This is a genomic window from Vibrio wakamikoensis (assembly GCF_050337275.1).
Classification (GTDB): Bacteria; Pseudomonadota; Gammaproteobacteria; order Enterobacterales; family Vibrionaceae; genus Vibrio; species Vibrio chaetopteri.
This window is the reverse complement of the sequence record NZ_JAKJST010000020.1, coordinates 1-57,671: the sequence shown is the minus strand read 5'-3', so window position 1 is coordinate 57,671 and position 57,671 is coordinate 1. Positions and strand designations below refer to the sequence as shown.

At 47.5% G+C, this 57,671-nt stretch carries 44 protein-coding genes, 1 rRNA gene and 1 other annotated feature (1 of these 46 running past the window's edge); of the genes, 20 read left to right on the top strand and 25 right to left on the bottom strand.

Features of this window, described 5'->3' with window-relative positions:
* The 10 genes from L4C42_RS11640 to gltB (L4C42_RS11595) form a co-directional block, all read right to left on the bottom strand.
* Nucleotides 1–433: the 5' end (the start) of an ATP-binding cassette domain-containing protein gene (locus tag L4C42_RS11640; protein WP_353497867.1), read on the bottom strand. It extends 1,082 nt beyond the left edge of the window; 433 of the gene's 1,515 nt are visible here — the first part of the coding sequence; it begins with the start codon at nucleotides 431–433; its stop codon lies off the left edge, out of view.
* A 116-nt stretch (nucleotides 434–549) separates the two neighbouring features.
* On the bottom strand, nucleotides 550–1,167 hold the full coding sequence (locus L4C42_RS11635) for a TRIC cation channel family protein (protein ID WP_353497868.1): 618 nt from the start codon (nucleotides 1,165–1,167) through the stop codon (nucleotides 550–552).
* A gap of 99 nt (nucleotides 1,168–1,266) precedes the next feature.
* Nucleotides 1,267–2,091, bottom strand: coding sequence for a vitamin B12 ABC transporter substrate-binding protein BtuF (btuF, locus tag L4C42_RS11630; protein ID WP_353497869.1), 825 nt, complete (start codon nucleotides 2,089–2,091; stop codon nucleotides 1,267–1,269).
* A gap of 3 nt (nucleotides 2,092–2,094) precedes the next feature.
* Entirely contained in the window at nucleotides 2,095–3,048 is a 954-nt protein-coding gene (locus L4C42_RS11625; protein ID WP_418641742.1) for a cobalamin biosynthesis family protein, read from the bottom strand.
* Nucleotides 3,049–3,091: 43 nt separating this feature from the next.
* Nucleotides 3,092–3,787, bottom strand: coding sequence for a 5'-methylthioadenosine/S-adenosylhomocysteine nucleosidase (gene mtnN / locus L4C42_RS11620; RefSeq protein WP_353497871.1), 696 nt, complete (start codon nucleotides 3,785–3,787; stop codon nucleotides 3,092–3,094).
* 86 nt (nucleotides 3,788–3,873) lie between these two features.
* Nucleotides 3,874–4,314: a DUF1499 domain-containing protein gene (locus L4C42_RS11615; RefSeq protein WP_353497872.1), complete on the bottom strand. Its 441-nt coding sequence runs from the start codon at nucleotides 4,312–4,314 to the stop codon at nucleotides 3,874–3,876.
* Between the two features lie 81 nt (nucleotides 4,315–4,395).
* A complete protein-coding gene (locus L4C42_RS11610; RefSeq protein ID WP_353497873.1) occupies nucleotides 4,396–5,808 on the bottom strand; it encodes an FAD-dependent oxidoreductase in 1,413 nt (470 codons plus the stop codon).
* Between the two features lie 18 nt (nucleotides 5,809–5,826).
* Nucleotides 5,827–10,290: a glutamate synthase large subunit gene (gene gltB, locus L4C42_RS11605; protein ID WP_353497874.1), complete on the bottom strand. Its 4,464-nt coding sequence runs from the start codon at nucleotides 10,288–10,290 to the stop codon at nucleotides 5,827–5,829.
* A gap of 407 nt (nucleotides 10,291–10,697) precedes the next feature.
* Nucleotides 10,698–12,167 carry a glutamate synthase subunit beta gene (locus L4C42_RS11600; RefSeq protein ID WP_418641741.1) on the bottom strand — a complete coding sequence of 490 codons (1,470 nt, stop codon included), beginning with the start codon at nucleotides 12,165–12,167 and terminating at the stop codon, nucleotides 10,698–10,700.
* Entirely contained in the window at nucleotides 12,167–16,714 is a 4,548-nt protein-coding gene (gltB, locus tag L4C42_RS11595; protein ID WP_353497876.1) for a glutamate synthase large subunit, read from the bottom strand. Before gltB (L4C42_RS11595) ends, L4C42_RS11600 begins: the two co-directional genes overlap by 1 nt.
* A gap of 525 nt (nucleotides 16,715–17,239) precedes the next feature.
* Between gltB (L4C42_RS11595) and mnmL the strand changes: the two genes are divergently transcribed.
* The 3 genes from mnmL (at nucleotide 17,240) to L4C42_RS11580 (ending at nucleotide 21,062) form a co-directional block, all read left to right on the top strand.
* Nucleotides 17,240–18,178 carry a tRNA modification radical SAM protein MnmL/YtqA gene (gene mnmL / locus L4C42_RS11590; protein ID WP_353497877.1) on the top strand — a complete coding sequence of 313 codons (939 nt, stop codon included), beginning with the start codon at nucleotides 17,240–17,242 and terminating at the stop codon, nucleotides 18,176–18,178.
* Between the two features lie 68 nt (nucleotides 18,179–18,246).
* Nucleotides 18,247–20,598 carry an aerobic respiration two-component sensor histidine kinase ArcB gene (gene arcB, locus L4C42_RS11585; RefSeq protein ID WP_353497878.1) on the top strand — a complete coding sequence of 784 codons (2,352 nt, stop codon included), beginning with the start codon at nucleotides 18,247–18,249 and terminating at the stop codon, nucleotides 20,596–20,598.
* The gene (locus L4C42_RS11580; RefSeq protein ID WP_418641740.1) at nucleotides 20,595–21,062 is read left to right on the top strand and encodes a hypothetical protein; all 468 of its coding nucleotides are present in this window, start codon (nucleotides 20,595–20,597) and stop codon (nucleotides 21,060–21,062) included. The genes arcB and L4C42_RS11580 overlap by 4 nt, the downstream gene beginning before the upstream one ends.
* A gap of 80 nt (nucleotides 21,063–21,142) precedes the next feature.
* Here the strand turns inward: L4C42_RS11580 and arcA are convergent, their stop codons facing one another.
* Nucleotides 21,143–21,859, bottom strand: coding sequence for a two-component system response regulator ArcA (gene arcA, locus L4C42_RS11575; RefSeq protein ID WP_112459845.1), 717 nt, complete (start codon nucleotides 21,857–21,859; stop codon nucleotides 21,143–21,145).
* Between the two features lie 329 nt (nucleotides 21,860–22,188).
* Here arcA and L4C42_RS11570 point away from each other — a divergent pair, with 329 nt between their 5' ends.
* The gene (locus L4C42_RS11570) at nucleotides 22,189–22,581 is read left to right on the top strand and encodes a DUF3293 domain-containing protein (protein WP_353497880.1); all 393 of its coding nucleotides are present in this window, start codon (nucleotides 22,189–22,191) and stop codon (nucleotides 22,579–22,581) included.
* 95 nt (nucleotides 22,582–22,676) lie between these two features.
* Nucleotides 22,677–23,159, top strand: coding sequence for a putative 4-hydroxy-4-methyl-2-oxoglutarate aldolase (locus L4C42_RS11565; protein ID WP_353497881.1), 483 nt, complete (start codon nucleotides 22,677–22,679; stop codon nucleotides 23,157–23,159).
* 35 nt (nucleotides 23,160–23,194) lie between these two features.
* On the opposite strand, the gene L4C42_RS11560 is transcribed toward L4C42_RS11565, so the two are convergent.
* A complete protein-coding gene (locus L4C42_RS11560; RefSeq protein ID WP_353497882.1) occupies nucleotides 23,195–23,683 on the bottom strand; it encodes a ribonuclease regulator in 489 nt (162 codons plus the stop codon).
* Between the two features lie 418 nt (nucleotides 23,684–24,101).
* Here L4C42_RS11560 and thrA point away from each other — a divergent pair, with 418 nt between their 5' ends.
* The 4 genes from thrA to L4C42_RS11540 all read left to right on the top strand — a co-directional run bounded on the left by thrA (nucleotide 24,102) and on the right by L4C42_RS11540 (nucleotide 29,798).
* The gene (gene thrA, locus L4C42_RS11555; RefSeq protein ID WP_429760591.1) at nucleotides 24,102–26,561 is read left to right on the top strand and encodes a bifunctional aspartate kinase/homoserine dehydrogenase I; all 2,460 of its coding nucleotides are present in this window, start codon (nucleotides 24,102–24,104) and stop codon (nucleotides 26,559–26,561) included.
* A 1-nt stretch (nucleotide 26,562) separates the two neighbouring features.
* Nucleotides 26,563–27,525, top strand: a complete 963-nt coding sequence (gene thrB, locus L4C42_RS11550; protein WP_353497884.1) for a homoserine kinase — start codon at nucleotides 26,563–26,565, stop codon at nucleotides 27,523–27,525.
* Nucleotides 27,522–28,802, top strand: coding sequence for a threonine synthase (gene thrC, locus L4C42_RS11545; RefSeq protein WP_418641739.1), 1,281 nt, complete (start codon nucleotides 27,522–27,524; stop codon nucleotides 28,800–28,802). The genes thrB and thrC overlap by 4 nt, the downstream gene beginning before the upstream one ends.
* A 165-nt stretch (nucleotides 28,803–28,967) precedes the next feature.
* The gene (locus tag L4C42_RS11540) at nucleotides 28,968–29,798 is read left to right on the top strand and encodes an arylamine N-acetyltransferase family protein (RefSeq protein ID WP_353497886.1); all 831 of its coding nucleotides are present in this window, start codon (nucleotides 28,968–28,970) and stop codon (nucleotides 29,796–29,798) included.
* 120 nt (nucleotides 29,799–29,918) lie between these two features.
* Here L4C42_RS11540 and L4C42_RS11535 read toward each other — a convergent pair whose 3' ends face one another.
* A complete protein-coding gene (locus L4C42_RS11535) occupies nucleotides 29,919–30,347 on the bottom strand; it encodes a GNAT family N-acetyltransferase (RefSeq protein WP_353497887.1) in 429 nt (142 codons plus the stop codon).
* Nucleotides 30,348–30,515: 168 nt separating this feature from the next.
* The gene (locus tag L4C42_RS11530; protein ID WP_353497888.1) at nucleotides 30,516–32,000 is read right to left on the bottom strand and encodes a carbon starvation CstA family protein; all 1,485 of its coding nucleotides are present in this window, start codon (nucleotides 31,998–32,000) and stop codon (nucleotides 30,516–30,518) included.
* 278 nt (nucleotides 32,001–32,278) lie between these two features.
* Between L4C42_RS11530 and L4C42_RS11525 the strand changes: the two genes are divergently transcribed.
* The gene (locus L4C42_RS11525; RefSeq protein WP_353497889.1) at nucleotides 32,279–32,632 is read left to right on the top strand and encodes a DUF2799 domain-containing protein; all 354 of its coding nucleotides are present in this window, start codon (nucleotides 32,279–32,281) and stop codon (nucleotides 32,630–32,632) included.
* 83 nt (nucleotides 32,633–32,715) lie between these two features.
* Here L4C42_RS11525 and murQ read toward each other — a convergent pair whose 3' ends face one another.
* A complete protein-coding gene (gene murQ / locus L4C42_RS11520; protein WP_353497890.1) occupies nucleotides 32,716–33,645 on the bottom strand; it encodes an N-acetylmuramic acid 6-phosphate etherase in 930 nt (309 codons plus the stop codon).
* Between the two features lie 8 nt (nucleotides 33,646–33,653).
* Nucleotides 33,654–34,772 carry an anhydro-N-acetylmuramic acid kinase gene (locus tag L4C42_RS11515; RefSeq protein WP_353498657.1) on the bottom strand — a complete coding sequence of 373 codons (1,119 nt, stop codon included), beginning with the start codon at nucleotides 34,770–34,772 and terminating at the stop codon, nucleotides 33,654–33,656.
* A gap of 102 nt (nucleotides 34,773–34,874) precedes the next feature.
* Between L4C42_RS11515 and nagZ the strand changes: the two genes are divergently transcribed.
* The gene (nagZ, locus tag L4C42_RS11510) at nucleotides 34,875–35,858 is read left to right on the top strand and encodes a beta-N-acetylhexosaminidase (protein WP_353497891.1); all 984 of its coding nucleotides are present in this window, start codon (nucleotides 34,875–34,877) and stop codon (nucleotides 35,856–35,858) included.
* 241 nt (nucleotides 35,859–36,099) lie between these two features.
* On the opposite strand, the gene btsR is transcribed toward nagZ, so the two are convergent.
* Together btsR and L4C42_RS11500 are read right to left on the bottom strand one after the other, a co-directional pair.
* Nucleotides 36,100–36,825, bottom strand: a complete 726-nt coding sequence (gene btsR, locus L4C42_RS11505; RefSeq protein ID WP_353497892.1) for a two-component system response regulator BtsR — start codon at nucleotides 36,823–36,825, stop codon at nucleotides 36,100–36,102.
* The gene (locus L4C42_RS11500) at nucleotides 36,822–38,525 is read right to left on the bottom strand and encodes a LytS/YhcK type 5TM receptor domain-containing protein (RefSeq protein WP_353497893.1); all 1,704 of its coding nucleotides are present in this window, start codon (nucleotides 38,523–38,525) and stop codon (nucleotides 36,822–36,824) included. The genes btsR and L4C42_RS11500 overlap by 4 nt, the downstream gene beginning before the upstream one ends.
* A 249-nt stretch (nucleotides 38,526–38,774) precedes the next feature.
* Here L4C42_RS11500 and L4C42_RS11495 point away from each other — a divergent pair, with 249 nt between their 5' ends.
* Both L4C42_RS11495 and tyrA read left to right on the top strand, forming a co-directional pair.
* On the top strand, nucleotides 38,775–39,848 hold the full coding sequence (locus tag L4C42_RS11495) for a 3-deoxy-7-phosphoheptulonate synthase (protein WP_353497894.1): 1,074 nt from the start codon (nucleotides 38,775–38,777) through the stop codon (nucleotides 39,846–39,848).
* An 8-nt stretch (nucleotides 39,849–39,856) separates the two neighbouring features.
* The gene (gene tyrA / locus L4C42_RS11490; RefSeq protein ID WP_353497895.1) at nucleotides 39,857–40,984 is read left to right on the top strand and encodes a bifunctional chorismate mutase/prephenate dehydrogenase; all 1,128 of its coding nucleotides are present in this window, start codon (nucleotides 39,857–39,859) and stop codon (nucleotides 40,982–40,984) included.
* Nucleotides 40,985–41,043: 59 nt separating this feature from the next.
* Here tyrA and L4C42_RS11485 read toward each other — a convergent pair whose 3' ends face one another.
* Nucleotides 41,044–42,051 carry a M23 family metallopeptidase gene (locus L4C42_RS11485; RefSeq protein WP_353497896.1) on the bottom strand — a complete coding sequence of 336 codons (1,008 nt, stop codon included), beginning with the start codon at nucleotides 42,049–42,051 and terminating at the stop codon, nucleotides 41,044–41,046.
* 149 nt (nucleotides 42,052–42,200) lie between these two features.
* Nucleotides 42,201–43,868, bottom strand: coding sequence for an energy-dependent translational throttle protein EttA (gene ettA / locus L4C42_RS11480; RefSeq protein WP_353497897.1), 1,668 nt, complete (start codon nucleotides 43,866–43,868; stop codon nucleotides 42,201–42,203).
* Between the two features lie 302 nt (nucleotides 43,869–44,170).
* Here ettA and sltY point away from each other — a divergent pair, with 302 nt between their 5' ends.
* Complete coding sequence (gene sltY / locus L4C42_RS11475; protein WP_418641737.1) at nucleotides 44,171–46,150, top strand: murein transglycosylase; 1,980 nt, start codon at nucleotides 44,171–44,173, stop codon at nucleotides 46,148–46,150.
* A gap of 72 nt (nucleotides 46,151–46,222) precedes the next feature.
* Nucleotides 46,223–46,510: a trp operon repressor gene (gene trpR / locus L4C42_RS11470; RefSeq protein ID WP_353497899.1), complete on the top strand. Its 288-nt coding sequence runs from the start codon at nucleotides 46,223–46,225 to the stop codon at nucleotides 46,508–46,510.
* 56 nt (nucleotides 46,511–46,566) lie between these two features.
* Here the strand turns inward: trpR and yjjX are convergent, their stop codons facing one another.
* Nucleotides 46,567–47,082 carry an inosine/xanthosine triphosphatase gene (gene yjjX, locus L4C42_RS11465; protein WP_353497900.1) on the bottom strand — a complete coding sequence of 172 codons (516 nt, stop codon included), beginning with the start codon at nucleotides 47,080–47,082 and terminating at the stop codon, nucleotides 46,567–46,569.
* 191 nt (nucleotides 47,083–47,273) lie between these two features.
* On the opposite strand from yjjX, the gene L4C42_RS11460 reads away from it, so the two are divergent.
* On the top strand, nucleotides 47,274–47,933 hold the full coding sequence (locus L4C42_RS11460; protein ID WP_353497901.1) for a YiaD family glycine zipper/OmpA-like lipoprotein: 660 nt from the start codon (nucleotides 47,274–47,276) through the stop codon (nucleotides 47,931–47,933).
* Between the two features lie 59 nt (nucleotides 47,934–47,992).
* Here L4C42_RS11460 and pheA read toward each other — a convergent pair whose 3' ends face one another.
* From pheA to bamD, 4 genes are all read right to left on the bottom strand, one after another.
* Nucleotides 47,993–49,183: a prephenate dehydratase gene (gene pheA / locus L4C42_RS11455; protein WP_353497902.1), complete on the bottom strand. Its 1,191-nt coding sequence runs from the start codon at nucleotides 49,181–49,183 to the stop codon at nucleotides 47,993–47,995.
* 11 nt (nucleotides 49,184–49,194) lie between these two features.
* Nucleotides 49,195–49,316, bottom strand: a sequence feature (Phe leader region).
* A gap of 139 nt (nucleotides 49,317–49,455) precedes the next feature.
* Complete coding sequence (gene hpf, locus L4C42_RS11450) at nucleotides 49,456–49,788, bottom strand: ribosome hibernation-promoting factor, HPF/YfiA family (protein ID WP_112459827.1); 333 nt, start codon at nucleotides 49,786–49,788, stop codon at nucleotides 49,456–49,458.
* A 287-nt stretch (nucleotides 49,789–50,075) separates the two neighbouring features.
* A complete protein-coding gene (locus L4C42_RS11445; protein ID WP_353498658.1) occupies nucleotides 50,076–51,539 on the bottom strand; it encodes an MltF family protein in 1,464 nt (487 codons plus the stop codon).
* Nucleotides 51,540–51,650: 111 nt separating this feature from the next.
* Nucleotides 51,651–52,376: an outer membrane protein assembly factor BamD gene (gene bamD, locus L4C42_RS11440; protein ID WP_353497903.1), complete on the bottom strand. Its 726-nt coding sequence runs from the start codon at nucleotides 52,374–52,376 to the stop codon at nucleotides 51,651–51,653.
* A gap of 130 nt (nucleotides 52,377–52,506) precedes the next feature.
* Between bamD and rluD the strand changes: the two genes are divergently transcribed.
* The 4 genes from rluD to L4C42_RS11420 all read left to right on the top strand — a co-directional run.
* Nucleotides 52,507–53,481, top strand: coding sequence for a 23S rRNA pseudouridine(1911/1915/1917) synthase RluD (gene rluD / locus L4C42_RS11435; RefSeq protein ID WP_353497904.1), 975 nt, complete (start codon nucleotides 52,507–52,509; stop codon nucleotides 53,479–53,481).
* Nucleotides 53,481–54,209 carry a peptidoglycan editing factor PgeF gene (pgeF, locus tag L4C42_RS11430; protein ID WP_429760581.1) on the top strand — a complete coding sequence of 243 codons (729 nt, stop codon included), beginning with the start codon at nucleotides 53,481–53,483 and terminating at the stop codon, nucleotides 54,207–54,209. Before rluD ends, pgeF begins: the two co-directional genes overlap by 1 nt.
* Before the next feature lie 84 nt (nucleotides 54,210–54,293).
* A complete protein-coding gene (gene clpB, locus L4C42_RS11425) occupies nucleotides 54,294–56,867 on the top strand; it encodes an ATP-dependent chaperone ClpB (protein ID WP_353497906.1) in 2,574 nt (857 codons plus the stop codon).
* Between the two features lie 560 nt (nucleotides 56,868–57,427).
* A 16S ribosomal RNA gene (locus L4C42_RS11420) occupies nucleotides 57,428–57,671 on the top strand; the annotation flags it as partial.

Sequence of the window (57,671 nt, the reverse complement as noted above, 5' to 3'; positions counted from 1 at the left end):
GTGCTCGCGCTAGCATCACGCGGCGGGTTTCACCGGTTGAGAGTTGTTTAAAACCGCGTTCTCTAAGATGAAGTAAATCTAGCTCTTGGATGAGCTGCTCGATCACATCAGGGTTATCAGAAAACTCCGAGACCAATTGTTCTACAGTGCGTCCAAAATCAATTCGATCTAAAAACTCACTGTCGTCATTAGCTTGTTCTAGTTCTAATAGTCGCTGCTGTTCGGCAAGCGAGACTTGGGCAATGCTAGAGTGAGGCTGTTGGAGTTGCCCTTCATCGGCTTTCAGTTCACCACACAGTAAATCGCCAAGTAGGCTGCCAACGTTGCCATGGGTTTCAAATACCGCCCAGTGCTCACCTGAACGAATAATCCATTCTGGTACAGACAGTGACAGTGGGTGGTTTAGCGAGACATTATTGAAGCAGATATCCATAGACGTTTCCCTGTCTGAATACAAAAGTGAGTGGCTTTTAACCAACATACTAAAGCGGCAGAGAAAAATGAAGAGGCTGACAGGAGAATTCGTTGTCTCCTGTCAGTTATTTGAGGCTATTTATCGAGTGCGAAGGTTGGCAAAGAGAGGTGCCAACGAATTGCGCCAAGGCGGATCACCAGAGTGGCCACTACGCAGCATAGAAAGGCGCTGCCAGTTGACGCGCCCATCATCAGAGCGCCTACATGGAAGGCACCACCAATAATACAGGCGGTAGCATACACCTCGCGCCTCAATACCATAGGAACTTCACGGGCAAGAACGTCACGAATAATACCACCACCGCAGCCGGTTAATACCCCCATGATCACTGCAATCAAGTACGAATCTTGAAAGATCAGTGCTTTTTCAACGCCGATGCCGACAAATACCGCAAGGCCAATCGCATCGCTGACAGGCAATACATACCAAGGCAGTCGTCTTGGGTGCCTGACCAGCATCATAGTGGCAATACAGGTCACTATGATTACCCAGATATAGGTTGTATCCGTTATCCAAAAAACAGGTGTTGCACCAAGCGCCATATCACGAATAGTACCACCACCGATAGCGGTTACACTGCCTAGCACCATAACACCAAAAGGATCCATCCTAAGTCTTCCTGCAAGTATCACTCCCGATATTGCAAACACTGCCGTACCAAAAAGGTCGACCAAATAGAGCATGGAATCCACAGCTATATTCTCACTGAAGAAAAGTAATAGGAAAGTACGCCAATTTTACGGGATTTAACGTTTGCGGATAGCGAATCTTACCTGAATGTGATCGATGTCTCATTTCTTCTGTGCTCGTACCCAGTGTAGGTGCTCACACACTTGAGTGACAGCCAGCAAGGTTCTTGGGGTTGGGCGATTGAGCCAATCTGAGGTTAAAGCCCACACATGGTCGTTTTGTACCGCGGGCAGTTCTTGCTGCCATTTTTGCCACATATTGCCGTTAGCGATGGCATGCTCAGAAGTGAATATAGCCTCAGGTTGGCGAACGATAACTTGCTCTGGGCTTACTTGAGGATAGGGCGCTTTGCTACTTGCGAAGATGTTTTCTCCACCACAAAACTCAAACACTTCACTTGGCCAGTTACCATCGGACAGGGTAATGATAGGCTTTTCACTCAGCTGGTAGAAATAACGCACCTTATCCTCGGTGTCGTACTTCTGTTTTAACTCAGCAAGCTTGGCACGAAACTGCTTTGCAGCATTGATGCCGATATCAGGATCGTCAGCATATTGACTTAGCGCTTCAAGGTTGTTGGCAATGCCTTCTAGAGATTTGGCTTTGGAGTAATAGAGGTTGAAGCCGAGGTGCTCTAGTTTTTCAAGCTCTCGGGCAGGGTTTCCGGTTGGCCATGCCAAGATTAGATCAGGCTCTATAGCAACAATTCGCTCTAACTTAATGCCCTGATAGTTAGCAACGCGTTCAAGCTTTTCTGCTTGCTCTGGGTAGTCGCTGTATTCACTGACAGCAATCAGCTTGTCGCCAAGACCAGCGGCATAAGCCAGCTCTGTCGTGTGTGGGGCGAGGCTGATAATACGCTGGGTATCGGCAATGGCTACGCCACTGGCTAGCAGAGCTAAAACGCCTAACAGGGTTTTCTTCATTGATTACAATCCTTGGTAGATGATGAACATCACAGCGCTTTGTAGCATTAACCACACATAGATCCGCCATGCGATGTGTTTTTGAATTTGAGCGATATGAATGGCCGCGGGTGCGATTTTCCCACCTACTCGAGCACGCTGTAGTTTGTCAGTACCATAAATAGCAGGGCCACCTAACGCCAGTTCAAAGCGGTTGGCATAGCCGCAGATGAGCCAGTTAGTCGCTGCATTTGGCCAAGCTTTCGCTTGTGATAGGGTTTGTTTGATAGCGTGTGTAGGCAGGCCGAGTAAAACCATCATTGAAAACAGTTTTTGCGGCACAAAGTCAATCATCATAAATAGCCAAGCCGCGGGTTTACCAAAGGTCGCATAACCTAGCTTGTTTGGACTCCAGCTGCGAGCGAGCTCTGCACAAAGACGATACATTAGTGCGCCTATGCCGCCCGCTAGACCATACCAAAACAAAACGCCGATGACGTTTCTCGCATAGCCCACAATAACGCTTTCCGCGCCAGCCTTTCCAAGTCCAAGTAACGACAGCGCGTCCGTTTCTCGATTGACTTTGGATGCAAGCAAATGGCGAGCGCTCGACTTATCTTCTTTTGCCAAGGCGTCTATGAAGCGTCGTGTGAATAGCTCATTGCCTCGCCACTCAACCGCGAGCAGTAGTAGGGCGAGCTGATAGAATTCTGCTTTCCAAACCAAGGTCTGAAGTGCGACTAGCACGGCCAAGGTTGGAACGAGTAGTAGCATTAACGCCAGTATTCCCGATAGCTGCTGTTGTTGAGGTAATGCGCTTGGCGAGTTAACCTTGCTCGCTATATGACTTAGCAATAATTGCCAGAACCTGACTGGATGTGCCGAGGGTGGAATGGGGATAAGTAGATGAAACAAAAGTGCACCCCAGAGCGTTAGGAGTGCACCATTGGCATATAAACTCTCAATAAAAGAGCTCATTTACGTCGTCCTTGTACGTGATGTTGTTTACAACAAGGCGCGCTTACTTAAGCAGCTCAACCATTTTTACTACCATCTCCGACGAGCTTTGCGCTGCTAGGGGTAGGAACTCTTCAAAGCTCATTGGTGATTCTTTATCGGCTACATCAGAAATAGCACGAACCACTACGAATGGCGTGTTGAACTGATGACAGGTTTGCGCAATCGCAGACGCTTCCATCTCAACGGCAATAACGCCAGGGAAGTTAGCACGGATAACCGCTTGACGCTCTGGGCGACATACGAATTCGTCACCTGTACAGATAAGGCCGCGTACTGCGTGCTTGTCTTCCATTTGAGCCAGCGCTTGCTCAGCGACGTCCATCAGTTTTTGATCCGCGGCGAACGCTGCTGGTTGACCTGCCATTTGACCAATCTCGTAGCCAAATGCTGTTACGTCAGCGTCGTGGTGACGAACTTCGGTCGAGATAACCACATCACCTAGGTTTAGAGAAGACTCAAAGCCACCTGCAGAGCCCGTGTTAATCACAACGTCTGGCTGGTAATCGCTAAGAAGGATCGTGGTACCCACTGCTGCCGCGACTTTACCGATACCTGATTGAAGCAACACGATGTCTGCACCGTCAAGTTGACCAGTAAAGAAGGTACAACCGCCTTTCTTGGTTTCTTCAAGGTTCGTCAGTGCTGCTTTTAGGATGGACACTTCTTGTTCCATTGCGCCAATTACGCCGATTTTCATAGAGAGTCTCTCAAGTTGGAAAACGTATTTTGGCGTGCAGTATAGCAACAGTCGCCGCGCTTCCCAACCTTTGCGAGATGGAGCGATTAGGGATTTGCGATGACTAATCCAGTTTCGATGAGCTTAGCGCGAAGCGCTTCAACTCGTTTTCTGTTTACGTCGAAATCGTAGTAGCCAATTCGTGCTTCGGAGCGCACTAGTAGCTCACCGTCTTGGATTTTAACCTCCATATCATCTACATACCGAAACACACTTGAGGTGTATTCCACGCGTAGATAGTTGCCTTCGAATGCAGCTACCTCGGCGTTATCGAAACTAAGCGCTACGGTTTCAATCTGATTGATGTTGGTATCCGGGGCGAGCTTAAATGGCGCGAGTTTAAATTCTTCACGGCTATCTTGGGTGGAGACGCAGCGCGGACTATCGCCGCAAGGCTCCTCAGTTCGATCTGTGGTGGTCTTATAGCCTGCACCGCAAGCGGTAAGCAAAATGACAGAAGAGAGGGTAATTAGCTTTGTTATTGTCATAACGTTCCCTTGCAAAATGTAGCGCTTTAAAAAAACCCAGCAGTAGTGCTGGGCTTAGTCTTGGTTTATGTACTGGCAACCCTATACTTCTAGGAAGTCTAGTATGCCTTCAGCGGCTTTGCGTCCTTCATCAATGGCCGTAACGACTAAATCTGAGCCTCGCACGGCGTCACCACCGGCAAAGATCTTCTTATTAGTGGTTTGATACATAAACTCTTGAGATACTGGCGCTTTGATGCGGCCCCATTGGTCAAGTTCGACGCCATAAGGTTCCAACCACGACATTTGATGCGGCTGGAAGCCAAATGCCATGATGACAGCGTCTGCTTCCAGCACATGCTCACTGCCTTCCACAGGTTCAGGTCGGCGGCGACCCGCGTCATCTGGCTCACCTAAGGCTGTTTTCACCACTTTCACGCCGCAAGCGTTGCCGTTGGCGTCCACTTCGATACCAAGCGGCTGAAGGTTAAACATAAAGTTAACGCCTTCCTCGCGAGCGTTTTTCACCTCTCGGCGAGAGCCTGGCATGTTGGCTTCATCACGGCGGTAGGCACAAATAACGCTGCTCGCCGTTTGGCGAATTGAGGTGCGCACACAGTCCATGGCTGTATCACCACCGCCAAGGACGACGACTTTTTTACCTTTCATATCAATAAACGGCTGCTCTTCACCTAGATCCATTACCTTATAGGTATTGGAAACCAAAAACGGCAGGGCATCAAAAACACCAGGAGCATCTTCGTTCTCTAAACCTGCTCGCATATTTTTGTAAGTTCCGACGCCAAGGAACACCGCATCGTAATCTTCAACTAAGCTTGCCATTTCAACGTCTTTGCCGACTTCGGTATTGAGGCGGAACTCAACACCCATCTCAGTGAAGATGCGGCGGCGGTTGAGCATGACATCTTTTTCTAGCTTGAATGATGGGATGCCAAAGGTAAGTAGGCCACCAATCTCTGGATAGCGATCAAATACAACCGGCTTGACCCCATTGCGCACTAAAATATCAGCCGCCGCAAGACCAGCGGGTCCCGCACCGATAATGGCGACCTTTTTATCCGTCCACTCCACATGAGACATGTCCGGTTTCCAACCCATCTCGAAGGCTTTGTCGGTGATGTATTTTTCGATGTTTCCGATAGTGACGGCACCAAAGTCATCGTTCAGGGTACATGACCCTTCGCAGAGACGATCTTGCGGACATACGCGACCACAGACTTCGGGCAGGCTGTTGGTTTGGTGCGAAAGTTCAGCCGCTTCGATGATACGTCCCTCATTGGCGAGCTTTAGCCATTGCGGGATGTAGTTATGAACAGGGCATTTCCATTCACAGTATGGGTTACCGCAGTCAAGGCAGCGATCGGCTTGAGCCGTCGCTTGCTGTTTAGTGAAGGGTTCGTAGATTTCCACGAATTCGATTTTGCGAATCTTAATCGGCTTTTTAGCAGGGTCGACGCGATTCACATCAATAAATTGGTATACGTTCTGGCTCATTATTCTGGCTCCTTCCAATTACTGTGCTTGAACGCGCAGCTCTGCAGCGCTTCGGCTTTGGTGACCAAGCAAGGTGCGAAGATCCGCAGCTTTTGGCTTGACGAGATAGAACTTCGGAATCCATTCATCGAAGTTCGCCAGAATGTGTTCGGCGTGCACTGAGCCTGTCTCTTCTAGGTGCTCAGCAATAAGGCCGCGCAGATGCTCTTGATGGATATACAAATCAGACAGCGAAATCGCTTCTACTGATTCCGTGTTGACGCGACCTTCAAAGTCGTCGTTACTGTCCATCACATAAGCAAAGCCGCCAGTCATACCTGCGCCAAAGTTAACCCCCGTAGCGCCAAGGATGGCGACAATACCGCCAGTCATGTATTCACAAGCGTTGTCACCGGCGCCCTCAATCACAGCAATAGTGCCTGAGTTACGCACCCCAAAGCGCTCGCCAGCGGTACCTGCTGCATACAATTTTCCGCCTGTTGCGCCGTACAAACAGGTGTTACCGACGATAGTGGCATCGTTACAAGTGAAAGTAGTACCGACGTGTGGTTTGATAACGAGCTTACCGCCCGCCATGCCTTTACCGACATAGTCATTGGCATCACCCGTTAGGTAGATTTCCACCCCACCAGCGTTCCAAACGCCGAGGGATTGGCCTGCAGTACCATCGAGATAGAGTTTGATTGGGCTGGTCGCCATGCCTTGGTTGCCATAGCGCTTAGCCACACTGCCAGAAAGTCTCGCACCAACAGAGCGATCGGTGTTTCTGACATCAAAGTAGAAACTGCCTCCGGATCTGTTTTCAACGGCCGTTTTGGTTTGCTCAACAATCTTCTGGTTAAGCTCTGCTTTATCAAAAGGTTGATTTGGCTCAGTCCAATACAGTGGATGAGATTGCGGAGACACTGGCGCTTCGAGAATGTTCGACAGATCGAGCTTGGATTGCTTCGCGGTCATCCCTTCGACAGCTTCTAATAAATCGGTACGACCAATTAAGTCAGTGAGCTTTTCTACCCCGAGTTCAGCGAGCAGTTCGCGTACTTCATCGGCAAGTCCCGTGAAGTAGTTGACCACCATTTCTGGTAGACCTTTGAAGTACTCTTTACGCAGCGTTTCATCTTGCGTGGCAACGCCCGTCGCGCAGTTGTTCAGGTGACAGATTCGTAAGAATTTACAGCCCATCGCGACCATAGGTGCAGTGCCGAAACCGAAACTTTCAGCACCAAGGATGGCCGCTTTAACAACGTCTAAGCCGGTTTTTAAACCCCCATCTACTTGCAATCGGATCTTATGGCGCAGGTTATTGGCCACTAGAGCTTGTTGCGTTTCAGCAAGGCCGAGTTCCCAAGGACAACCCGCGTATTTCACTGATGTCAGTGGACTTGCTGCTGTGCCACCATCATAGCCTGAGATGGTGATGAGATCGGCATAGGCCTTGGCAACTCCTGTGGCAATCGTGCCGACACCCGGCTCGGAAACCAGTTTTACCGATACCAGCGCGTCGGGATTAACCTGCTTCAAATCGAAGATAAGCTGGGCTAAATCCTCAATAGAGTAGATGTCGTGATGCGGAGGTGGGGAAATAAGCGTGACCCCTTGTACTGAGTGACGCAGCTTAGCGATTTCCGCTGTGACTTTATGTCCTGGCAGCTGGCCACCTTCGCCGGGTTTCGCCCCTTGCGCAACTTTGATTTGCAGCACGTCGGCATTGGTGAGGTAGTGTGGCGTCACGCCAAAACGGCCGGAGGCAATCTGCTTAATGCGAGAGTTACGGTTAGTTCCAAAGCGGCGGGGATCTTCGCCGCCCTCACCAGAGTTGGAATAGCCCCCAAGCTTGTTCATTGCCATGGCAAGCGCTTCGTGCGCTTCTGGGCTCAATGCGCCAATGGACATTGCCGCTGAGTCAAAGCGTTTGAACAGCTCCGTGTTAGGTTCAATTTGCTCAAGTGGCAGCGCGTTGTCCGCCTTTTTCAACTGCATCAGGTCACGTAGCATCGCGACAGGGCGGTCATTCACTTGCTTGGCATACGACTTGTAGTCGGAGGCTTCGCCCGATTTCACCGCTTGTTGCAGCGTACCAACGACATCAGGGTTGTAGGCGTGATATTCGCCATCGTGAACGTATTTAAGCAGGCCGCCATGTTCCACGGGTTTGCGTTTTGCCCATGCCTTGCGAGATAGGTTGAACAAGTCTTGTTGGAAGTCTTCAAAGCTTGCACCTTGAATACGTGTCGTTACGCCAGTAAAGCACAGGTCGACCACATCACGATGCAGACCAACCGCCTCAAACAGCTGTGAGCAGCGATAAGAGGCGATGGTCGAGATACCCATCTTTGACATTATCTTATACAGACCCTTGTTGATACCATACTGATAGTTTTGCATCACATTGCGGTAGCTCTTATCAATGGCACCATCATCAACAAGTTTTCCTAGCGCCTCATAAGCGAGGTAAGGGTAGACAGCAGTCGCGCCAAATCCAAGCAGAACCGCAAACTGATGTGGGTCACGAGCGGTTGCAGTTTCAACAATAATGTTGGCATCGCAGCGAAGGTTCGCGTCAATCAATCGAGTTTGTACCGCGCCAACCGCCATAGCTGCTGGAATAGGCAACTTGCCTTTAACAAGGGCACGATCGGAAAGCACCACCAGAACCGTCCCTTCTTTAACGACGGTCTCCGCGTGATCGCAGAGATCGAGCAGAGCTTGTTTGAGATCTTTCTCATTTGGATCGTAATTGATATCGAGGATCGTGTTGCGATAGTGCTTGTCACTTAGCTCAAGGAGTTGCTGCATATCAGAGTAAAGCAGTACTGGTGAATCGAACGTCACACGGTAGGCGTGGCCATCGGTTTCACAGAACACATTCATCTCTTGACCGACACTGGTTGCAAGCGACATCACGTGTTTTTCGCGCAGTGGGTCGATAGGTGGGTTGGTGACCTGAGCAAACTTCTGACGGAAGTAGTCAGTCACCAAGCGCTCTTTAGAGGAGAGCACTGCCATTGGAGTATCATCGCCCATGGAGCCAACCGCTTCTTGAGCCATATCGCCAAGCACGCGAAGAACCTGATCGGTCTCTTCGTTGGTCATAGCGAACTGTTTTTGATAGGTCTTCAGCACCGTTTCATCAAAGCTGCGCTCGCCAACTTGGTCATCTTCGAGAGCGCTAAATGGCGTTAACTTGTGGACGTTGTTTTCCATCCACTCGCGGTATGGGTGACGGCTCTTGAGATCGTTATCGATGTCATCTGAATGCCACAGTTCGCCCTCTTGAGTATCGACAACCAGCAGTTCGCCTGGGCCGACACGCCCTTTCTCTGCTACTTCATCTGGAGCGTAATCCCATATACCGACTTCAGATGCCAGCGTGATAAGGTTGTCTTTGGTAATCACGTAACGTGCTGGGCGTAAGCCATTGCGGTCAAGGTTACAGGCCGCATAGCGACCGTCGGAAAGGACGATACCAGCAGGGCCATCCCAAGGCTCCATGTGTTTTGAGTTGAAGTCATAAAAGGCGCGCAGATCTGCATCCATATCTGGGTGATTTTGCCATGCTGGCGGAACCAGCATTCGCATAGCTCGGAAGATATCCATACCACCAGATAAGAATAGGTCGAGCATGTTATCTAGGCTCGAAGAGTCTGAGCCCGTTTCATTCACGAAAGGAGCGGCAGTTTGTAGATCCGGTAAGAGTGGTGACGCAAATTTGTAGGCGCGAGCCTTTGCCCATTGGCGGTTGCCTTCAATGGTGTTGATCTCACCATTGTGCGCTAAGTAGCGGAAAGGCTGTGCCAATGGCCAACGGGGCTGAGTATTGGTAGAGAAACGCTGGTGGAACAAACAGATCGACGATTCCATACGAAGATCGGCAAGATCGAGGTAGAATCGCGGAAGATCGGCCGGCATGCATAGACCTTTGTAGACGATCACTTGAGTCGATAAACTACAAATATAGAAGTCTTGATCTTCCGTAATGCGTTTTTCAATGCGGCGCTTAGCGATGTATAGACGTCGTTCAACATCTTGCTCCCGCCAACCTGCCGGTGCCGAGATAAAGACCTGAACAATATTGGGTAGCGAACTTAACGCGATTGGGCCGAGTACGTCTTCGTTGGTTGGCACGTCACGCCAGCCAGAAATGGTCAGCGTTTCTTTAGACAGTTCTTGGTGGATGATGTCTTTTGCAGATTGGGCTTTGACCGGATCTTTGGAGAGAAACATCATACCGACGGCATATTGCTTAGCCAAGTTCCATTGGTTTTCTTCTGCAATTAAGCGGAAATATGAATCGGGTTTTTGAAGTAATAAGCCACAACCATCGCCGGTTTTTCCATCTGAGTTGATGCCGCCACGGTGAGTCATGCGGTCCAGTGCTGAGATTGCGGTGCGAACCAGTTTGTGACTGGGTTGACCTTGCATATGCGCAATCAGGCCAAATCCACAGTTGTCTTTTACAAGACTTGGATCGTAAAGAGCCATTGCCTTTCTCCCTTTGAGCTTGCTGTCATCCTGACAGTAAATTAATGCTTTTTAATGACTTTTTATTGTTATGTGAGTCAAATTTTTAACTGTTAGTTATTAACAAATTGCATTTATTTTATTTTCACGAACTTCACAACGTATAGCTTATGGCAAGAAAGGTCAAGTTTTCAGAAATTTGTTGTGTATGTCTCGAAAAAACAAACAAATAATCTAGTTACTTTACAGTCGGTTGCTGTGTAAAAGGAGATAAGGTTAACAAGTTGCGCGTGATTTATGCGTGTCGCCCGTCAATGATGTGCTTTTGCCTAGGCTGAGTTATAGATAGAAAAAAGGCCAGCATAAAGCTGGCCAAATTAGGAAGGAATGCTGTTAATTACTTATCCGCGTAACTAGACAGTCTACCTTTAAGCGGAAAGCATCAACGAGTTGGCTTTCGCTTCTAGGTTAGTGTTGCCCATTAGGTATTCATCGATAGCACGCGCACACTCACGGCCTTCGTTGATACAGCGTACAACCAGAGACTGGCCAGTACGCATGTCACCTGCGGCAAATACACCTTGTTGGTTAGTTTGGAAGTTCTCTGCAGCAACGTTGCCACGCTCATCCAGTTTGATGTCAAGCTGAGCCAGCACACCGGTAGGTTCTGGGTGTAGGAAGCCCATTGCTAGGAACGCCATGTCACATGGGATCACACGTTCAGAGCCGGCTACTTCATCAAACCCAGGACGCTCACCTGGAGCGGCATCTTGCCAAACGATATCAGCGATACGAAGACCCGTTACTTGACCTTCATCGTTACCGATAAACTCTTTGGTTAGGATGTTCCAATGACGATCACAGCCTTCTTCGTGAGAAGTTGTGGTCTTCATGATCATTGGGTATTGCGGCCAAGGCATGTTAGCTGGGCGCTTCTCTGGCGGAATTGGCATGATTTCTACCTGAGTGACGCTTGCTGCTTTATGACGGTTAGAAGTACCTACACAGTCAGAGCCAGTATCACCACCACCGATGACCACTACATGCTTATCTTTCGCGTGGATCTCTTCACCTTTCAGATCCATGTCGTTAGCACGGCGGTTGTTTTGCGCTAGGAATTCCATCGCAAAGTGAACGCCGTTCAGCTCACGTCCTGGAACCGGTAGGTCGCGAGGTACAGTAGAGCCACCGGTTAGCAGCACAACATCAAACTCTTGACGAAGCTGCGCAGCGTTTACATCAACACCGATGTGTTGGTTAACCTTGAACTCAACGCCCGCTTCAGCCATTAGGTTGATCTTACGGTCAATGATATCCATGCCTAATTTGAAGTCAGGAATACCAAAGCGCAATAGCCCACCGACTTTCTCATCGCGTTCAAACACTGTCACTGAGTGACCAGCGCTGTTTAGCTGCTCAGCCGCAGACAGGCCCGCAGGACCTGAACCAATGATAGCCACCGTTTTACCCGTACGAGAGCGAGGCGTTTTTGGTTTCGCATAGCCTTCACGGTAAGCCGTTTCAACGATCGTCTTCTCAATGTTACAGATAGTGATTGGGTCTTGGTTAATACCAAGTACACAGGCACTTTCACACGGAGCAGGACACACACGACCTGTAAACTCTGGGAAGTTGTTTGTTGTGCTTAGGATGCGCCAAGCTTCTTCCCAGCTGTCACGATACACGGCATCGTTAAACTCAGGGATGATGTTGCCGATAGGGCAACCGTTGTGACAGAAAGGTACGCCACAATCCATACAACGAGAAGCCTGAGTATTGATCTTATCGCCAAACTCTTCGTTAAGAACGAACTCTTTGTTGTCTTCAATACGAACTGCTGGGTCGAGCTTCCCTGGAAGCTCGCGACCATGTTCTAAAAATCCAGTAGGCTTACCCATTATACTGCCTCCACTTCTTCCGTTTGAGCTTGCTCAGCTTCTGCTTTGCGCTTTAGTAGCACCGCTTTGTAGTCGCGTGGCATCACTTTCACTAGCGATGCAATGCTGGCTTCAAAGTTGTCTAAGAACGACTGAGCGACTTCACTTCCTGTGAACTCCACATGCTTAGTTAGCATGTCTAGTAGTAGTTCGCGATCTTCTTGTTCGATTGGGTCTAGGTCGACCAATTCTGGGTTTAGCTTGGTTTCAAAGTCACCGGCTTTATCCCAAACATATGCCACACCACCACTCATGCCGGCAGCAAAGTTACGACCTGTTGAGCCTAAGATAACCGCCACACCGCCAGTCATGTATTCACAGCCGTGGTCACCCACGCCTTCAACCACAACTTTCGCGCCAGAGTTACGAACACAGAAGCGCTCGCCAGCCATACCGCGGATGTACGATTCACCAGACGTTGCACCGTAGAAACAAACGTTACCAACAACGATGTTGTCTTCAGCAACAATGCTCGATTTCGCATCTGGGTACAGTACTAGCGTACCGCCAGATAGACCTTTACCCCAGTAATCGTTCGCGTCACCTTCTACTTCGAACTTCACGCCCTTAGCAAGGAAAGCACCGAATGACTGACCAGCGCTGCCGTTAAACTTAACGTTCATTGGCTGTGGTAGACCCTGGTCTTTGTAAACTTTAGAGATTTCGTTCGATAGCATGGTACCTGCAGAGCGATCCGTGTTGATGATTGGGAATTCAGCGTTAACGGCTTCACCCTTCTCAAGTGCTGGGATAGCCGCTTGAATCAACTTACGGTCTAGAACCTGTTCTAGGTTATGGTTTTGCTCTGTTTGGTTGTAAACACCGTCTTCTTCACGTGCAGGTTGAATGTGCAGAACTGGCGATAGGTCTAGGTTCTTGTATTTCCAGTGGCCGATGTCGTCACGGATCTTCAGTTTCTGAGACTGACCAACCATTTCGTCGATAGTGCGGAACCCAAGCTCTGCCATTACTTCACGCAGGCCTTCAGCCATGTATTGGAAGAAGGTGACGACATCTTCTACGCGGCCATCAAAGCGCTCACGTAGCGTTTTGTTTTGTGTTGCGATACCGACAGGACAGGTGTTCTTGTGACACTTACGCATCATGATACAGCCTTCAACAACCAGAGCGGCTGTTGCTACACCCCATTCCTCTGCACCTAGCAAGGTCGCAACGGCAAGGTCACGTGGCGTTTTCATCTGACCATCAGATTGAACCACGATACGGTTACGTAGACCGTTCTTCAGAAGCGTTTGGTGTGTTTCTGCCAAACCGAGCTCCCAAGGAAGACCAGTGTGGCGAATGGAAGACATTGGTGATGCACCTGTACCACCATCGAAACCTGCAATAAGGACAACGTCCGCTTTCGCTTTCGCTACACCTGAGGCGATAGTACCAACGCCTGCTTCCGATACCAGTTTTACGTTTACGCGACCAGCACGGTTCGCATTCTTCAAGTCGTAGATCAGCTGAGCCAAATCTTCGATTGAGTAGATATCGTGGTGCGGCGGTGGCGAGATTAGACCAACGCCTGGAGTGGAGTGACGAGTCGCACCGATCCAGTCATCGACTTTATCACCTGGTAGCTGACCACCTTCGCCCGGTTTTGCACCCTGTGCCATCTTGATCTGAATTTCTTCAGAGTTGGTTAGGTAGTAAGAGGTAACACCAAAGCGACCTGATGCAACCTGCTTGATCGCAGAGCGTTCCCAATCGCCGTTTTCTTTACGTTCGAAACGAGTTGGGTCTTCACCACCTTCGCCTGAGTTCGACTTAGCGCCAATGCGGTTCATTGCTACAGCAAGAGTAGAGTGAGCTTCGTACGAGATAGAGCCGAACGACATTGCACCCGTTGCAAAACGCTTAAGGATGCTTTCAATTGGCTCAACTTCCTCTAGAGGGATTGAACCTGCTGGGTTCTTAACAAAGTCTAGCTGGCTACGCAGTGTTGCAGCGTTGTCGCCTTGGTCATCAACCGCTTTCGCGTATTGCTTAAACTGAGCGTAATTTTTGCTGCGAGTCGACTCTTGTAGTAGCGAGATAGTTTCTGGGTTAAACAGGTGTTTCTCACCACGTTGTTTCCACTGGTAAACACCACCGACATCAAGAACTTGTACTGGGATCTCACGCGTTGGGAAGCCAACACGGTGACGGATCAGTACTTCTCTCGCGATGTCATCAATGGTTAGACCTTGAATACGAGAAACCGTGCCAGTGAAGTATTTCTCAACCACTGACTTGCTTACGCCAAGTGCCTCGAAGATCTGTGCACCGTGGTAAGACTGCAGCGTTGAGATACCCATCTTCGAGAAGATCTTCAGAAGACCGCCGTTGATAGACTTACGGTAGTTCTCGAACAACTCAGAGATGCTAGCTTCTGGATCAAGCTTCTTAGTGCGCTGTAGCTCTACCATAGTTTCGATAACTAGGTATGGGTTCACTGCGTTCGCGCCGTAGCCCACTAGTGTTGCAAAGTGGTGCGTTTCACGTGCGTCGCCCGTTTCAACCACGATGTCACACTTAGCACGCAAGCCTTTACGGATTAGGTGGTGGTGAACTGCGCCAACCGCCAGCATCGCTGGGATAGCGGCGTGGTTAGAGTTCACGGCACGGTCAGTTAGCAAGATGATTGAGTAACCATCGATAACCGCGTCTTCCGCGTATTGGCAGATACGTTTTAGGGCGCGCTCTAGCTTGCCTTCGTCTTCGCTAGCTTGGAATACGATATCCAGTGTCTTAGCTTGTAGGTGCTCATTATCGATAGCACGCAACTTCTCAAGTTCTGAGTTAGACAGAACAGGAGACTCAAGCTCAACTTTTTGGCAGTGCTCTGGCGATTCTGCCAGTAGGTTCTGATCTTTACCTAGGTAAGTGTTCAGAGACATCACCATACGCTCACGAATCGGGTCGATTGGTGGGTTGGTTACCTGAGCAAATAGCTGTTTAAAGTAGTTGGACAGATGTTGTGACTGGTGCGAAAGGATCGCCAGTGGCCAGTCAGCACCCATTGCAGAAAGTGGCTCTTTGCCATCTTTTGCCATAGGGACAATGATTTCGTTTACTTCTTCCGAGCTAACACCAAACGCTTGCTGTTTGTGCAGTAATTTCTCTGGAGAAGGTTGGCTGAATTCGTTGCTCGCATCTGGAAGCTTCTTCAGGCTAAGTAGGTTCTCTTCCACCCATTTCTGGTATGGCTGAGCACTTGCAATGCCATCTTTCACTTCTTCATCAGAGATGATACGACCTTGCTCTAGGTCAGCAACGAAGATACGACCTGGCTGTAGACGACCACGGAACTCAACGTTCTCTGGCTCAATGTCGACAACACCAGATTCGGACGCCATGACTAGGAAGTCATCTTTGGTCACGGTATAACGTGATGGACGCAGGCCGTTACGGTCAAGCGTTGCACCTACCTGAACACCGTCAGTGAAACAGACCGATGCTGGGCCATCCCATGGTTCCATAACGTTGGCGTGGTACTGGTAGAACGCACGACGGGTTGGATCCATGTTTTTGTTTTCTTGCCACGCTTCAGGAATCATCATCATTAGCGCGTGTGGCAGGCTACGACCAGACAGAACTAGGAGCTCAAGTGCCATATCGAAGTTTGATGAATCCGAGCTACCTTCTTGACAGATAGGAAGCAGCATGTCGATTTCTGCTTGTGTGAACAAGTCAGATTCGATGATAGCTTCACGCGCCTTCATCCAGTTCAAGTTACCGCGAACTGTGTTGATTTCACCGTTGTGGGCAATGTAACGGAAAGGCTGCGCTAGGCGCCATCTTGGGAAAGTATTGGTAGAGAAACGAGAGTGAACCAGCGCAAGTGCTGTCACCATCGTTGGATTTTGTAGATCTAAGAAGTACTGAGGTACTTGCTCTGTCGTCAGCTGACCTTTATACACCAACGTCTTGTAAGACATCGAGTTGATGTAGAAGTCATCACCGATGTTTGACACGCTTTCTAGACATACACGAACCGTGTAGTTGCGAAGGACGTAAAGCTTGCGTTCAAGTTCTTCCGGTGTGCAGCCAGGGCCGCCCGTTACGAATACGTGTTCAAATTGAGGCTCTGTGCTTAGTGGGTCAGCACCAATCATAGAGTTGTCGGTTGGCAGCACGCGGTAGCCAATCACTTCTAGATCTAGGCGCTGTGCATTGCGCTCTAGGATGTCACGACATTGTGCGCGTTTGTGTTCGTCTTTAGGGAACAACACAACACCTACACCGTATTTCTCAAACGATGGCAGTTTAATGCCAAGCTTCACGGTCTCTTCTAGCAAAAATTCGTGTGGCTTTTGAAGTAGGATACCTGCACCGTCACCGCTGCATGGGTCACAACCTTGACCGCCACGGTGCTCCATTCGCGCTAGCATATCCAGGGCTTGAGTCACTACATCGTGAGATTTACGGTTTTTTAGGTGAGCAACAAAACCGATACCACAAGCGTCATGCTCCAATTCAGGAGTATACAGACCTTGTGTATTCTGCTCTCTATCTACCATAGATACTTCCTTCCAGTTAAATCTAGACGCAATTAGAGTGTGTGATTGCGTCTTGTCCTTTGTAATTTTGATTCTTGACTGCCAGAGGGGGCAGTGTTCGAGTCCATTCTGCATCTCGCAGGAAAAGTGTCGCGAGAAAAACATTCCGTGGTGATATTCAATGTCTTCATTCCACAATCTAGTGAAATCTGTTGGTGGGAGTAGAATATCGACCCTAATCTACCAATTCGTACTGTAATAAAAACGGCAAATACAGCAGAATTGTGTAAGTATCCTACAATTTTGTCCTCGTTAATTCCAACGAAACTTACGTCTGTTACACATTTTTTTTATCTTGTTTTGAATATGTTTTATAACATCGGTGCAACATTTCGGGTTTTTTGCTTGTTTTTCTGCATATTTATTGATTTTGGTTAAGAGCGTTTAAAACGCTGATTGCTACTATTCATGGTTTTCTTTTGCAGGGATGTAATTTAGTTTCACAAATTAGAGTGAGATTCATTCTTATTAGTAGGTTTTTTGAACATGCAATTACATGAGTTAGTGAATACCATCGGCCAAGATCTGCAGCGTCGATATGGAGAAAAGGTTCACAAGCTAACCCTGCACGGCGGCTTTAGCTGCCCAAATCGCGATGGCACTATTGGCCGTGGCGGCTGTACATTCTGCAACGTGGCCTCTTTCGCCAGCGAAGAGACCCAGATCCAGTCTATTCACGACCAGCTTACCGACCGAGCCGGTGAGGTTAAGCGCGCTAAGAAGTATCTGGCGTATTTTCAGGCCTACACCAGTACCTATGCTGAAGTTCAAGTGTTGAAAAACATGTACGAAGAAGCGCTCAAATACGCGGATATCGTTGGTTTGTGTGTGGGAACCCGCCCAGACTGTGTGCCAGATTCGGTGTTAGAGCTACTTGCCGTTTATGTTGAGCAAGGCTATGAGATTTGGCTCGAGCTAGGTCTGCAGACAGCGAACGATCAAACCTTAAAACGCATTAATCGTGGTCACGATTTTGCGGTTTATGATGAAATTACCAAGCGCGCTCGCGCTTTAGGTATTAAAGTGTGCACGCATTTGATTGTCGGTCTGCCGAACGAAATCAAGCAAGATAATCTACAGACGCTAGAAAAGGTGCTGGAAACCGGTACCGATGGCATCAAGCTGCATGGCCTTCATATTGTAGAAGGAAGCACCATGGCGAAAGCTTGGAGAGCAGGACGCCTTGAAGCGCCAAGTCTAGAATTTTACTTAGATGTCGCCAGTGAAATGATTCGCCGAACGCCGGCCGAGATTGTTTATCACCGCGTTTCTTCCTCAGCAAGACGCCCAATGCTGCTCTCACCATTATGGTGTGAAAACCGTTGGCTGGCGATGACCGAACTTGGCAGAACTCTAACGGCAGAAGGTGCTCAGGGAGCACTGACCGAGAATCCGTTTACTTATCACAAACCTGTTCTCAAATAATTCGCCTTCCGTGTGCAAACTTGGGCTTAGTGATAGACTTAGCCCAGTTGTAACGCACGGAGTGCTGAATGAAACCCATCAAAAATCTCGCGCAATACTATGTCGACCTATTGGTGAAACTCGGTATTGTGCGCTTCTCTATTATATTGGCGCTAGCTCTTGTCGCCTTGGCCGTTGTGGTTCAGGTTGGCATTACCTTGGTACTCAATGGACGCGTTGATGATATCGACATTGTTCGCTCGGTGTTCTTTGGACTATTGATCACCCCTTGGGCGGTCTATTTCCTGTCAGTTGTGGTCGATCAGCTTGAAGAATCTCGTCAGCGTCTCGCTAAGATGGTGTCTAAGCTCAAGGAGATGCGCTCACGCGACCAAGATCTTAACCATAAACTTCAGCAAAACATTCGTAAGCTCAACCAAGAGATTGAAGAGCGTCAAAAAGCGGAAGAGGCTCGTGAAGAAGCGATGAAAGATCTCGAAAACGAAGTCTTTCAACGTGAACGTACCCAGCTTGAACTTGCGGAACGAACCGCGCTGCTGCGCTCGTTCATCGATGCATCACCAGACCTTATTTACTACCGCAATGCAGAAGGTGTGTTCTCTGGCTGTAACAAGGCAATGGAGGAGCTTACCGGTCGTAAAGAGCAAGACTTGGTCGGCCTCACTCCATGGGATGTCTATTCAGAAGAAGTCGCTAAACAAGTCGTGGAAACCGACCACAAGGTGATGGGTGATAATCAGGCACTGACGTATGAGCAGTGGCTGGAATACCCTGATGGCAAAAAATGCTTCTATGAGCTTCGTAAAGTGCCGTTCTACAGTAAGGATGGTCGCCATCTCGGGCTGGTGGGCTTTGGCCGTGATATCACCGAGCGTAAACGCCATGCTGAGTCATTGGAAAAGGCGAGCAGAGACAAGACCACATTTATCTCAACCATCAGTCACGAGCTTCGCACACCGCTCAACGGCATTGTTGGCTTAAGCCGCATGCTCCTAGATGGGCAGTTGGATGGTGAGCAGCGCAAGCAGCTGCAAACGATTAACGTCAGCGCCATCACTCTTGGTCATATCTTTAACGATATTATCGACATGGATAAGTTTGATAGACGCAAGCTTGAGCTATTCCCAGAGCCGTTGAACTTTGAAGATTTTGTCGCAGAGCTAGAGAGTATCTCAGGCTTGATGGCGGAGCAAAAAGGGCTGCGTTTCGACCTTGAGAGGCTAACCGACCTGCCGGAAGGCGTCGTCGTTGATGCAACGCGTCTACGTCAGGTAATTTGGAACTTGGTGAGCAATGCCATGAAGTTCACTAAGCAGGGCGGCGTGGTAATGACCATCAGCGCGGATATCGAGGATGGCCGCGCGTACATTACGATCGAAATTGAAGATACCGGTATCGGCATTCCGCAAAAAGAGCTCGATAAAATTTTTGCTATGTACTACCAGGTGAAGTCGGGCAAAGACAACCTGCACGCGGTTGGTACTGGTATTGGCCTTGCGGTATCGAAACAGCTTATCCAAATGATGGATGGCGATATTACGGTCGATAGTGAAGAGGGCTTTGGCAGTACGTTCACTGTGACCATCAATGTTCCATGTGCCGATGAAATGCAGCTTGCACCGGTTGAGGTGAAGCGACAAGGTAGCCTGCGTATTTTCTTACTGGAAGATATTGAACTTAACATAACCGTCGCACGTTCTTTGCTAGAGAGCCTTGGTCATAGCGTCGAAGTTGCCATGACGGGTGAAGAAGCGTTAGCGAACTTTAATCCAGCAAGTTTTGATTTAGCGCTGCTGGATATTCAGCTTCCAGATATGACGGGTTTCGATGTCGCCCAGGAGCTAAGATCTCGTTATTCTGAGGTACCACCGCTTGTGGCACTCACAGCCAATGTGCTCAAAGATAAGCAGGAGTACCTGACAAACGGCATGGATGATGCCATTAGTAAACCGCTCAGCGTGAAAGCGCTCACAGAAGTGATTAACAAATGTCACGGTGACGACACCTTGCAAGAGCCGCAACCAGAGGAAAAAGAAGTGGAAACGAATATCAACAGTGAAGTATTTAATCGCTTACTCGATCTGGACATGCTGGAGTCGTATGTCGATATTGTTGGCAGTGCACCCGTACTCGATAGCATCACAATGTTTGAGCAGATGATGCCAGACTATATCGATATCCTCGACTCAAATATGACGGCCAAAGATCAGCCTGGTATCGCCTCTGAAGCGCATAAGATAAAAGGCGCGGCAGGGTCGATTGGTCTTAAGCGTATTCAGTCGATTGCTCAAAAAGCACAGTCCCCAGAGCTTCCAGCTTGGTGGGAGAATATCGAAGATTGGGTTGAAGAGATCAAAAACGAGTATCAGAATGATATTCAGATACTAAAATCGTGGTTGGAAAGTAGGGAATCAAAATGAAAAAAATAGTCTCAGCGGTCGCACTTTCTATCGCTCTTATTGGTTGTGCGTCATCACCAACAGGAAATGCTATCTGGGCATCCAGCGATACTGTCATGGTTGAAAAAGAAGCGGTGCGTTTAGAGTCGACGCTTTGGATTGATATGATGCCCAAAGTAGGGGAAACGTCGGCGCTGTTAAAAGAGCAAAATCTCTATGGGGCGCTCTATCTGCGTACCGATAAGCAGCTGCCTGCTGGGATGGACGTGAGTAAAGTCGTACTTAAGCAGGACGACATGGTATGGGAATTTGAAGGTGATGATTTTGAGTTGAGAACTCAATCAGAAAGTCAATGGGAAGTGGCGTTCAACTGGCAGCTTGAAGTCAACATCACCAAGCCTATCGATGTGGCGGTGCAGCTAACCGATAGTGGCCGCGAAATCTGGGTAGTCAACGGTGAAGTGCCAGTGGATACCGTGTATTAAGCTTTGCTTGTGAATAGTCAGAGAAAAACAAAAAGGGACGCGAATGCGTCCCTTTTCCATATTCAATAATCGATGGTCGATTACTCTTCTAGATCACCACAGAAGCGGTAACCTTCACCGTGAATCGTAGCGATGATTTCTGGTGTACCAGATACTGATTCAAAGTGCTTACGAATACGACGAATAGTTACGTCTACAGTGCGGTCATGTGGCTTAAGCTCACGACCAGTCATCTTCTTAAGAAGGTCGGCACGAGTTTGGATCTTGCCTGGGTTCTCACAGAAGTGCAGCAGTGCACGGAACTCAGAGCGTGGCAGCTTATAGCTGTCGCCGCTTGGGCTAACGAGTGAACGGCTGTTGATATCTAGAACCCAACCATTGAACTCGTATTTTTCAACGCTGCGTTTTTCTTCTGTCGCTGCGCCGCTGCTCATAGAGCGAGTCAGTAGGTTGCGTGCACGGATAGTCAGTTCACGTGGGTTAAATGGTTTAGTGATGTAATCATCAGCACCAATCTCTAGGCCAAGGATTTTATCAACTTCGTTGTCACGACCAGTTAGGAACATAAGAGCAACGTTAGCTTGCTCACGTAGTTCACGTGCTAGCAGTAGACCATTCTTACCAGGAAGGTTGATATCCATGATAACTAGGTTTACAGAGTTTTCTGACATCACCTGGTGCATTTCCTGACCGTCGCTGGCCTCGAATACAGCGTATCCTTCTGCTTCAAAAATGCTTTTTAGGGTGTTACGGGTTACTTGCTCATCTTCAACAATAAGAATCTGCGGGCTTTGCATCGGCGGTACCTAAATTAAACTTGTGAAAATTCTGTCTGTAGTAGAATAAATTCTAGGCAAAAAGTTAACATATAGGTAATGTTTCTTGGAGCTTTTACTCACCATCACTGAAACAGTTACGTTTTACGTCGCCATCCATGATGTTGCCAAAAAACGAGAAATCCCTGTAATCTCTTATTATTCTGCTAGGTCATTGAGGCGAATTCTATAATGTTAACAGCATGCTAACAATGGTCAAATGTTAATTCCATGCAGTTTGTTGATTTAAATCAATAGGCGCTTTGTAACAAATATTAATAGTATTGGGCAGAGGCTAAATTTTAGATAGTATGAGTATCGATGCACAACTTTGGAGTGCTTATTCAAGCATTGTGATGCGGTTTCTCACTGAGTGGGAATGCGAGAGCTACGCTGTTATAACGGCTTTTAACCCACGAAGCCGTAAGCTGAGTGATGAAGAAAACTGCATAAAAAACCGAGAGCTAGAACGAAATTTAGCAGATTTTCATCATGTAAGTGTAAACGTTGGTGACCCCAGCTTTGAGTGGGTGGAAGCGAGTTTTGCAGTGGACATCTCGTTTTCACAAGCGTGTGAGTTAGCGCAAAAATATGAGCAAAATGCCATCTACTGGGTCGAAAATGGTGTACTGTTTCTGGTCTCCTGTGATGAAGACCAGACGAAAAAAAATTTAGGCTTGCTGAGTCAGTACGTGCGTCAATGACCGTTTGGCTGGGCAAGTGAAAAGGGATTTTACTTTAATGCTCTCTAAAGGTGCGGCTATTTTTGCGTCTATTGAGCTATTATCACGGAGGAAACATGAGAGATATCACACCTGATATTTGTGACCAACACGAAGACAAAGTGATGCTGCTGAACATACCACTGCAAAACTTTGGTCAACGCGCTGCCTTTTGGGGCGAGATTGTCACGGTACGTTGTTACCACGACAATTCCATGGTGCGAGAAGTGTTAGGCCACGATGGAAAAGGGAAAGTACTCTTTGTTGATGGGAATGGCTCATGTGCGAAAGCGCTTTTGGGCGACCAGTTGGCGATCATGGCCATTGAGAATGGCTGGGAAGGCGTCATTGTTAATGGTGCCATTCGCGATGTTGCCGCAATGTCGGAGATGGATCTTGGGGTGAAAGCACTCGCAGCGTGTCCATTTAAGACGGAAAAGCGCGGAGCTGGGCAAATCAATGTCACACTGACCATGAACAATCAAATTGTTCAGCCTGGTCACTATGTGTATTCAGATTGGAATGGCGTGCTAATCAGTAAAGAAGCACTGGAATTTTAGTTTGTGAGCGATAACAGCAGTATCTAGATACTCAACTAAAAACGGAAACCTAGGCCGACTTCGACCCCTTGCTGAACCTTTTCAAAGTCAAAGGTGGCGTGAACGTCTAGGTTTTCTGTTAGCCTCATTCGGCTGGAAATCTCGGCCGCCATCGCACCTTGTGTTTCATTATTCTCTTCGTACTGATACCCGCGTAGCGTACTCTTCACAGAGATACGATCAGACACTTGATAGTTCACGCCACTTAAAAAACCACGATCATTGGTGATGTCTGAATTGTTGAGACGGGCACCAATGTAAACATCTAGAGAATCAAACACGGCATAAGAGTACCCACTATCAACGTTCCAAACATCAAATGAGTCTGCACCGCCGGATTTACTGCCGGAAGACAAGAAAAAGCTGTGGGGTGACTGGTTATGCTGAGAGGGAAGCGCTGGAAGCTCAACAGAGAGTGCAGAGGCGCTGAACAACAAACCACTAAAAAACAATAACGCTGAGGCGTATAAAGACACTGCTCTCATGGCACCACTCCTTGGTTATAGTTTTTATAGTTTATTGATTTCTAATTAAAGCACAGAATCTAAGCAAAAAGTTGTAAAACTATATAGCATTTAGTTATGTCTAAAGATCTCAAGTGCATATAAATGCAATAGTGGCTATTTTCATGGTTTTAAGAAAAAATCACATGATAAGCAACAAAAGCACAAATTTTGATTGACTAATCGCCAACAAATGCGGTACACGTATGGGTAAGCACATAACAGAATCTGAAGCACGACCTATTATGTTTAATCACCAGCACGTAGTAATGACCACCATTATTATTACCGACATTATCGTTGGGGCAGGCTGGTAGACGAAAGAAATTCAAAAACAAGGCCTGTATCACCGAGATACGGGCCTTTTTTTTACCTGTTTTGAGTATTTCGGGAGGAAAGGATGCGAGTACTAAAATTTGGAGGCTCATCGTTAGCCGATGCGGACCGTTTTTTAAGAGCGGCGGACATCATCGCCAACAATGCCCAGCAAGAAGACTTAGCCGTGGTGCTATCAGCACCAGGTAAAACGACCAACAAACTAGTAGCAGTCATTGAAACTGCACTCAAGAACAGTGAAGTTGAACTGCAAATCTCTGAACTAGAGACGTCATTCAATGAGTTGTTCTCCAACATTAAGAAAGTCCTCCCGAATATCGACAGCACAGATTTTGACAATCAAGTCAAAACATCGCTGTTCCAGCTTCACCAGTTCGTCCATGGCATTCGCCTTCTTGGCACTTGTCCAGATCATGTTAATGCTCGCATCATCTCTAAAGGTGAGCGCATTTCTATCCAGTTGATGAAAGCGGTGCTTATCGCGAAAGGCCAAGCGGCGGATCTTATCGACCCTGTGAAATACCTGTTTGCCAACGGCGACCACCTAGAAGCCATGGTTGACGTTGAAGTGTCGACTCAAAACTTCCGAGCGAATCCGCTTGCTGAGGGTGTTGTACACATCATGCCAGGTTTCACTGCAGGCAATGCTAAAGGTGAGTTAGTGACTCTAGGTCGTAATGGCTCGGACTACTCAGCAGCGGTACTAGCCGCATGCTTGCGTGCTGATTGCTGTGAAATCTGGACCGATGTCGATGGTGTTTACAACTGTGACCCTCGACTGGTTGACGATGCGCGCCTTCTTAAATCGCTTAGCTATCAAGAAGCGATGGAGCTCTCTTACTTCGGTGCTTCGGTACTTCACCCGAAAACTATTGCCCCAATTGCTCAGTTCCATATCCCTTGTCTTATCAAGAACTCCTTTAACCCACAGGGTGCGGGTACTTTGATCGGCCAAGACACTGGCGAAGACAACTTGCCAATTAAAGGTATCACCACGCTTTCTAACCTCATCATGGTTAACGTATCTGGCCCTGGTATGAAAGGCATGGTAGGTATGGCAAGCCGCGTATTTGGTGCGATGTCATCAGCGGGTGTGTCGATTGTTCTTATTACTCAATCTTCATCAGAGTACAGCATCAGCTTCTGTATTGAAGAGGAAGACAAGCTAGAAGCTGAGCGTGCGCTCAGTGAAGCATTCGAACTTGAGTTGAAAAACGGTCTACTTGAGCCAGTAGAGTTTATGGATGATGTTGCGATTGTGACGCTTGTGGGTGACGGTATGCGCACTTCTCGTGGCGTCGCATCTCAGTTCTTCTCATCACTTGCTGAAGTAAACGTCAACATTGTGGCTATCGCTCAGGGCTCATCAGAGCGCGCGATTTCAGCGGTTATTCCAGAAGATAAGATTTCTGAAGCCATCAAAGCTTGTCACGAAAACCTATTCAATTCTAAGCACTTCTTAGATGTGTTTGTTGTTGGTGTTGGCGGCGTAGGTGGTGAGTTGGTGGATCAAATCCAAAGACAGCAAGCGAAGCTGGCCGAGAAAGGCATCATCATTCGTGTTTGCGGTCTGGCAAACAGCAAAGGTGTATTACTTGATGGTAATGGTTTGCCGCTTGAGCAGTGGCGTGATCGCATGGGTGATGTCAGTGAAAAATTCACCGTCTCTAGCCTAGCTGCACTTGTTCAACGTAATCACATCATTAACCCTGTATTAGTGGACTGTACATCAAGCGAAGATATCGCTAACCAGTATGCTGAGTTCTTAGCTGCAGGTTTCCACGTAGTAACGCCAAACAAGAAAGCGAACACAGCAAGCATGTCATACTACCATCAGCTTCGCGATGTGGCTCGCAGCTCTCGCCGTAAGTTGATGTATGAAGCGACAGTGGGTGCAGGTCTGCCAGTTATCGAAAACTTACAGAACCTGATTGCCGCTGGTGACGAACTTGAGAAGTTCAACGGCATCCTGTCTGGCTCTCTATCATTCATCTTCGGTAAGTTGGATGAAGGACTAACACTAAGTCAAGCAACCAATGTTGCGAAAGATAAAGGCTTTACTGAGCCAGACCCACGTGACGATCTCTCGGGTATGGACGTGGCACGTAAGCTACTTATTTTGGCACGTGAAGCGGGTATGGCACTCGAGCTTGAAGATGTAGAAGTTGACCAAGCTCTGCCACCAGGCTTTGATGATTCTGGTTCTATCGATGAGTTCATGGCTCGATTACCAGAAGCTGATGCTTACTTTAGTGAGTTGGTAGAAAACGCAGCTAAAGAAGGCAAAGTATTGCGTTACGTTGGCGAGATCGCTGACGGTAAGTGCCGAGTTCGTATTGCAGCTGTCGATGAAAACGATCCGATGTTTAAGATCAAAGATGGCGAGAACGCACTGGCCTTCTACAGCCGTTACTATCAGCCAATTCCATTGGTTCTTCGCGGCTACGGTGCAGGTACAGAAGTCACGGCCGCGGGCGTGTTCTCTGATGTGATGCGTACGTTAGGCTGGAAACTAGGAGTATAAGATGAGTGATAGCGTTGTCGTTTATGCGCCTGCCTCGATTGGCAATGTGAGCGTTGGCTTTGATGTGTTGGGCGCGGCGGTATCACCTGTTGATGGTACCTTGCTTGGCGATTGTGTTGAGGTGAGACCGGGCGATAAGCCGTTCGATCTTGCGGCCAAAGGCAGTTTTGTTGATAAGCTGCCAAGCGATCCAAAAGAGAACATCGTTTACGATTGTTGGAAGGTTTATGCCCGTGAACTAGACAAAAAAGGTGTGGCACTCAAGCCTGTGTACATGACGCTTGAGAAGAACATGCCGATTGGTTCTGGACTAGGTTCAAGCGCCTGTTCTATTGTTGCTGCGCTCGACGCTTTGAACCAGTTCCACGGTAATCCACTGAATGAAACTGAGCTTCTCGCACTAATGGGCGAGATGGAAGGTCAAATTTCTGGTGGCATCCATTATGACAATGTGGCACCTTGCTACCTAGGTGGCGTGCAGTTGATGCTGGAAGAGTTAGGTATCATCAGCCAAGAAGTCCCCTGTTTCGATGAGTGGTACTGGGTTATGGCTTATCCAGGCATCAAGGTGTCAACTGCAGAAGCGCGTGAGATCCTACCATCTCAGTATCGCAGACAAGATATCATTGCCCATGGTCGCCACTTAGCTGGTTTTATCCATGCTTGTCACTCGAATCAACCTGAGCTGGCAGCGAAGATGATCAAAGATGTCATCGCCGAACCTTATCGCGCTAAACTGCTTCCAGGGTTTAGCAAAGCTCGTGAATACGCTGCGACCGCGGGCGCACTAGCAACAGGAATTTCAGGCAGCGGCCCGACGCTATTTAGCATCTGCAAAGATAAAGATGTCGCGGACAGAGTGGCTCGCTGGCTAGAAGAGAATTACGTACAAAATAACGAAGGATTCGTCCATGTTTGTCGTCTCGACAAGCAAGGCTCGAAGGTAACAGGAAGTAAGCTATGAAGCTGTACAACATCAAAGAGAACGACGAGCAAGTCTCGTTTGGCCAAGCCGTTCGCCAAGGCTTAGGTCGTAACCAAGGTCTATTTTTCCCATCTGAACTGCCAAAGTTCGATGATGTAGACGCACTTTTGGCAGAAGACTTTGTCACGCGTAGTGCAAAAATCTTGTCTGCGCTGATCGGTGATGAGCTTCCAGCAGAAAAAGTGAATGAGTTGGTCGACAATGCATTCCAGTTCCCAGCTCCTATCAATCAAGTAAAAGACGGCGTATACGCGCTTGAGCTTTTCCACGGCCCAACATTAGCGTTTAAAGACTTCGGTGGTCGCTTTATGGCTCAGTCTCTGGCTGCAGTCTCTGATGGTGGAAAGATCACTATCCTAACAGCGACATCCGGCGATACGGGTGCGGCAGTTGCTCATGCGTTTTACGGCATGGAAGACATCAATGTTGTTATCCTTTATCCAAAAGGTAAGATCAGCCCGCTGCAGGAAAAGCTATTCTGCACACTAGGTAAAAACATCCATACTGTAGCGATAGACGGCGACTTCGATGCCTGTCAGGCGTTGGTTAAGCAAGCCTTTGACGATGCAGCATTGCGTGAAGAGATCGGCCTTAACTCGGCGAACTCAATCAACATCAGCCGTCTGATGGCGCAAATTTGTTACTACTTCGAAGCGGCATCTCAGATGTCTAAACAACAGCGTGAGAACCTAGTGGTGTCGGTACCAAGTGGTAACTTTGGTAACTTAACGGCAGGTCTATTGGCGAAAGCACTAGGTCTTCCTATCAAACGCTTCATTGCGGCAACCAATGCCAACGATACCGTTCCTCGTTACCTAGAAACGGGCGAGTGGGATCCTAAGCCAACGGTTGCGACAACTTCAAATGCAATGGACGTAAGCCAGCCAAACAACTGGCCACGTATCGAAGAGCTATGCCAAATCAAAGGTTGGGGTCTAGATACGTTAGGTAAAGGCATGGTGACGGATGAGCAAAGTGCTGAGTCAGTGCGTGATCTCAATGCTCATGGCTACCTGTGTGAGCCACACGGCGCGATTGCTTACCGCCTGCTCGACGAGCAACTGCAAGAAGGCGAAACCGGCCTGTTCTTGTGTACTGCGCACCCAGCCAAGTTTAAAGAAGTGGTGGATGATATCCTCGAGTCAGACATCGACCTTCCAGGACCTCTAGCGAAACACGCAGTGATGGAGCTGTTATCTGAAGATCTTGATAACGACTTTGATGCACTGAAAGCCGTATTACGCCGAGTTCAGTAATCAGATTTGTTGGTATCAATGCCCGAGCCTATGCAGCTTGGGCATTTTTTTATCTTCAGTAAATGATAAAGAGCGGATAAACCGAATTGAAATCATTGACCTCAGGTTAGGTTGAGGTTTTATGCTTGTGGCCAATCAGCTTAATACCAAACAACAGGAACCCCCATGACACCAAACCAGTTGCAGCAGTACTTAGATAAATTGGATATCACGCTCTGTGGCGTAGATAGCGGTGTGGTGAGAAATACGTTTTTAGCCAGCAATGCCGATTTGAGCAAGCTGCAAAAAGCTCAACACCGCACGATCCCTTTTGAAAACTTTGATGTGTTTGCTGGTGACAGTATCAGTCTCGAATCTGAGGTGAGATTTGAAAAACTTGTCACGCACTCTCGCGGTGGCTACTGCTTTGAGGTCAATGCACTGTTTTTAGAAGTGCTTAAGACTTTAGGTTATCACGTTCAGCCTAAGCTTGCTCGCGTACACCTCTCTGGCACGCCATCGGGACGAAGCCATCAAGTGACGCTGGTGACGGTTAGTGAAGAGCAATGGGTTGTCGATGTCGGCTTTGGTTCGAATACGCCACGTGCGCCCATCAAGCTGGTGGCCAATGTTGAGCAACAGGCTGATTTCCAAGTGTTTCGGTTTATTGAGCTAGAGGACTTTGGCTACCTTTTACAGCGTAGAGTTGAAGAAGGGTGGCTGGATCTGTATAGCTTAGATTTAGCGTTTGCTGCAAAGGGCGACATCGAGCACGCCAATCACTATACATCGACTAGCCCCAATGCGGTGTTTACCCAGTCTATTACGGCGGCACTTGCTACTGCTGAGGGTAATGTGACGCTACTTGATACCACACTTCGTCATCGTCAGGGGGAGCAAGAAACTAAAGTGAGTGAGCTTGATAAACACGGTTATTTTGACGTTGTGGAGCGGGAGTTTGGGATAGTGGTACCTGAAGAAAAGCGAGCACTCATCTTAGCTCGGCTGTATTCATAAGCTGGTCACTGGGAGTGTGCTTTGGTGAGAATCTGTCTTTAAGAGCTGACTGAAGTTAAAAAGGCAAAGGGACACAATGCCCCTTGGTCTTTGATTGTGATTTCGTTGGGATCTTTCCAATTAGCTACTAAGTGTTTTTCGAAGCCCGATACGGCTGTGGCCTTTTGGAAAATCATCAAAGCGTGTGAATTCCACAAATCCCAGTTTTTGATAAAACACTGGCGCTTGCCAGCTTTGAGTCCACAACCAAAGCCCAGATAACTTGCTTATAATGGCATATTGCTCTGCGTGTTTCATCAGCTTACTGCCCATTCCTGTTCCTCGGCAGCGGTCATCGACCCAAAGTTCATCGATATACATCCAGTCCCAAAGAAGGTCTGCGGTCAATGCAGCAATTAGCTCACCATTGTTATCGCGAACTGTCCAATTGACATGCTGCTTGTCATAGTTTGGCGCTACCTGCATTTGACTATGAGACTCAAGACCTGCAGTAAGCTTACGTTGTGATTTGTCATCCAGGCGACCTTGGGTGAATTCGATATTAGGCATTGTGCACCTCTACTGCTTTATACGGGGGTTGGAAGATAGTGACCGCAAATAGTACTAGAGTTGATAGGCTTTTCCTATGAGTGTGAAAAAGCCCTCAACAGATGTTGAGGGCTTTAGAGTGTTCAGCTCAAATTTTGAGTTCAGTAGAACTTAGCGTTGAGGGATAACTTACGCCGTCTCTGTTTCACCGGTCGGTTTCTCTTCATCTGCCAGGTCAATATCACCTTTGCCTTTTGATTTCTTAATCACGTAGCCCGCGATAGAAAGTGAAGACACGATACCTAGGATGGTTGATAGCTGCATTGGCAGACCGAAGCCTAGTGTCGCGTTGTTCAGGATGAAGGTGATCACTACCGTTGTCATGAATACCGCTGGTACTGTGGTTACCCAGTGAAGCTTGTTGTGACGCAGCAGGTAAGCCGACGCAGTCCAAAGCATCATCACTGCTGTGGTTTGGTTTGCAAAACCGAAGTAGCGCCAGATAACACCGAAGTCTACTTGAGTTAGGATGCCACCGATAATGAACAGTGGGATAGCCATCATCAGGCGGTTACGCAGTGTCTTCTGCTCCATGTTGAAGTATTCAGCAAGGATAAGACGGCTTGAACGGAACGCTGTGTCACCAGAAGTAATCGGTAGGATAACCACACCTAGGAAGGCAAGCACACCACCAAACACACCCAGTAGACCGAATGACGCGCTGTAAACCACGTTACCAGGACCACCGTTCTTCACTGCTTCTGCAAGAGAATCGATAGAGCCGAAGAAAGATAGAGCCAGTGCACACCAGATTAGCGCGATAACACCTTCACCAATCATTGCACCGTAGAATACGAAGCGACCGTTCTTTTCATTTTCCATACAGCGAGCCATCAGCGGAGACTGGGTTGCGTGGAAGCCCGAGATAGCGCCACAAGCGATGGTGATGAATAGTGCAGGCCAAAGTGGCAGGTCATTCGGGTTCATGTTGGTAAACATGTCACTGATTTCAAAGCCGCCCATGATTTGGTGCTCGCTTGACAGTGCAACCGCCGTGATAAGGCCAACAGACATGAAGATAAGCAGCGCGCCGAACAGTGGGTAGAAACGGCCGATGATTTTATCTACAGGAACAATTGTCGCGATGATGTAGTACGCGAAAATAATCACTACCATAGTGGTCATGCTCATCGACATGTCCATTTGGTCGTTCACTAGGTTAGTAATCATGCCAGCTGGAGCTGAAACGAAAACCACACCAACCAGCAGTAATAGGACGATGGCAAAAATGTTCATAAAGTGTTTGGCGCCATTGCCTAAGTAACGACCGGTTATGGTAGGTACAGATGCACCGCCATTGCGAACAGACAGCATACCTGAGAAGTAATCGTGAACCGCACCTGCGAAGATACAGCCGATAACAATCCAAAGCATTGCTGCAGGACCATATAGAGCACCCATGATTGGGCCGAAGATAGGGCCGACACCTGCGATGTTCAGTAGTTGAACCAAGTAAACTTTCTTGGTTGACATTGGAACGTAATCCACACCGTCAGCTTTCGTATGAGCGGGGGTTTGACGTTTTTCGTTAATACCAAAGACCTTCTCAATGAAAGCCCCGTAGATAAAGTAGCCGCCAATCAAGGCTGCAACACAAGTTAAAAACCACAACATAACTGTTATCCCTAGTTTGTGATGACATTAATTTCTGGTAACTATTATAAAAATGATGAATTAACTCCACATTGGCTTATTCGGTCAGTGGCGAAATAGCTGATTAAGTGGTCAATAGCTAAGTTAAGTGGTTTTGCTGATAACTAAGCGGTCGAATTTATCGGCTGAGTGGCAGAATAAAAGCGTGAAGCGGGTCACTTTCGCTGTTTGAGAGTGGCAAAACTGCGTGAGAACTGGCATTGTTACCGGCAGACATTTATCGATCATAAAGGGAAATCATGAGAGCGCTAATCATCGTTGCGACCAGCTTGCTGGCATTCGGTTGTGCTAAAGGTGTGGACGATCTTGCCCAAGAAGGTAGCTGGGATCAGATCGGCTATCAAGATGGCGTGAGAGGTCAGCTATCTCGCAGTTATTCAGATTTGAATAAGCTCGGTGAAGCGGTGCATACTGAGTATGATGCGGGTTATCAGCGCGGTGTTATCGAATTTTGTGATGCCGACTTTGCATACCAAATTGGTTTGTCAGGACAGTACTATACGGGGGCGTGTGAAGGTCTGCCTGAAGCGCAGCGTTTTCGAATGGAATGGCAACGAGGCTGGACGGATTACTCTCAGCAAAGTGGCTTTTAATAGCGCCGATCGATCGCAGTAAAAAGGGTTAGCTTAGTGCTAACCCTTTTCGTTTTTATGAGCTTTAAGTTTAAGGTCACGTATTAACTAGCGCTTGTCTCGTTATCCACAGCCTTACGAAGAAACCCGTCTTGCTTTGTAAGCTGCTTCTCAGCATTGGCTTTGTCTAATCCCGTTAGAATCATGAGTATCGATAGTTTCACATCATAGTCCGTTTGTTTGAGTGCTGTCGTCGCAGCGTCTTTGTTGCAGTCGGTCGCTTGCATCACAATGCGCGTTGCACGGGCAACCAACTTTGCGTTGGTCGCTTTCACATCTACCATCAGGTTTTGATAGCTCTTGCCTAAGCGGATCATGCTTGCAGTAGTTAGCATGTTCAGAACCAGCTTTTGCGCAGTGCCAGACTTTAAACGTGTCGAGCCGGTCAGTGCTTCTGGTCCCACAACTGGGCTAATGGCAATATTCGCTACATTCGCAATATCAGAAGCGGGATTACATGACAGTGCCACTGACGTCGCGCCAACTTCGTTGGTATATTCAAGAGCACCAATCACATAAGGTGTTCGGCCGCTTGCCGCGATGCCCACCACCACATCTTTGTCGGTAAGCACGATATCTTTTAAGTCTTGCGCACCAAGCACTGGGTCATCTTCTGCCCCTTCTTTGGCTTTAAACATTGCCTCTTTACCGCCTGCTATAATGCCAACTACCATATCAGGGTCGGTCCCAAAGGTTGGCGGGCACTCCGATGCATCCAACACGCCAAGACGACCGCTGGTTCCTGCGCCAACATAGAGTAAGCGCCCCCCCTGTTTGAAGGCTTCTGTGATGGCATCGACGGCCTCGGCTATTTCTGGAATCACTTTTTCGACGGCGAGCGGAACTAGGCTGTCTTGCTGGTTCATACGCATCAGGATGTGCTCAGACGAGAGCAGATCGATATCCATGGTTTCCGGGTTGCGCCCTTCAGAGACGAGTTGGGAAAGCGCATTTAATAAAGCGTCGTTTGTCATAGTGAGTCCTAGTTAGCAGGGTAAAACACACCTAGCGATACGGCTTTGCTGGCGCCGGTCACCGAAGGTAGATTGCTTGGTATTTTATTTATAAAACAGTGTGCCAGCCAAGCGAAGGCCATCGACTCCATGTAGTCACCGCTGATCGCTTCACTATCGGTAGAATCGACATGCCAGTTTGCGAGTAGCTCGCTCATGCGGCTCATGATAATCGGGTTGTTCGCGCCGCCGCCACAGACGAGCAGTTTTGGACAGGCACCAACGCAGTATGGCTTGACTGCTTGGGCGATGGTTCTGGCGGTAAATTCGGTGAGCGTGCGTAATACATCGTGGTTGTTAACGGCGCTATCTAGTTTTGCTAGCTGAGTTTGCAACCACTCACCGTGATAATACTCACGCCCGGTACTTTTTGGTGCGCTGCGCTTGAGGTAAGGGTCGGTGAGCATCTGTGCCAACAAGCTATCGTTAACGTTTCCTTGTTTGGCAAGGTGTGCATCTTGGTCAAAAGCTTGCAAGAACGCGTGGGAACACCAATGATCCAATAGCACATTGCCAGGCCCTGTATCAAATCCTACGACATCACCATTTGGTTGCAGAACGGATACATTGGCAATACCGCCAATATTAAGGATCACTTGAGTCGATTCACTGTCACTAAAAAGGTAGCGATGAAAAGCAGGTACTAAGGGCGCGCCTTGACCACCTAGCGCCATGTCTTTGCGTCTGAAATCACCGACAGTATTAATGCCAGTGAGCGCGGCAACCAGGTTGTTATCGCCCAACTGGGTGGTAAATGGCATTTCGCCGTCTGGCTGGTGAAAGACCGTCTGCCCATGGTTGCCGATTGCGGTGATGTCACCAGCGCTGTAGTTCGATTTAGCCAGTAGTGATTCCACCGCATGCACATAGAGTTTTCCGAGTTTATGGTCGAGTTCACCGACTTGTTTTAGGCTGGTGGTTTGTCCTTGGCATATCGCTAGCACCTCACTTTTAAGGGCGTCGGGATAGCTCAAGAAATCGCTGTCTACGAGACGAATCTGCTTGTCCCTAATCGCAACAATGGCGGTGTCGACACCATCTAGGCTAGTGCCAGACATGATACCGATATACAACGCTTCCTTTGACATCATAAACTTACTCCGTTTTTACGTAGCTTTATTGTAAATCAAAAACAATAGGAATAACCTCTGGGGATGCCCATTTGATAATAAATTTGCAGAGGAGCAACTATGGGACCGCTATGGATTGATGTGGCAGGCTACGAACTGACTGCGGAAGATCGCGAAATTTTAGAGCACCCAACCGTCGGTGGCTTGATTCTGTTTGCTAGAAACTACCATGACTCCGAGCAGCTTATTGAACTCAATCGACAAATCCGTCAAGCGGCGAAGAAGCCTATCGTCATTGGTGTTGATCAAGAGGGTGGGCGAGTACAGCGTTTCCGTGACGGGTTTACTTTGCTGCCGCCTGCGGCGCGTTATGCCAAGCTTAAAGACGAAGCCTTGGCGCATCAAGCGGGTTGGCTGATGGCCGCTGAGCTGATTGCTCATGATATTGATTTAAGCTTTGCGCCAGTCTTAGACCAAGGCGAGCAAAGCAAAGCTATTGGTAATCGCGCCTTTGGGGATAATTTCCAAACTATCGTGCAATACACCACTGCTTTTATGGCGGGTATGAAGTCTGCGGGTATGGCGACAACCGGAAAGCATTTTCCTGGGCACGGCGGCGTGACTGCAGACTCGCATCTTGAAACGCCAGTGGATAATCGAGACTCCATTTTTGAGGACGACATGCGTATCTTCCAAGCGCATATCAAAGCTGGCGTGCTTGATGCGATGATGCCAGCCCATGTGGTGTTCCCGCATTACGATGATAAACCAGCAAGCGGCTCAAGCTACTGGTTAAAAGAGGTACTTCGTAAACAGCTTGGTTTCAACGGTATCGTGTTTTCTGATGACCTCTCTATGGAAGGTGCTGCGATTATGGGCGGCCCTGCGGCGCGCGCCCAGCAAGCACTCGATGCGGGCTGCGATACGCTGTTAATGTGTAATAACCGCAACTCGACAATTGAAGTATTGGATAACTTGCCGATTACCAAAGTGAAGCAGGCAAGTCGCATGCTTAGAAAGAAGAACTTTGACTTAGAAGAGCTTAAGAAAAGTGCTCAGTGGAAAGCGGCGAATAGTAAGGTGTTGTCGGCGCTGGAAGGTTAGAGGGTCGTTTCAGGATTAGAACCCTGCCTGCGCAGGGGTGACGGCTATTTTAGGTAAATGGATCTAAAGAGCATGTCATTCCTGCGTAGGCAGGAATCTACTTGAGGCTTGGTGCGAGAGTTGAGTAGACCCCTGCCTACGCAGGGGTGACGATGCCTTTGGATATTGACTGGGCTCATAGGTAACAGTTCTAACCGGGCACATGGGTAACAAGTGCTAATGTGTAAGCTAGTTGAGAGAATCAGTGAAACCCCAACGTCTCTTTCAACGCCTTCAAATACCGGCGACTCACTGGTATTGGATGGTCACTTTGGGTAATGATTTCCGCCAGCCCGTTCTCCAATAACTTGATCTCTTTAATTGCCTTCACATTGACCAAAAACTGGCGATGACAGCGAATCAGAGATGTCTTGTCTTCAATCACTTTCAGTGTTAATTGCGAGGTGGCTTTCTGGGTCGCCGTTTGTACATGCACGCCAGACAGGTCACTGTAAGCAAACTCCACATCTTTAGTGGCAATAATGACGATACGGTTGTGACCAGAACAGGGAATTTGATCGAGTGTAGGCGGTGCGATGGGATCAAAGCTTTCTGTTTGGGTTGTATCGCGTTTGTTTAGGCGCTTGACGGTTTTAGCTAGGCGGCAAGGGTCGACGGGCTTGAGCAGATAATCGAACGCATTGTCTTCGAAAGCTTGGATTGCGTACTGGTCATACGCGGTGACAAACACGACATTCGGCATAGTATCTGGATCTAACATGCTCAAAAGCTCAATGCCGGTGATCTGTGGCATCTGAATATCGAGGAACACCACATCAGGTTTGTGTTGATTTATTTTCTTCAAACCTTCTATGGCGTTGCTGGCTTGATCGATGATCTCAATTTGATCAAACTCAGATAAAAGCTCAATAAGCTCCTCACGAGCAAATAACTCATCATCAATTACTATTGCGGTTAACCGTGTCATGAGGCGATAGCCGTCCTTTTATCGTCTGAATTTGCGGGCGCTGGAATAATAAAGCTCATCCGTGTGTGCTGGTGTGTTTCAACTTCAATTTTTAGCGCTGAGTCACGTCCAAATTGATTGCGTAGGCGTTTATCTACGATTTGCATCCCCAGACCTTGGTGATCTTGCTCAGGTGGCTGGTAGGTGCCAGCGTTATCTTCTACCGTCAGCCGATAACCTTGCTCACACGGTGCACTGAATATTCGAATTGAACCACCCTCGAGTAGATTAGAGATGCCGTGCTTGATGGCATTCTCAACTAGGGGCTGCAAGGTAAAGCTGGGCACGGTTTGTTCGAGTAGCTCGGGGCTGATATCGATATCCACTTCCAAGCGGTCGGTAAACCTTGCCTTCTCAATCGTGAGGTAAGCATTGACGTGCGCGAGTTCTTCTTTGAGGGTCACCGTTTCGATGTTTTGCTTGAGGTTACTGCGAAAGAACTGCGATAAATGCTGAATTAAACTGCGAGCCTTGTCTGGGTCTCGGCGTGTAATAGCACTAATGGTATTGAGCGCGTTAAACAGAAAGTGCGGATTCACTTGTGCATGCAGCAGTTTAATTTCTGCTTGATTGAGTAGGGTCTGCTTGTGGATGTAGTCACCATGCAGAATTTGGCTGGAAAGAAGCTGAGCAATGCCTTCAGCCATCGACATATTGATGGTTGAAAACAGTTTACGCTTCGGCTCGTACAGCTTTATGGTGCCAATAACCTCGTCTCCGGTACGCAGCGGTATGATCAGGGCCGAACCTAGCTTGCAGTCCTTGGAAATCGAACATTGATATGGGGTTTCTTTACCGTCGAGGTAGATGATGTCGTTGTTGTTCATCGAGTCGAGGGTGCTTTGTGATGAGATTGGGCGGTTCAGTTTATGGTGGTCGGCGCCAATGCCAACAAACGCTAAGATCTTTTCTCTGTCGGTGATGGCAACGGCGCCAACATTGGTCTCTTCGTAAATGATACGCGCAATTTTACTGGCGTTGTCGGAGTTAAAACCGTGCACCAAAATCCCCACTGAGCGCTCAGCAATGTTTAATGCGCGACGTGAAAAGGTTGCTGAGTACTCTTCAAAGATGGTTTTTCGATCTTGCAGTATGCTCATAAATAGCGCGGCGCCTACCGAATTGGCAATAATCATTGGCGCTGCGATATTAGAGACGAGCGTGTAAGCTTGATCGAACGGCTTAGCGACAATCAAAATAATCAACATCTGTACCACTTCGGCGACAAAGGTCACGTAGAACACCACTAATGGATTAAATAGCTGCTCTTTCTTGCCTTTATGAAGGAAGTAAAGGTGCATAATGCCGCCAATTACCCCTTCAGCGGTGGTTGAGATAGCACAAGCGACATCCGTGAAGCCGCCCAACGTGTAGCGGTGCATCCCCCCAGTAAAGCCCACAGCAAAACCGACGACCGGCCCTCCGAATAGGCCGCCCATTACTGCACCAATGGCTCGTGTATTGGCAATCGCATCGTCGATCTGAAGGCCAAAGTAAGTGCCAAGAATACAAAATGAAGAGAACAGCACATAAATGCTGAATTTATGACTCAAGCGATTGGTTACGCTAAACAGTGGCAGAAACAGCGGCGTTTTGCTGAGCATATAAGCTAACATTAGATACACACACATCTGTTGCAGCAGAGAGATAATTAAGTCCATGGATACCACCTCAACCTCGATGGTTTTATTGTAACCCAAGTACGAATAAAGAGGAGGGGAACATCTCTAAGTCTGATAGTAGAGTGAAAGCAGAATAGAGATAAGTTAGTGTACAATTATGTTTACGCTAAGTGTTTTTTAAAGTTTACGCTTGCATGTGTTTTTTATCTATGTATATTACCAATTAAAGCTTAGCCGAACGTGGAAGTGACAAAAGTTCGGTGTAAAAATAAATTTACAGGTGACGAGATGAAAAAGAGCGAACTCAGTAATATTAATATCAGTGACGAACAGGTACTGATTACGCCGGAACAACTAAAACAAAAACTGCCGCTTAGTGAAAAAGCGCGTAAGTTCATCCAAGACTCTCGTGAAACCATCGCTGACATCATCCATAAAAAAGACCATCGCCTATTGGTTGTATGTGGCCCTTGTTCTATACATGATGTGGATGCAGCAAAAGAATATGCTAAGCGCCTAAAAGCACTCTCAGAGCAGTTGAGTGATCAGCTTTACATCGTGATGCGTGTTTACTTTGAAAAGCCTCGTACCACAGTGGGTTGGAAAGGTCTTATCAACGATCCTCAACTTGATGGCACGTTCGACATTGAGCACGGTCTGCATGTAGGTCGTCAGTTGCTGGTGGAACTGGCAGAAATGGAAATCCCTCTGGCAACAGAAGCGCTTGATCCAATCAGCCCACAGTACCTAGCGGATACCTTCTCATGGGCAGCGATTGGTGCACGTACAACAGAATCACAAACTCACCGCGAAATGGCGAGTGGTCTGTCTATGCCTATCGGCTTCAAAAACGGCACCGATGGCAGCCTAGCAACCGCAATTAATGCGATGCAAGCGGCATCTTCAAGCCACCGCTTCATGGGTATTAACCGTGAAGGACAGGTAGCACTATTGACGACCCAAGGTAATGCTAACGGTCACGTAATTTTGCGTGGCGGTAAACAAACTAACTACGATTCAGTGTCTGTGACTGAATGTGAACAGGAGCTTGCCAAATCGAACCTAGACGCATCCCTAATGGTCGATTGTAGCCACGCGAACTCACGTAAAGACTACCGTCGCCAGCCATTGGTTGCTGAAGATGTTATCCATCAAATCCGTGAAGGTAACAAGTCGATTATCGGGCTAATGATTGAAAGTCACCTCAACGAAGGTAACCAGAGTAGCGATATTCCTCTAAGCGAAATGAAATACGGTGTGTCTATCACCGATGCGTGTATCAATTGGGATTCAACTGAGGCACTATTACGTCATGCTCATACTGAGCTTGTCCCATTCTTGGAAAATCGTATTAAGGAATAATGACATCCATGGCTGCTGAACTGAACGCATTGCGTGACCAAATCGATGACGTTGATAAGCAGATGCTTGAGCTTTTGGCAAAGCGTCTATCTCTTGTGGAGCAAGTTGGTGAAGTAAAGAGCCGACATGGCTTACCCATCTATGCCCCTGACAGAGAAGCAGCCATGCTGGCCTCTCGCCGTGAAGAAGCGGCAAAAAAGGGTGTGCCGCCGCAACTTATAGAGGACATCCTACGCCGCACTATGCGAGAGTCTTACGCTAGTGAAAAGGACTCAGGCTTCAAGTGCCTCAACCCAGAATTGCGCTCGGTTGTGATTGTTGGTGGTAAAGGACAGTTGGGTGGCTTGTTTGGTCGTATGTTTACCTTGTCTGGCTATCAAGTAAAAGTACTTGGCAGCCAAGATTGGGATCGCGCCGACGAGATCTTAGACAATGCCGGTCTAGTGGTAGTGACGGTGCCCATTCACCTAACAGAAGGGGTGATTGAGAAGCTTGGTAACCTGCCAGAAGATTGCATTTTGTGTGATTTAACGTCAGTTAAGTCTAAGCCACTCAATGCCATGCTTAACGTGCACCAAGGTCCTGTTGTAGGTCTGCACCCAATGTTTGGTCCAGACGTTCCAAGTCTTGCTAAGCAGGTTATTGTTTACTGTGATGGTAGACAAGACACAGAGTACCAATGGCTGCTTGAGCAGTTTAAAATTTGGGGCGCAAGTCTATGCCAGATCTCTGCTGAGCAGCACGACAAAGGCATGACGCTTATCCAGGCACTACGTCACTTCACCTCGTTCGCATACGGCCGTCACCTAAGCCAGCAGAACCCAGATCTTGATACTTTGGTGAAACTAAGTTCACCTATCTACCGCCTTGAGCTTGCTATGGTCGGCAGACTGTTTGCTCAAGATCCAACGCTTTACGGTGATATTATTATGTCGTCGGATGAAAACATTGAGATGATTAAGTGTTTCCACAAACAGTTCGGCGAAGCGTTAGCGCTGCTCGACAGCAAGGACAAAGCCCAGTTCGTGACAGAGTTTAATGAGGTCAGCGATTGGTTTGGTGATTACTCACAGCAATTTATGTCTGAGAGTCAGAACTTGCTCAAGCAGGCGAATGATGCGATTCATCGTGGCTAGTTGACTAAATATATCGAGTGAATGAGATAGAAAAAACGCAGCGAGTTAGCTGCGTTTTTTTAATTGGTTTGTTCGGTGTCTATCGCGTCGACTTCTTCATTGCCAGCGGTCTTAATCGATGAATCCACATAAGGCGCATTGGTCAGGTTAATCTGAAGCTTAACCACACTACTAACCAACTCAATCAATGGCGCCCATTGTACTTTCTTCTCTTTTTCAAAGACATAATCGAAGTTTTCTGGACTCCAATCGATAAAGTACTGAGGGTTTAAAGTACGACCCAAGAAGCGGATTTCATAGTGAAGGTGTGGGCCTGTCGAGGTGCCACTGTTGCCGCAAGTGGCCAGCACATCGCCTTTACTCACAAACTGACCGCTCTTCGCTTTGAACTTGTGTAGGTGAGCGTAAGAGCTCATAAAACCAAAGGCGTGACGCACGGTGAGATAGTTACCATAACCTTGGCGGCTGGGTCTTACGGTTTCAACGACGCCGTCTGCGGGCGCTAAGATCTGTTCACCAGTTTTACAGGTTAGGTCGATACCGCTATGTACATGACGCTTACCGGTAATAGGGTGTGTACGCCTGCCATAAGAAGAAGAGATGCGCTGATAAGTCATCGGACTATCATTGGGAATGAGTCTGAGCATGGTCGCGCGCACTGCTGAATCAATGGCTGCCGCATCAATGCGCTCTTCTAATGGCATCTCACTGTCATACTGCTCTTCATCAACAAGACCAAGTACCGCTTCCACATCGTTAACACGTTTACCCAGAAGCTGTAATGAATCACGTTTCTCTTCAAGCTCTTGAGAGAGCGCGTGCATTTCATTCACTTGCTGTTCCAGCTTCACCTCGAGCATCGCTTTTTCTTGATTAAGACTCGCTAATGAACCTTCAGTTGAGGTCAGTTCGAGTTGCGATTGTTGATATGAATAGCCAACTAAACCCAAGCCAACAGGAAAAGCCGCAGCAAGTAAGATCGCTGTATAGGTGCGCTTTTTCCCTAGGCGCAGCGTTCTCTTCTTTCCTTGTTGTGTCGGGATAACCACCCGGATCTTATTAGGCATAGTGACAGTTCATAAAAGACAGTGTGTCTATAAAATAAGGTGAATTTTCAGTAAATTTCGCTGATTTATGGTGCAAAATCACAAAAAAAAGAGGGCGCTATTATCGGCGCCCTCTAGGAAAAAAACAAGTTTATCTCAAATATGGGTGATTATTTTGAGATACGCTTGTATTTGATACGGTGTGGTTCAGCGGCTTCAGGGCCAAGTGTCTTCTTCAACCATTCCATGTATTCGGTGTAGTTACCTTCGTAGAAGTTAACCTGACCTTCGTCACGGTAGTCGATGATGTGCGTTGCAATACGGTCTAGGAACCAACGGTCGTGCGAGATAACCATGGCACAGCCAGGGAACTCAAGCAGTGCTTCTTCTAGTGCACGTAGCGTTTCAACATCAAGGTCGTTGGTTGGCTCATCGAGTAGCAGCATGTTACCGCCAGCTTTAAGAAGCTTAGCAAGGTGAACACGGTTACGCTCACCACCAGATAGCTCACCGATGATCTTCTGTTGGTCACTACCTTTGAAGTTAAAGCGCGAACAGTAAGCACGAGCTGGGATCTCAAAGTTGTTGATCTTGATAATGTCAGCGCCTTCAGAGATCTCTTGGAATACAGTGTTACTGTCATTCATTGAGTCACGGAACTGCTCAACAGACGCCAGCTTAACGGTGTCACCTAGATCAATCGTACCTGAATCTGGCTGCTCAGTGCCGCTTAGCATTTTGAATAGCGTTGATTTACCTGCACCGTTGGCGCCGATAATACCCACGATAGCACCCTTAGGAATGCTGAATGATAAATCATCGATAAGTACGCGGCCGTCGAAAGACTTAGTCAGGTTGTTCACTTCAAGAACTTTGTCACCTAGACGCTCACCTGGCGGGATGAACAGCTCGTTAGTCTCGTTACGCTTCTGGTGATCGCCGCTTTGCAGTTCTTCAAAGCGCGCCATACGTGCTTTAGACTTCGCTTGGCGACCTTTAGGGTTTTGACGAACCCACTCAAGTTCTTTCTCGATGGTCTTTTGACGAGCTTTCTCTGATGACGCTTCTTGTTGTAGACGCGCATCTTTTTGCTCAAGCCAAGAGGTGTAGTTACCTTCCCATGGAATACCTTCACCACGGTCAAGTTCTAGAATCCAACCTGCTGCGTTATCTAGGAAGTAACGGTCGTGGGTAATCGCCACAACGGTGCCAGTATAATCAACAAGGAAGCGCTCTAGCCAAGCGACAGATTCAGCATCCAAGTGGTTGGTTGGTTCGTCAAGAAGCAGCATGTCTGGCTTCTCAAGCAGTAGGCGACAGATAGCAACACGGCGACGCTCACCACCAGAAAGGTGTTGGATCTTCGCATCCCACTCAGGAAGACGAAGTGCATCTGCAGCGCGCTCCAGTGCATTTTCTAGGTTGTGGCCTTCTTTCGCTTGAATCAGCGATTCTAGTTCACCTTGTTCTTTTGCTAGCGCATCAAAGTCTGCATCTGGTTCTGCGTAAGCCGCGTAAACTTCATCAAGACGCTTCATAGCGCCAGCAACATCAGAAACGGCTTCTTCTACGATTTCGCGAACCGTTTTTGACTCGTCTAGTACTGGCTCCTGCGGTAGGTAACCTACGTTAAGCCCTGGTTGTGGGCGAGCTTCACCATCAATGTCAGTATCAATACCTGCCATGATGCGTAGCAGTGTCGATTTACCTGCGCCGTTAAGACCAAGTACACCGATTTTCGCGCCTGGGAAGAAGCTTAGAGAAATGTCCTTGAGGATTTGTCGCTTTGGTGGCACCACTTTGCTCACGCGCGACATAGTATAGACGTATTCAGCCATTGCCGATCGTTCCTAATTTTGAAGTCAATAAAGTTTCTATTTTACACCACCGAGCGGAATCCTTTCAATTTTACTTCAGAGATTACTTTGAAGAATGCGTACATCGAATGCGCTACTGGCCCCAGTCGCCGCGTAACAAACAGTCAGAAACAAATTCTTAATGACAAAGCCATTGGAAAGTTGACCTATTTGGTCTTAAATTGAAGTTTGACCATGCACTCAACACTGGCTGACATAGCGGTACAGAAAACAATAACAATACTTCTCTTGGTCAACTGTTACAACATCGAAGGAACGGTTACATGAACTCTAAACAACGATACCGGAAGCCGCTCGTCAGTACCGCTTGCGGAGCTATCGTGACTTTGGCTTTACCAGCGCTAATGAGTAGCGCGATTGCCTCTGAAACTAATGCGTCAGCCTCTGAAAATAAGCTCGAGCGCCAGCGTGCAGCTTACGATATGGCGCAAGAACTGATTGATAGTAGAAACATCAACGGTTATAACAAAATCCGCCCGAAAATTGCGGATTACTCTTTAACACCTTATGTCGATTATCGCGTATTTTCGCTGCAGTTAGCTGACAAATCTGTATCGCAAGTGAACCGTTTTATCGAGAAACATCAGGCTTTTCCTTTTTCATCACGCATTCGAGCCCCCTATGTAGACCAGCTCGCCAGGCAAAAGCGTTGGGACGATTTGCTCTCGTTTCAAACCCGCTACCCAAGTGGTGAACGTTACCAATGTCACTACCACTATGCGCAGTTAAAAACAGGTGATACGGATTCAGCCTATGATGGAGCAAAGACATTGTGGAAAAGTGGTGACAGTGTTGATAGTGCTTGTGATCCTCTATTTGATTCGTGGACCAAAGCGGGGCTGCGCAGCGATGAACTGGTTCTCGAGAGAATGACACTGGCGTTTCAACGTCGCAATGGCTCTTTGATTAACTATCTGAATAAACAGCTCAAAACTTCCAAGGGCAAACAGCAAGGTAAGCAAATTCAAAGTTTGTTTAAATCACCGAAAATGGTGACCAAGTTTGCTTCAAGCAGCTTCCCTGAGCCCAATCGTTCCACTCTCACCGAACTTGCTTTGCAAAAGCTTGCTCGCAGTGACAAAGAGCAAGCTCGCACAGCGCTAGTTTCACTTAATAAAAACAGTCAATTGACCCCAGAGCTCAAACAATCGATGAATGAGTACGTGGCAATGCGGTTTATTACTACTGACTCAGATAGCGAAGCCAAATGGCGCGACAGTATTTTGGCGAAATCTAGCAGCGATGGATATTTAGAACGCCGCGCTCGACTAGCGGTGCAGCAAGCCGATTGGAGGGGGTTGGAGCAATGGATTGGTAAGCTCAGTGACAAAGCTAAGCAGACTAGTCGCTGGCAGTATTGGCTTGCGAGAGCGGAGATCAGTCGTGGCGATAAGGCGCAGGGTGAAAAACGGTTGGAATCAATTGTCGGGCAGCGCAATTTCTATAGTGCGGCGGCTGCAGTACAGCTTAAGCATTCGATTGTCTATCCTATTTCTACCACCACGCTCGATAACGCCGCGATAGCGCCATACCAAACGAGCTTAACACGCATCGAAGAGTTAATTGCGCGCGATAAAATTGCTGCAGCAAAATCTGAGTGGCGCTTTTTGCTGTCTAGAGTATCCACAACAGATAGAGAGATGCTGGCAGCGTATGCAGGCAAAAAGCGTTGGCATCATCTGACGGTGGTCGCAACCATTTCAGCTAAAATGTGGGACAACATGAGTCTTCGCTTTCCACAGGCACATGCATGGTGGTTTAACTTTTATGGCGAGAAGCTTGACCTAGACAAGGATCTTCTTATGTCTTTGGCAAGGCAGGAGAGTGCAATGGATGTGGAGGCTCGTTCATCTGTTGGCGCAAGAGGGGTTATGCAAATTATGCCCGCTACGGCTAAGTACACCGCTAAGAAGCATAAGATTGCCTACAAGCGCACTAGCGAGCTTTATCAGGTCGCAAAAAACATTGAAATCGGTTCGCATTACTTGAATGAATTACTAGGGAACTACGACTATAATCGTATTTTTGCGCTTGCGGCTTACAACGCTGGACCCAACCGCGTTAAGCGCTGGCGTGCGGCATCCGATGGTAATTTAGATGCTATCGCGTTTATAGAAGCGATACCGTTTAGAGAGACTCGTGGCTATGTTCAGAACATTCTGATGTTCCAGGTTTATTACCGTGATCTGATGGGTGTTCAGGGAAGTTTCCTAACCGATGCTGAGGCGAAAAGACGTTACTGATGACCCTGGGCTAGGCATTGGCGCGAGCTTGGGGTTAGAATGGAGTATTGCAAGTATCTAATGGAATGATTCATGGAACCTCAATACCAAGACTGGCAACAAGTTCTCGACCTGATCCAACGCTCACAAAGTACAGAGCAGCAAGCGCAGTTAATGACTCTTTTGTTGACTCCTGACGAACGTGAAGCGGTGACGGCTCGCGTCAACATTTTGTGTGAGCTGTTAAAGGGCGATTTATCTCAGCGTCAAATTAGCCAGATGTTAGGGGTGGGTGTTGCGACAATTACTCGTGGCAGTGCAGAAGTGAAACGTCTTGAGGACGCCGACAGGAACGCGCTTAGCGACTTATTACTTAAATAGCGAGACCTTTGAGTCTCGCTCATTCTTTTTATCGCTAAGCGATAGAAAATAGGCGGTTAGAAATGCTCGGGGTTAACGAAAGGAATTAAAGCCAGTATTAACGCTTGATGATACACCGAGCTTCGAGTGAGCTGGTGCTGTGTGAGCAGCGCAATGGCTCCACCTTTTTGCTTGATGTTGTCGGTACCAAATGTTTTGTCCATCACGTCTCCAAGCTCGACAGTGGGTGACAGCTGCTCGACGACCGCAGGGGGCAACATCAAACTGGCGCTTCGCGATTCACCAATCAAGCCTTGAGATTCAATCACCATCCACGCAAACGTGCAGCCGCCGTCAAGTCCGGCTTCTATCCCTATGTAATAATCGCTACCTTTCTTGACCTGCTTCGCGTTATTGACTCGGTTTACTGCACCGCGGTGTGTTTCTTCGTTATCCATGGGCTGATCTGCTACATCGCTAGGGACGCTGACGCCCTCAAACTCAAAACTTTGGTTCGGAAAAGCCGACTCAAACGCGCTTTTTACAGCATTAATTTTGGCGGGATTAAGAGAGGCAATGACAACCTTTTTCATGACAGACATATCCATGTAGAGAACGTAACAACCTAATTCTAACGTAAATCTTCCTTATTCATGTCATTAAATTTTTCAATATTCGTACTCTGGTAATGAGCTTATTTGAAGTTCAATTAACAACGAATATAATTTTTATAGTATGATGTTCTGTTATTCTAGGTAAGAAGCATCGACAAGAGACAATGGATATGAAATTAAAACAAGTAGTGGTGGCTTTAGGGATTATGACGCTGGCAGGTTGTCAGGCAACGCAGCGTCAAAATGCCACAACCGGTGAATACGAAACGAACTCTGTAACCAAAGGTGCCGTAATTGGTGCCATTGCAGGCACTGCAGTGGGTATCGCCTCCGGTGGCGATAGTAAGGGCATTCTGTTAGGTGCAGCGAGTGGTGCTGCCATTGGTGGTGGCGCGGGCTACTACTTCGATCAACAGGAAAAAGCACTTCGCCAAGAGCTGTTAAATTCTGGTGTGCAAGTTGAACGTACTGGTGACAACCAGCTCGTACTTCGCCTTGAAAACGGTATTGGCTTTGCCAGCAACTCACACGCGTTAGATCGCAATATTCATAAAACGCTGCAAGGCGTGGCGCGTATTTTGGTTGAATACCCAGATACTAGTCTAGTGATTGATGGCTATACCGATAGCACTGGTAGTGCGAGTTACAATCAAGAATTATCTGAGAAGCGCGCTGAACAAGTTCGTGCTTTCCTCGTGAGCCAAAAGGTTGCCCCCGGCCGCGCAGTAGCGCGTGGTATGGGGGAGCGCTTTCCAATCTGTAGCAACTCTACGACGGAAGGACGCCAATGCAATCGACGCGTAGAGATCAAAATCTTGCCTCTTACATAAGCAGCGCTTTCTAAGATGACATAAAAAAAAACCTAGGTCGTGCCTAGGGATTTTTTGTTTTAGTCTTTCTTATCGGTCAGGTCTGGAATGACCGGTTTGACATTGTCGATAGGGTAGCAGCCAAGCACTTTTAAGTGCTTAGTGATCTTCACTAGCTCATCGACCGCGCACTTCATCGCTTCAGAATCCTTATGGCCTTCTACATCGACATAAAACATCTCTTCCCACGGGTTACCAATAATAGGACGCGACTCAAGCTTGGTCATATTGATGCCATAACGCTGCAGCACCAATAGGGTTTCCACCAGTGAGCCAGCTTCCTGTGACGTTGCCATAATGAAAGTGGTTTTCGCCGGAATTTGTGCAGACACTTCGACAGGCTTTCTCGCCACGATAATAAAGCGCGTATGGTTTTCTGTTTGGTTAGCAATATTGCCTTGAATAGATTGCAAGCCATAAAGCTTACCGCTTGCGGCATGACCAATTGCTGCTACGTCATCGCGATTTAACTGTTGTACCTTTTGCATCGCATCAGCAGTGCTCGCACAAGACTCTAATGTCACGTCTTTTAGGCGGCTCAAAAACTCACTACATTGCTGATGCGGCTGTGGGTGTGAATAGAGCGTTTTGATGTTTTCGAGACGAAGCTCTTTGGTTGCAACAAGACAATGTTCAATCGGTTGGGTGATTTCGCCAACGATATGCAGTGTCGTGTGTTGAAGTAAATCAAACACCTCGTTGATCGAACCTGAGCTGGTGTTCTCAATGGGAAGCACACCGTAATCCGCATGACCGGATTCAACGGTTTTGATGACTTCTTTAAACTGATCGCAGTTAAGCTCAACCAATTCGGTGTTCTTGCGCGAGAAGTAGTCACGACTTGCCAAGTGCGAGTATGAGCCTTTGGCGCCTAAGAATGCGACGCGTGCCACTGGCTTTCTGCTCTGGTCTGGGTTGGCGAGATTTTGCAGGTAGACCTGTTGAAGCAACACTGAGTCTTCAATGATAGTGTGAAAAATCTTGGTGATGTATGGCGCATCAAGCTCGTATTTATCTTTACCATTGTTAATCAGCTTGACGAGTAGCTGCTGCTCACGAGCGGCATCACGAACCGGCTTCGAAGTCTGTACCTTACTTTTAGCAACTTCAATACTGAGCTGACGGCGCTCGGATAGCAGTTGCAGCAGGTTGTCATCCAACTCGTTGAGTCGCAGGCGAATGTCGTCAAGAGAATACTTAGTGTCGGTCATCAAATAATCCTTATAAAAAAGCCTCCCAATTGGGAGGCTTTCCGTTCGTTTTTGACTTTTCTTTCGAAAACGAAGAAGCCTCCAAGCCTAGTGGAGAAAAAAGAAGTCAAAAAAGAACAGAATAATTGGGCGCATAAATCGTTGTTTATCAGTTTGTATTGGCTAAGCCCCACAATAAGCAAGGGAGCATGGGGCGTCAAGCAAAAAAATAGCGCCCGTAGGCGCTATATAATGATGACTAAATTGAATTGCTATTCGCTAAGACGACCGAATTATTCGACTTCTTCTACTTCAGCTAGCTCTGGCTTCTCTGTGCGGCGAGCTTCCGGTTTGTGTCTTAGTTTGTTTAGCTGACGTTCTAGCTTCTGTTCAACCTCGTTCACGGCAGCGTATAAATCTTCATGAGTAGCGGAAGCGACAAGTTTGCCTTTGGGTACCGTAATGGCCGCTTCGAATTTCATCTGTTTGTTTGGCTCTTCGTTGAAAGCAGTTTGGCAGCTGATGATGTCGACTTGCCACTTTTCTAACTTCTTAAATTTGCTTTCGATATGCTCACGGATTGCAGAGGTGATCTCAATGTTTTTACCAGTGATGTTTACTCTCATATGTTTTTTCCTCTGTTGCATCCCTCATGGGTTAACTCCAGATTACTCATCCAGACCGAAAAGAACGTGATCTAGATCACTCTTGTGTAATGGTTTTTGATGTCCAAATCTAAATGTGATCTATCGCAAAACTTTGTATCGTTAACAGTAAAAAAGCCTTTTCTTTCCTCCAAAAGTCATTAATTTGGATAGAGTAGCGTTCTGAAAATTCCCCATTTTTGGCGACTTAGTACGACCTAAGAAAAGTTGCTGTCTATTAAATGCTCACTAATGAAATGTGATCTTTGTCACTTAACGGTTTCCTCCTTGTTACTCCCCAATACTCTGTAGAATTCAATGTCTTGATTTTTGGCTTGTTGCTCTTCGCGGATCTCCTGCAATGACTCCAACTGTTTGTAGATAACAAAGTACCGGTTGATGTTGGCCACATAGGTGACAGGCTCTGAGCTGATGTTGCGTCGCGCCATAAGTTCGACGTTGCCAAACCATTTATTGGGATCGTAACCGTGCTTTTCGGCTAAGCGTCTCATGCGTGATATGTTGCCGGGGCCAGCGTTATAAGCAGCCAGCGATAGATAGACTTTGTCATCTTCGCTAATGGCATCATCACTGAAATAGCGATCGCGAATAAAGCGTAAATATTTCACCCCAGCATGTACGTTGTTGTCGATGTTGTTGATGTTCTTTATGTTGACGTTCTGATCTCGTGCTGTGCTCGGCAGCACCTGCATAATACCGACAGCACCTTTTGGAGACACCTTGTTTTGATTAAGTTTTGACTCTTGAAATGCTTGTGCTGCAATCATTAGGAAGTCAAAGTCGTATTGGTCTGCGTACTTTTTAAATAGTGAAACCAGCTTCTCTAATTGATCAATGTTTTTGGGATCAAGCGCTTTGGCAAACCATGACGTGTTCTCCAGATACTTGTTATAGATAACATTACCTAGCAGCGTCCCCTCCTTAGCTGTTTTGATGTAAGCATTAACTTGCTCTGCAAGCTTCGGGCTACCTTTGCGCATCGCCCAAGCTATCTGTCCGCCGCTGCGCAGGGGAATGCCGCTGTGAATGTTCAAATCATCAAAGGTTTTGTTCCAGAAGTAAGCTTTGTGGCTATCAAGAACAGTAGCGCTGACTAAGCCTTGTTTGACCATCTCAACCAGTTCGTAATCTTGTAATGTTTCTTCTAAGTACTGAACCAATACAGGCGGGCGTCCGTCTCCGGTGAGTGTTTTATTGAGTTCTTGCAGACTCTCAAAATAGCTTGAACTGGCACGTACCCAGACTTCTTTGCCACTTAAGTCTTCGGGGCTTAAAAGAGTAGGGTAGTCGTCGCTGGTGATGATGAGCTCATCGATATTGTCGAGTATGGGGCGACTGAATTCGATTACGGCTTCACGGGCTGGGGTTACGGTAAGATTGGCAACAATCAGGTCGCCGTAACCATTGACCAGTGCAGGGATAAGATCGTCGCGCGGTACGGGTATGACTTGTACTTTGAGTTTGGGGAATCTTTTCTTTAGGTAATTTTCAAAGTGATAGAGCTGCTCGGCACCGATGCCTCTTGGTTGCCCTTTTTCGATGTAGTAAAAACCGAGATCGGCAGACACCAATACACGTAGTACTCGCTTTTCTGTGAACGTGTCTAAGTCCCCTGTATAAGGGGTGTTGCTTAATGGGCTTAGTTCTAGTGCTCGCAGTGGTAGCGAGAAGACAACGAAAACAAAAAACAGTAATAGTGCTTTCACTTCTATTCCTTTTTCACTACATATCTAATGATAACTATATAAATGAAAACGGATTTTCGCCAACTTAGACACAAAAAAAGCGCTGATAAGACAGCGCTTTTTTAAAGGTATAATCTATTATTGCGGGTTGAGTTCTATGAGCTTTTCAGTGCGCTCAACTTGCTCTTTCATGCCTAGCTTTTCGTAGGCTTGCTTTTGAATGCTGAGTGACTTACGCGCAGCTTCAGTATCTGGGTAGGTCTTTTGAAGCTCTTGTGTGCGGTTAATGGCAGCAATCCAGGCTTCACGTCGCAGGTAAAAATCTGCCGTTGCCAAATCGTAATTCGCGAGGCGATTCTTCAGTGCTACCATGCGCTTTGCAGCATCTTCGGCATAGGCACTGTTCGGATAGCGCTTCAGCAAGCGGTCGAAATCTGCGAACGCGGCTTTTACTGGCTCAGGGTCTCGGTCAGAACGGTCGATACGGAAGATATCGTGCATAAAGTTACGATCTTGCGCCATATGGCTTAGACCGCGCATATACAGAACCCAATCCGAACGCTCATGCGTAGGATTAAGGCGAGAAAAACGTTCGATGGTCGCAAGCGCTAATGGCAGGTCATCGTTCTTATAGTAGGCATAGATGAGATCAAGTTGCACCTGCTCAGTGTAAGCACCAAATGGGTAACGAGAGTCTAGTGCTTCAAGGCGCTCAATGGCCGACGTCCAGTTACCACTTTGCAGTGACTCTTGGGCTTCTGAATACAACTGAGACGGCGGGACATCTGGGACGGTGACTTCTTTGTCAGCACAACCAAACAACAAAGCTATAGAAAGCAAGCCTGTTAGTTTAAGTAGTTTCATACGAGAACGAGTTTCCTTGACGTAAATATTTTTCCGCTTCCATTACTTTTCTTGTCAGTAACAGATACAATGATGAGCTATATTATCCACACTCGTGGTATTAGTCCCAAGGTTTTTTAAAAAGTTCGATATGGCTCAGCAGATTGAATTAACAAATACAGTAAAAGACAGCCAGTTAGGTCAACGTTTAGACCAAGCTGTAGCTGAACTCTTCGCAGATTTTTCTCGCTCGCGCCTGAAAGAATGGCTACTTGACGGAAAAATTGCGGTTAACGGTGAAGTGGTTACCAAGCCTCGCACTAAGGTGATGGGCGGTGAACTGATTACCGTTCAAGCTGAACTAGAAGATGAAGAACGCTTCGAAGCGCAAGATATTCCTCTAAACATCGTTTACGAGGATGATGACATCATTGTTATCAATAAGCCAAGAGATTTCGTTGTCCATCCTGGAGCAGGGACACCAGATGGCACGGTTCTGAATGCGCTTTTGCATCATTACCCAGCTATCGCGGAAGTACCTCGTGCAGGTATCGTTCATCGTCTCGATAAAGACACCACAGGTTTGATGGTAGTGGCGAAGACGGTTCCATCGCAAACGCGTTTGGTTCGTGCTCTGCAAAAACGTAATATTACTCGTGAGTACGAAGCGATTGCGATCGGCAAAATGACCGCGGGTGGTATGGTGGATAAGCCAATTGGTCGCCATTCTACGAAACGTACGTTGATGGCGGTGAATGAGCTCGGTAAACCAGCGGTGACTCACTACCGTGTTGCAGAACACTTCCGTGAGCATACCCGTATTAGATTGCGTCTAGAGACGGGTCGTACCCACCAGATCCGTGTACACATGTCTTATCTACAGCATCCACTTTTAGGTGATACCGCTTACGGTGGTCGCGCACGCATCCCGCGCGGTGCAAGTGAAGAGCTAACGGATATGATCCGTAGTTTCGATCGTCAAGCGCTGCACGCGGTAATGTTGAGGTTTGCTCACCCAGTGACTGGCGAAGAGATGGAGTTCCATGCACCAGTGCCTGACGATATGGTGGCAATGGCAGAAGCGCTTCGCGAAGACACTAAGCTAAATAAAGAAGAAGACTATTAATGTCGACTCTTAAGCCAAATTGGCACACCGCACCGAATGTGAGTGCGGTGACTTCAACTCGAGAAGGCGGTGTATCAAAAGCGCCGTTTTCTGGGTTGAATCTAGGGATGCATGTCAGTGATAACCCTGCGGATGTTGAAGCGAATAGAGCTCAACTAGCTGCGTTAGCGAACATGCCAACCGCGCCAGTTTGGCTTAATCAAACCCACTCTACTGTGGTTGCCAATATTGCGACTCCCACTGATGTCGTTATCGATGCCGATGCGAGTTTTACGACTCAGCCAGGTGTCGTGCTCAGTGCAATGACCGCGGACTGTTTGCCGATTTTTCTAGCGGCTAAAGACGGCACTGCCGTTGCTGCTGTTCATGCCGGCTGGCGCGGCCTTGCTGATGGTATTGTTGAAAATGCAGTGTCTCTTTTCGAGACTGAGCTGCAAGCTTGGATTGGCCCTGCCATTGGCTTTGATAGTTTTGAGGTCGGTGAGGATGTTCGTGAGGCATTTTGTGCAAGTCATTCTGAATACGCTATTGCATTCAAACCCCACTCGTCATCAGGTAAGTGGCTGGCGGATCTAGCATCGATTGCTGAGATGAAGCTCAAGTCACTTGGAGTCAATTCAGTTACTCAGAGCGGGCTATGTACCTTCAAGGATCCTACTCGCTTTTATTCTTATCGACGCGATGGGCAAACTGGCCGTATGGCGAGCTTTATTTGGATCAACGCCTGATTTTCTATTTCCACTCTTGAAATCCTCAATGTGAGTAACCATCTTATTTGCATATCAAGCCGTATGTAATTAAAGGGGGTTGCTGTGCGCTTAGATCGATTTACTAGCAAATTCCAAGTCGCTATTTCTGATGCTCAGTCTCTAGCTCTAGGGCGAGACCATCAATATATTGAACCTGTCCATCTCATGGTTGCTTTGTTTAACCAAGAGGGAAGTTCTATTCGTCCATTGCTGACAATGTTGAACGTCGATGTGGTTCATTTACGTTCAAAACTGGCCGAGCTATTGGATAAGCTTCCAAAAGTGACAGGCGTAGGTGGTGACGTTCAGCTATCTAGTTCAATGGGTCAGCTCTTCAACCTATGTGATAAGGTGGCTCAAAAACGCCAAGATTCGTATATCTCATCTGAGATTTTCTTGCTTGCGGCTATCGAAGACAAAGGCGCATTAGGACAACTGCTTAAAGAGCAAGGTCTTACGGAAGCGAAAATCAACCAAGCCATTGAGCAGATTCGTGGCGGTCAAAAGGTTGATGACCCAAACGCAGAAGAAAAACGCCAAGCGCTAGAAAAGTTCACTATTGATCTTACCGAACGTGCTGAGCAGGGCAAACTTGATCCGGTGATTGGTCGTGACGATGAGATCCGACGAACGATTCAAGTATTGCAGCGCCGTACCAAAAATAACCCGGTCATTATTGGTGAGCCTGGTGTGGGTAAAACCGCCATTGTTGAAGGGTTAGCTCAGCGCATTATCAATAATGAAGTACCGGAAGGCTTACGTGGTCGCCGAGTTCTTTCCCTTGATATGGGCTCTTTGGTGGCTGGCGCTAAATATCGTGGTGAATTTGAAGAACGTTTGAAATCGGTACTCAATGAGCTTGCCAAGGAAGAAGGCAACATCATTCTATTTATCGATGAACTGCACACCATGGTTGGGGCGGGTAAAGGCGAAGGTTCAATGGATGCTGGCAATATGCTCAAACCAGCGCTTGCCCGAGGTGATCTGCATTGTGTTGGCGCGACTACTCTAGACGAATACCGTCAATATATAGAGAAAGATGCTGCACTTGAGAGACGATTCCAAAAAGTGCTGGTAGATGAGCCAAGTGTTGAAGACACGGTGGCGATTCTTCGTGGATTGAAAGAACGTTACGAATTGCATCATCACGTGGAAATCACGGACCCAGCGATTGTTGCGGCGGCCAGTCTTTCCCATCGTTACGTAACCGATAGACAGCTACCTGATAAGGCGATTGATCTTATTGACGAAGCCGCTTCAAGCATTCGTCTGCAAATTGATTCTAAGCCAGAGTCATTAGATAAGCTTGAGCGTAAAATCATCCAGCTTAAAATAGAGCAGCAAGCACTGAAAAACGAGTCGGATGATGCAAGTAGTAAGCGTCTCTCTGCCTTAAATGAAGAGCTGCACACTAAAGAGCGTGACTATGCTGAGCTTGAAGAAGTATGGAATGCAGAAAAAGCGGCGCTTTCGGGTACGCAACATATTAAAGCTGAGTTAGAACAAGCAAGATTGGATATGGATGTGGCAAGACGTGCTGGTGATCTAAACCGTATGTCTGAGCTTCAATATGGGCGTATCCCAGAGCTAGAGAAACAACTAGACCTAGCGACGCAAGCTGAGATGCAAGAGATGAGCCTGCTTCGTAACAAAGTGACAGACGCTGAAATTGCAGAAGTATTGTCGAAGCAAACCGGTATTCCTGTATCTAAGATGCTAGAAGCAGAAAAAGACAAACTGCTTCGTATGGAAGAGGTTCTACATAAACGCGTCATTGGTCAAGCGGAAGCGGTGGAAGTGGTTTCCGATGCGATTCGTCGTAGTCGTGCAGGCCTTGCCGACCCGAATAAGCCTATTGGTTCGTTCTTATTCTTAGGTCCGACAGGTGTGGGTAAAACTGAGCTGTGTAAAACGCTCGCCAACTTTATGTTCGACAGTGAAGATGCCATGGTGCGTATCGACATGTCTGAGTTCATGGAGAAACATTCGGTGGCGCGCCTAGTCGGTGCTCCTCCTGGTTATGTTGGCTATGAAGAAGGTGGCTATTTAACGGAAGCGGTGAGACGTAAGCCATATTCGGTGATCTTACTTGATGAGGTAGAAAAAGCGCATCCAGATGTCTTTAATATTCTTCTACAAGTATTAGATGATGGTCGCCTTACCGATGGACAAGGTCGCACGGTGGATTTCAGAAACACTGTCGTCATCATGACGTCGAACTTAGGGTCGTCGAGAATCCAAGAGAATTTCCAAGTTCTCGATTATGAAGGCATTAAGCGAGAAGTGATGGATGTAGTGACGTCTCACTTTAGACCTGAGTTCTTAAACCGTGTGGATGAAAGTGTGGTATTCCACCCACTAGGTCAGCAACACATTAAGTCGATTGCTAGCATTCAGCTTGAGCGTTTAGGTAAGCGCATGGAAGACAGTGGCTACTCGTTAGTCGTGGCAGATACAGCTCTCGATTACATTGCGAAAGTGGGCTATGACCCGGTATACGGAGCTAGACCTCTAAAACGAGCGATTCAGCAAAGTATAGAGAACCCACTCGCTAAAGAGATACTAGCAGGTAAGGTGGATCCCACTAAACCGGTCAAACTTATCGTCAATAACGACAAAATTGCGGTTGGCCAATAGCTATTACTAGCGTTTTGGCAAATAAAAGGGGAGGTCACTCCCCTTTTTTGTGTCTTTTTTGGGCGTTCTGATTCATTTGTGTGCGAATGGAAAGAAAAAGCGAATTTAGTGCAAATTAGCGCTTGCCAAGTGAATGGCGATCTCTATAATGCCACCTCGCTGACACGGGAACGGAGAGAGAAATCTCCAACGAGTCAGAAGGTCAAAAGCTTCTGAGGAAGCCAAGCAAAATAAGTTGAAAAAAGTGGTTGACACTAAAGCTTATCTCGCTAAAATGGCCGTCCGTTTTGAAGCAAGCTTCGAAACAAGCTCTTTAACAATATAAACCTATCAATCTGTGTGGGCACTCGTTGATGATAATCAAATTAGATACCTCGGTATCAAATTAGGTTTTCAATGAACTGAGTGACCAATCGAGATTACTTTCTTGTAAAAGAACTTAGTCTTGGCACAGTCAATTCATTATCGTTCTGTTGGAACGGTAATAGCTTTAAAATTACTTCTTACTTTTGAGTAAGGATGAGTTTTGAAGTCAGTATTCATTGAGCCGACAAAATCTTAAATTGAAGAGTTTGATCATGGCTCAGATTGAACGCTGGCGGCAGGCCTAACACATGCAAGTCGAGCGGAAACGAGTTAACTGACCCTTCGGGTGACGTTAACGGCGTCGAGCGGCGGACGGGTGAGTAATGCCTGGGAATATGCCTTGATGTGGGGGATAACCATTGGAAACGATGGCTAATACCGCATAATGCCTTCGGGCCAAAGAGGGGGATCTTCGGACCTCTCGCGTCAAGATTAGCC

Bases quoted from the DNA above. Each gene is read 5' to 3' on its own strand.
- btuF (WP_353497869.1), bottom strand. From the start codon at position 2,091: ATGAAGAAAACCCTGTTAGGCGTTTTAGCTCTGCTAGCCAGTGGCGTA.
- L4C42_RS11625 (WP_418641742.1), bottom strand. From the start codon at position 3,048: ATGAGCTCTTTTATTGAGAGTTTATATGCCAATGGTGCACTCCTAACG.
- mtnN (WP_353497871.1), bottom strand. From the start codon at position 3,787: ATGAAAATCGGCGTAATTGGCGCAATGGAACAAGAAGTGTCCATCCTA.
- L4C42_RS11615 (WP_353497872.1), bottom strand. From the start codon at position 4,314: ATGACAATAACAAAGCTAATTACCCTCTCTTCTGTCATTTTGCTTACC.
- L4C42_RS11610 (WP_353497873.1), bottom strand. From the start codon at position 5,808: ATGAGCCAGAACGTATACCAATTTATTGATGTGAATCGCGTCGACCCT.
- gltB (WP_353497874.1), bottom strand. From the start codon at position 10,290: ATGGCTCTTTACGATCCAAGTCTTGTAAAAGACAACTGTGGATTTGGC.
- L4C42_RS11600 (WP_418641741.1), bottom strand. From the start codon at position 12,167: ATGGGTAAGCCTACTGGATTTTTAGAACATGGTCGCGAGCTTCCAGGG.
- gltB (WP_353497876.1), bottom strand. From the start codon at position 16,714: ATGGTAGATAGAGAGCAGAATACACAAGGTCTGTATACTCCTGAATTG.
- mnmL (WP_353497877.1), top strand. From the start codon at position 17,240: ATGCAATTACATGAGTTAGTGAATACCATCGGCCAAGATCTGCAGCGT.
- arcB (WP_353497878.1), top strand. From the start codon at position 18,247: ATGAAACCCATCAAAAATCTCGCGCAATACTATGTCGACCTATTGGTG.
- L4C42_RS11580 (WP_418641740.1), top strand. From the start codon at position 20,595: ATGAAAAAAATAGTCTCAGCGGTCGCACTTTCTATCGCTCTTATTGGT.
- arcA (WP_112459845.1), bottom strand. From the start codon at position 21,859: ATGCAAAGCCCGCAGATTCTTATTGTTGAAGATGAGCAAGTAACCCGT.
- L4C42_RS11570 (WP_353497880.1), top strand. From the start codon at position 22,189: ATGAGTATCGATGCACAACTTTGGAGTGCTTATTCAAGCATTGTGATG.
- L4C42_RS11565 (WP_353497881.1), top strand. From the start codon at position 22,677: ATGAGAGATATCACACCTGATATTTGTGACCAACACGAAGACAAAGTG.
- L4C42_RS11560 (WP_353497882.1), bottom strand. From the start codon at position 23,683: ATGAGAGCAGTGTCTTTATACGCCTCAGCGTTATTGTTTTTTAGTGGT.
- thrA (WP_429760591.1), top strand. From the start codon at position 24,102: ATGCGAGTACTAAAATTTGGAGGCTCATCGTTAGCCGATGCGGACCGT.
- thrB (WP_353497884.1), top strand. From the start codon at position 26,563: ATGAGTGATAGCGTTGTCGTTTATGCGCCTGCCTCGATTGGCAATGTG.
- thrC (WP_418641739.1), top strand. From the start codon at position 27,522: ATGAAGCTGTACAACATCAAAGAGAACGACGAGCAAGTCTCGTTTGGC.
- L4C42_RS11540 (WP_353497886.1), top strand. From the start codon at position 28,968: ATGACACCAAACCAGTTGCAGCAGTACTTAGATAAATTGGATATCACG.
- L4C42_RS11535 (WP_353497887.1), bottom strand. From the start codon at position 30,347: ATGCCTAATATCGAATTCACCCAAGGTCGCCTGGATGACAAATCACAA.
- L4C42_RS11530 (WP_353497888.1), bottom strand. From the start codon at position 32,000: ATGTTGTGGTTTTTAACTTGTGTTGCAGCCTTGATTGGCGGCTACTTT.
- L4C42_RS11525 (WP_353497889.1), top strand. From the start codon at position 32,279: ATGAGAGCGCTAATCATCGTTGCGACCAGCTTGCTGGCATTCGGTTGT.
- murQ (WP_353497890.1), bottom strand. From the start codon at position 33,645: ATGACAAACGACGCTTTATTAAATGCGCTTTCCCAACTCGTCTCTGAA.
- L4C42_RS11515 (WP_353498657.1), bottom strand. From the start codon at position 34,772: ATGTCAAAGGAAGCGTTGTATATCGGTATCATGTCTGGCACTAGCCTA.
- nagZ (WP_353497891.1), top strand. From the start codon at position 34,875: ATGGGACCGCTATGGATTGATGTGGCAGGCTACGAACTGACTGCGGAA.
- btsR (WP_353497892.1), bottom strand. From the start codon at position 36,825: ATGACACGGTTAACCGCAATAGTAATTGATGATGAGTTATTTGCTCGT.
- L4C42_RS11500 (WP_353497893.1), bottom strand. From the start codon at position 38,525: ATGGACTTAATTATCTCTCTGCTGCAACAGATGTGTGTGTATCTAATG.
- L4C42_RS11495 (WP_353497894.1), top strand. From the start codon at position 38,775: ATGAAAAAGAGCGAACTCAGTAATATTAATATCAGTGACGAACAGGTA.
- tyrA (WP_353497895.1), top strand. From the start codon at position 39,857: ATGGCTGCTGAACTGAACGCATTGCGTGACCAAATCGATGACGTTGAT.
- L4C42_RS11485 (WP_353497896.1), bottom strand. From the start codon at position 42,051: ATGCCTAATAAGATCCGGGTGGTTATCCCGACACAACAAGGAAAGAAG.
- ettA (WP_353497897.1), bottom strand. From the start codon at position 43,868: ATGGCTGAATACGTCTATACTATGTCGCGCGTGAGCAAAGTGGTGCCA.
- sltY (WP_418641737.1), top strand. From the start codon at position 44,171: ATGAACTCTAAACAACGATACCGGAAGCCGCTCGTCAGTACCGCTTGC.
- trpR (WP_353497899.1), top strand. From the start codon at position 46,223: ATGGAACCTCAATACCAAGACTGGCAACAAGTTCTCGACCTGATCCAA.
- yjjX (WP_353497900.1), bottom strand. From the start codon at position 47,082: ATGAAAAAGGTTGTCATTGCCTCTCTTAATCCCGCCAAAATTAATGCT.
- L4C42_RS11460 (WP_353497901.1), top strand. From the start codon at position 47,274: ATGAAATTAAAACAAGTAGTGGTGGCTTTAGGGATTATGACGCTGGCA.
- pheA (WP_353497902.1), bottom strand. From the start codon at position 49,183: ATGACCGACACTAAGTATTCTCTTGACGACATTCGCCTGCGACTCAAC.
- hpf (WP_112459827.1), bottom strand. From the start codon at position 49,788: ATGAGAGTAAACATCACTGGTAAAAACATTGAGATCACCTCTGCAATC.
- bamD (WP_353497903.1), bottom strand. From the start codon at position 52,376: ATGAAACTACTTAAACTAACAGGCTTGCTTTCTATAGCTTTGTTGTTT.
- rluD (WP_353497904.1), top strand. From the start codon at position 52,507: ATGGCTCAGCAGATTGAATTAACAAATACAGTAAAAGACAGCCAGTTA.
- pgeF (WP_429760581.1), top strand. From the start codon at position 53,481: ATGTCGACTCTTAAGCCAAATTGGCACACCGCACCGAATGTGAGTGCG.